Origin of the sequence: Arthrobacter sp. 1088 (genome assembly GCF_031455315.1) — a bacterium.
Lineage (GTDB): Bacteria > Actinomycetota > Actinomycetes > Actinomycetales > Micrococcaceae > Arthrobacter.
In genome coordinates this window covers 223,751-275,250 of sequence record NZ_JAVDSM010000008.1, presented here as the reverse complement: position 1 = coordinate 275,250, position 51,500 = coordinate 223,751, and the positions used below count along the sequence as shown (strand labels likewise).

Sequence of the window (51,500 nt, the reverse complement as noted above, 5' to 3'; positions counted from 1 at the left end):
CGAACTCAACGACAGACCCCGCCAACGCTTCGACTTCTGCACCCCAAATGAGATGATCAGAACCTTCCTGTTGCGATAACCGCTAGAAACCGCCGGCTCAAAACGCGCACAAATGCGACTTACTTGGGTGGGTAACGACGACGGCGACCCTCACCTTTTTGGTGAGGGCCGCCGTCGTCGTTCGGTTTAGTAGCGTAGGCGTTAGCTGGCCTCGATCGCTGCCTTGGCCTTCGGGTCTGAGTCGTTCAGGAACTTCTCGATCCGCTCCGGCTCTTCGGCCTCACCAATTGCAGCTGCGGCACGACCCAGTGCGTAGAGTGCGCGCAGGAAGCCCTGGTTGGGCTCGTGCTCCCAAGGGATCGGTCCGACGCCGCGCCAACCGTTGCGGCGCAGCGAGTCCAGTCCCCGGTGATAGCCCACGCGGGCGTAAGCGTAGGAGTCGATGGTGCGGCCCTCAGCCCAGGCTTCCTCAGCGAGGATTGCCCACAGAAGAGACGACGTGGGGTTTTTCTCCACGAGGTCCAGCGCTTCCTTGCCGAGAGCCAGATGCTGGTAAATCTCGGTTTCGGCGGGCAGGAGCGTGGGCTCCGGCCCCATCAGGTTCTTCCGGAATTCGTCGGACATTAGAAAGTCTTGCCGACCGATCCGAGCTGCTGGGCTGCTTCAACGATGCGCGCGGCCATGCCGGCTTCGGCGGAAGCGCCCCAGACGCGGGGGTCGTAGGTCTTCTTGTTGCCCATTTCGCCGTCGACCTTCAGGACGCCGTCGTAGTTGGAGAACATGTGGCCGGCAACCGGGCGGGTGAACGCGTACTGGGTGTCGGTGTCGATGTTCATCTTGATCACACCGTAGGAAACGGCGTCGGCAATTTCCTGCTCGGTGGAGCCCGAGCCGCCGTGGAACACGAGGTCGAACGGGTTGTCCTTGCCGATCTTGGCGCCAACCTCGGACTGGATCTGCTTGAGCAGCTCGGGGCGGAGCTTGACGTTGCCCGGCTTGTACACGCCGTGCACGTTGCCGAAGGTCAGGGCGGTCAGGTAACGGCCGTTTTCGCCGGCACCCAGGGCCTCGATGGTAGCGAGAGCGTCTTCGGGGGTGGTGTAGAGCTTCTCGTTGATTTCGTTCTCAACGCCGTCTTCTTCGCCACCGACGGTGCCGATTTCGACCTCGAGGATGATCTTCGCGGCAGCTGCGCGCTCAAGCAGTTCGCGGCCGATGCGCAGGTTCTCGGAAAGGGTCTCGTGCGAGCCGTCCCACATGTGCGAGTTGAAGATGGGGTCCTTGCCGGCCTTGACGGCTTCCTCGGAAGCCGAGAGCAGCGGAAGAACGAAGTCTGCGAGCTTGTCCTGCGGGCAGTGGTCCGTGTGCAGGGCGATGTTGACGTTGTAGTTCTTGGCAACTTCGCGGGCGAACGCGGCGAAACCGAGGGAACCGGCAACCATGTCCTTGACCGAAGCGCCGGACCAGTAGGCTGCGCCACCGGTGGAAACCTGGATGATGCCGTCGGATTCGGCCTCGGCGAAACCGCGGATCGCAGCGTTCAGAGTCTGCGACGACGTCACGTTGACCGCGGGGAAAGCGAATCCGCCAGCCTTTGCGCGGTCGATCATCTCGGAGTAAATCTCTGGGGTTGCAATGGGCATGGTGACTCCTATGCTGAATTCGTCTGTGGGTTGGTAACCCTGGAGTAGACCGCTTACGGCTAGCTCCCATCCTAGCGATATCCGCCGGGACGCCGTGTTTCGGGTCACTGGGGCTCTTAACACTTCCGCCGAGTTGGCATTTAATGACAATCCTGCGCGCTGACATTGGCATTAAGTGTCATCTCGCGCGCCAGCCACGGCTCTCCAATGCACGGCGTACCTTGTGCACGACGGCGGGTCTGTCGCCTTGGAGGTCGTGCTTGGAGATCCGGACCTCCAGCCAGCCATGCGCGAGGGACCTTTCCTGGCGCTCGATGTCCCTAAGGTGCTGGTCCGCGCTGCCATGATGTTGGCCGTCGTATTGAAGGGAGACCTTGAACTCGCGGTAGGCGGCATCCGGCCACAGCACTGGCCGGCCAAGGGCATCGCGGACAACGTGGTTGAGTGTGGGTTCCGGCAGGTTCGCATTGACCAAGACCAGGCGCATCAGCGTCTCCGGGGCAGAATCCGCCCCCACCCGGATGAGTTCCAGTGCTGCGCGGGCCGTCCGTACGCCACGCATGCCTGGATGGCGGCGGACGATCTCCGTCAGATCCTCGATGCTGCACAACGCTTCCTTGGGCACCGGGAAATCGGGGCCATGCGAACACACAAGGTGGTCACCGGCCACAACCAGGTCCTCCAAGGGCAGCAGCGCGGCCAAGTCCAACCACGTCCGCGCCGGCGAGGTGAGCCTGACGCCGTCGTACTCGACCACTTCTTCCGGAAGAAGCGTGAGGAGGTGTCCGGCCACGTTGACCCGCCGCGGAAAACTGAACCCCCTCCGCCGGGCCAGATGAATGCGCCAATCCCCGCTGCGGTTGCCTGGCAGGGGGACACCCCAGATCCGGGCGGCGGACAAGGAAACCAGGATGGAGGAATCGTCCAGGTCCGTGTAAGCCCTCAAGGCGGATGACCCGGAAGCCGCGGACACGGCCGGCATACGGACTCCCCGGGAAACCACCAATAAGTCCTTGGCACGTGTCCGGGACCGCGTAACGCCGGCTTTGTCCGATGCACGCACAGAGAAGGAACCCGTGGTCAGATGTTCCGGAAGTGTCGCCCTGCGCATGCCCCATTTTGGCTCCCCTGCGCGGCCTCCGGGAGGTTATCCACAGGCTGGCCACCCACGCACTCCGCGAGATGGCATTTGATGACAATCCGCGGCGCTTGGATTGTCATCAAATGCCATCTCGGCGGGAGGCTACGAGACCGGCTGCTGGAACACGTGCCGGCGGACCCACGCGTGCATCGCGATCGCCGCAGCCGAGGCGGCATTCATGGAACGCGTGGAGCCGAACTGCTCAATGGACAACGTAGCAACAGCGGCCTCATGGACCTCGGGTGTGAGGCCCGGGCCTTCCTGGCCAAACACAAGGACGCACTTCTCCGGGAGGTCGTAGGTCTCCAGCGGCACGGAATCCGGGAAGATATCGATGCCGATCACGGCAAGCCCCTCCCCCTGCGCCCACTGGACAAAGTCCTCGACAGTGGGGTGGTGGCGGACGTGCTGGTAGCGGTCTGTGACCATGGCCCCGCGACGGTTCCACCGGCGTCGACCAATGATGTGGACTTCTTTGGCGAGGAACGCGTTGGCTGTCCGCACAACCGTTCCGATGTTGAGGTCGTGCTGCCAGTTCTCGATCGCGATGTGGAATTCGTGCCGCTTGGAATCCAGGTCCGCGACGATCGCCTCGTGCTTCCAGTACCTGTATTGATCCACCACGTTGCGGCGGTCACCATCCCTCAACAGGTCCGGGTCCCAGTGCTCGCCAACCGGCCACTCGCCTTCCCAGGGCCCGACGCCGACCTCCGGTTTCGCTTCAGCCTCGCCATCCGCTGTAGGAACCTCGGAAGTGGGCAGGGCCGTGTTGGGGGGAAGGTCAGTCACCCCTCAACTTTAGCCCTGCCCGGTCTGTGCCTCTTTGCCCGGTGCCTCTTTGCCCGGCGCCTCTTGGCCCGGGCGCCTAGACCATCTTCCACTTGTTGATGCGGTACGAGTTGGCCAGCTGCTCCATCAGGCCGGGGTGCTCATCCCAGTAGGTCTTGTGCCCGCTAACGCCCAGCATCTGCGGAGTTCCCCACGGTGTCACCGAGAACAGGTTGACTGCCTGGATTTCTTCCCCACGCGCATTGGTGCAGGTGAAGCCTATGACCACGGCGGCGCCACGACGGAATTCGCGGATCTCGGGCATCGAGGTCTTGAAGTCCGAGGTGCACTTGTGGCCCACCAGGTTCTGGGGCAGCTCCGTGGCCGTCATGCCCTTGTAGCGGGCCTCAATATCTTCGATCGCAGCCTTGATCTCTTTCGGATCCTTGCCGAACTTGCCTTCGTCGGACTCGGCGAAGAACGCGTAAGCGAGGGCAATGCCGTCGCCGTCCGCCTCCACCGTGCCTTGGGCCTTCTTCTGGATCTCCTCACCCGTGGTGGGGTCCTTGGTGATCCCGAAGGATTCGTCGTGGGTCCACTCGGCCAGGTACTGGAAGGACGATTCGCCCGTGACCCACTTGCTGAACAGCGGGTCGCCGTCGGCGGGGACATTGGTCGGGCCGGCGAATTCTTCCCACACGCTGGGCAGCGGGATGGCACCCTCCGGAATCTCCGAGGAGGCGGTTGCGTCGGCTGAAGGCTCGTCGGACGGGTCATCGGACGGCTCGGCCGCTGCGTCGGACGCTCCGTCCGAGGCGCTGGTGGAAGGCACGGGCGTCTCCACGGCCACAGGTTTGGTCACCGAAGGAATCAACCATGCGAACACGACCACCAGCGCAATGATCACGACGACGGCGATCCCGCCGAGGATCAGGAACAGCGCCTTCTTGTTGTGGTCGCCCGGGCCCTGGCTGGGTCCGCCGGGCTGACCAGGGTAGCCGGGCTGGCCGGGGTAGCCAGGCTGGCCGCTGGCTTGCTGGTCCGGGTAGCCGGGCTGACCAGGGTAGCCGCTGCCCGGCGGCGGGAAACCGGGCTGACCCTGCTGCGCCTGTGGGTAACGGTGCACCGTCTCGGCGAACTCGCCGTCAGGGTGGCCCTGCTGGGTTGGGAATTGCTGCGCGGGGAGAGCCTGGGTCTGACCGTCCTGCCCAGGCGCCGCGGACTGAGTCAAAGGCGGCTGCTGCTCCTGTGCTTCCGGCCGATACATCGGCTGGGTCTGGCCCGGCTGATACTGCCGATACTGCTCCTGGCCGGTTTCGTAGCGTGGCTGCGGCACGCCGTCGGGATTGTACGGAGGCTGCGGCACTCCATTGTTGTTGCTCATGACAGGCCCTTTCAAACGTGTTGAGTACCGGCGTATCCGGGGATATCCGGTTGTCGATCCAATGCTGGGGACCTGCTGACGTGCGGCGACACAAAAAATCCACCATGTCGATCCCCCGACCCACGGTGGTGGCACGCCTGTACCGGAACAAGCGTAGTTCAGTCCGTCGAGTAGCAGGCGAGTCACGGCGGTTTTCCACATGGGTAGAACTACCCACATAGAGGAATGCCTGGGATGTTTAGCTGCTCGAATAATGAAAGACTGGGAGGCAGTGCATGACAAACCCCAGCCGGAGGCAAATATGGCAGAAGAATCCACGCCCCACACGTCCGCATCGGTGTACCGGAACGGCCACGAAATCGAATGCTGGCTCACGGACATGGACGGCGTGCTGGTTCATGAAAACCAGGCAATTCCCGGTGCAGCCGAGCTCATCCAGCGCTGGGTGGATACGTCCAAGCGCTTCCTTGTCCTGACCAACAATTCCATCTTCACCCCGCGCGACCTCGCAGCCCGCCTCCGCGCCTCCGGGCTGGAAGTTCCGGAGGAGAACATCTGGACGTCGGCGCTGGCCACGGCCCAGTTCCTCAAGGACCAGGTCCAGTCGTCTGATTCCGGCAACCGCGCCTACACCATCGGCGAGGCAGGCCTCACTACCGCCCTGCACGAAGCCGGGTTCATCCTCACGGACACGGAACCTGACTTCGTGGTGCTCGGCGAAACCCGCACCTACTCCTTCGAAGCGATCACCATGGCTGTCCGCCACATCCTGGCCGGCGCCCGTTTCATCGCAACCAACCCCGATGCCACCGGTCCTTCCAAGGACGGCCCCATGCCGGCAACGGGCGCAATCGCGGCAATGATCACCAAGGCAACGGGCCGCGAACCGTACATCGTAGGCAAGCCGAACCCCATGATGTTCCGTTCGGCCATGAACCAGATCGACGCCCACTCGGAGACCACGGCCATGATCGGCGACCGCATGGACACCGATATCGTGGCAGGAATGGAAGCCGGGCTTCACACGGTCCTGGTGCTCAGTGGCATCACCCAACGCGAAGAAATCGTGTCCTTCCCGTTCCGGCCCAACCAGATCCTGAGCTCCGTGGCCGACCTCAAGAGCCAGATCTAACGCCAAAGGAGTCCCGTCATGGCTGTGCTCAACCTCCGTCCTCTGGCCGGTGGCCGGATACTGAGGGGGAGCCAGCCGTTTGGCTTGGATGCTGCCGCGACATCGGGGTTCCTGGCGGAGCACGGCATCCAGGCAATCATGGACCTGCGCAGCGAGCTCGAGCGTTCCTTGGTTCCGTGGTTGGTTCCGAACGGGTCCTCTCCTTCGAACGCGACCAAGCCCGACGGCGGTGGCGGGTGGACTGACGACGGTCGCCGCAAGGAAACTGTCCTGAGAGTCGAGCTCATCCATAATCCGCTGGACCCGAACGCCGTGGCGGGATCTCTGCAGGCAGTGGAGACTCCCGAGGATCTGGGGAATCTGTATCTGGGCTGGATCCGCGTCCGGCCGGAGTGGGTTGCCGATGCCCTGCGTCCTGTCGCGGAAGGCAAGCGCACGCTGGTTCATTGTTCGCTGGGCAAGGACCGGACCGGAGTGGTGTCGGCGATCGCGCTCATGGCCGCGGGCGAATCGGACGAGGCTGTGGTGAAGGATTACACGGCCACCACGCGCAACCTTCCCAACCTTCTGCAGGTCATGGCCGAGACGTGGCGGCTCCACGTCCCCTCCACACCGGCGCAGTATTTCAGCCCTGACCTCATGATCCTCCAGAGCCCGGAGGCGGCAATCCGGCATTTCCTGGTCGGCTTCGCACGGGAGTTCGGGGACGCCCGCGGCTTCCTGCGCGAGGCGGGCCTCACCGCCGTCGAGGTTGAAGCGCTTCGGGGTTGAATGAGAGCCGGGTTGAATGAGAGCCGGGTTGAATGAGAGGCGCAGCCCAACAGGAAAATCCCCGGCAATAACCTAGGCCGGCCGGATAACCCGTCCATTTGGCTCCTGGTACGACGGCTCGTCAGGTGCAGGTGGCAGCGGCTCCAGCTCATTCTGGACCCGCTCCAACAGCGGCCGGTAAACGTCGGCGCTCCATTGAGGGCTGGCGTGCGCTGGCCGGGCACCCTCCGTGCTGAGCACCGGGAGCTTCATGTTCGCCGCGAAGACCTTGCTCCACCCCGCCCGCGCGGACTCATAATTGACCGTGTTGTCCTTGGCGTTGCCGAGGAATGCCATTTTGGCCGGGCCGATTTTACCGGCCAAACGCAAGCCATCGAAGTGGTAGATATACGCGGACTCCGTCTGGATCAGCACGCTGGACGGGGCGATCGGCGAAAGCTGCTCCAGGCTTTGGTCCAGGATCTGCCGCCAGGTGCGTTCGTCCTTGTGCGCCACCCGCTCCCCCAGTTCATAGCCGCCGCGCAGGACTGAAGGGATGCGGAACCCGTTCTCATAAAGGAACACCACGCCGTCGAACCAGCTCTGGTCCAGCACATCAGCGCGGCTGAAGGGACTGGAATCCAGGACGATCAGCTGGGTCTGGACACCATGCAGCTCCAGCAGACGGGCGGCAACTTGCGTGGCGAGCATCCCACCGAAGCTGTGGCCATAGAAATACAGCTTCTCCAGTCCCAGCTCGCGCACGTGGAGAATGAGTTCGCGGACGATCTCATCAACGTCCAGGCCAAGGTTGGAATACCCGACGGCGGCAAGGCGGCCGCGCTGGTGAAGGGCAGGCCGCAGTGAGTTCAGGATCCACTGTGCCTCTTCCCAGCTGGTTTTGTACCCGGGAAAAAGGATCCAACTGGCCTTGGGAAAGTAGAGATCCGAGTAGGAATCCGGGACGCGGAGGATCTTGGTGGCCCGCCGCTCGGCCTGCACGCGACGGGTAAACAGCATGTCTCCCGCCAACGCCAGCGAAACCCCTGCAGTGATGAGGAAGTTACGGCGCGATGTTCGCTTTATCCGGGAAACGTGGGGCAGGATCCGGGCCCAGGCAGCGGGATCGGCAGCGTCCTCTGGCCCGGATCCGGGCATGGCAGGGCCTCGGCCCGGGAGGTTTTCGTTCACCTCCGGCGGAGCCTGGAGCTTTCCTACTTGAACGTCCACGCAGCTAGCATAGGCTTCGCGGGCACTGCCTTACAGCCCCGTAGTTCGTGCACGGTTGTTGCCCCTAAAATACGCTTTTAGGGGCATCCCCCGTACACAAACTCCCTAGTTGAGGCCCAGTTCGTCCTTGCCGAAAGCAAAGAGGTAGGGCACGCCGGTTTCGGCTTCGATCTTCTCTTTGGCGCCGGTGTCACGGTCCACGATGACGGCGACGGCAACCACATTGCCGCCGGCCTTACGGACGCCCTCGACGGCGGTCAGTGCGGAGCCGCCGGTGGTGGACGTGTCCTCGAGGACAACCACGTTGCGGCCCTCAACCGAGGGACCTTCCACCTGGCGACCCATGCCATACGACTTCTGGGCCTTGCGGACAACGAAAGCGTCCACGGCACGGCCGGCGTCTGCAGCGGCGTGCATGACAGCGGTACCTACGGGGTCGGCACCCATGGTGAGTCCGCCAGCGCACTCAACCGGGATCCCGGCGTCGTCGATCATCGCCAACATGACCTGGCCCACCAGCTTGGAGGCCTCGTGGTGCAGGGTGATGCGGCGGAGGTCGATGTAGTAGTCAGCTTCCTTGCCGCTGGAGAGGATCACTTTTCCGCGGACCACCGCCAATTCTTTGATGAGTTCAAGAAGGCGGGCACGGGCAGTTGCAGTGTCTGCAGCGGGGGTACTGGTGGAAGTCATGGCTTCTATTCTACGTAAGGCACCGGGCCCGGCATTTCAGGCGGGAATCCGGCATTTCAGGCGGGAATCCGGTCCGTCTGGCTGGAAGGCGCCGGGACCAGGGCGGGGCTACCGTCGACGTTGCCTGCGTACAGCCAGTCGTTGTACTGGAAGTCGTTGTCCTTGCGGCTCTTGAACAGCAGGTTCCGCAGTACGCGGGCCACTCCGGACACGTGCCAGGATTCTCCCCAGATCCGTGCCGTGCGCTGGACCCGGGCGGTTCGGGCGGCCCGGACCGAGTTGAAGGAGCGAATGGCCTCGTCCCACGCATCCGGGTTGACGCCGTCGGCGGTGAAGACCGTACCGTTGCTGACGTCCTGCAGCACCGCCGCATCTTCGAGGGCTTGGCAGGCGCCCTGGGCGAGGTACTGGAGCATGGGGTGCGCTGCGTCGCCCATCAGGACCATGCGTCCGGCAACCCAGTTTTCTATCGGTTCGCGATCGTACATGGGCCAGCGGATGCCCGTGCCGAGGTTGGCGAGCGCTGCTTGCACGGCGGGGACGCAGTCCTTGTAGGCGGCCTGGAGTTCGTCCACTCCCCCGTACTGTTCTTCACCGCGCTCAAACGACGGCGATTTGAATACGGCCACGGTATTGAGCAGTTCGCCCTTGCGCAGGGGGTACTGCACCAGGTGGCAGTCCGGGCCGAGGTAGACAACCACGTCCTCCAGGTCCGTGGCGGGGGTTTCCGCGGTGATGGGCACCGTGCCGCGGTAGGCAACGTAGGCGGAGGAAACGGGCTGGTCTGCTGCTACGAGCGGCCGCAGCGTTGACTTGAGCCCATCGGCCCCGATCACCACGTCTGCTTCATAGTCCACACCAGCCGCGGTGTGGACAACACCGCGTCCGTTTACGGTTTCAACGCTGTCCACCATGACATCGTTGACCAGCTTCACGCCCGCCGCTTCACATCCTTCGAGGAGCACGCGGTGAAGGTCGCTTCGGTGGATCACCACGTATGGGGCGCCGTAGCGCTCCTCAAACCCGCCTTTCAGGCTCTGGCGCGTTAGTTCCTCGCCCGTGACTGCGTCGCGGAACACCAGGTGCTTGGGCTGGACTCCGATCTCCAGCGCCTTCTCCAGCAAACCCCAGCGTTTCAGGACGCGGGAGGCATTGGGGGCCATCTGCAAGCCCGCGCCTACCTCACCGAACTCCGGCGCCCGTTCCACGAGCGTGACGTTGGCACCGTTTTCACGCAGGGCCAGTGCTCCGGCCAGCCCGGCCATACCCCCTCCCACAACCAGGACATCGGTGGACGTGGTGTATTCAGACATTGCTTGCTCCTTGGGAGATTTTGGTTTTGATGGTGAATCTGACGGCGGCCAACAGGACCGCCGCAATGGCGGCGGCACCGGCGAACGCGAGGAAGTTGGAGTTGACACCGAGACCGGCGGCCAGCAGGAGGCCACCCACCTGCGGCGCAACGACTGCGCCAATGCGACCCGTGCCGAGCGCCCAGCCAAGTGCGGTCCCCCGCAAGTGATCGGGATAGTGGCTCGCAACCGCAGCGATAATGAGGCACTGCGTGCCATGGGTTCCGACGCCGGCAAGCACCAAAGCGAGGTACACCACCGTGACCGGCGGGCCGGCCAACAGTACCGAAAGCCCGACGGCGGCTACTGCGGCTGCCGCTATCGCCGTCGGAATTGGACCGAAGCGTGTGCCCGCCCAAGCGGTGATGACCGAGCCGGCGACTGCGCCGAGGTTCAGCGCGAGGGCGAAGGTCAGTGCCGACCCCAGGTTGTAGCCAGCCAACTGCATGAGGTTGGGCAACCACGTACCCAACCCGTACCAGGCGAACAACGTGGCGATGGTAGCCAAGGCGAAGAGCATGCTGACACCCAGGTAGGGTGCGCGGAGCAGGGAGCCGAAGCCGGCGGGCTCTTTGAAGTCCTTGCCGCCGGATCCTGTGGATACGAGCGTCTCCGGAAGGTACCTCAGCCCGAGCGGCACCACGATCACCAAGGCCACCACAGCCACGAGGAACATGGACTGCCACCCGAAGGCAGGAATCATGGGAATGCCCACCAACGCAGCGATGGATCCACCGATCGGGACGCCGGACATCATCAGTGTGGCAATGGTGGACCGCCACTTTGCCGGGACCAGTTCAGCCACCAACGCGTTGGCGGACGGGACCAGCCCGCCGAGACCGATGCCGGCGAGGAGTCGCAACGATCCGAAGACAGCCGCGTTGGGTGCCAAGGCGCAGAGGACGGTGAACACCGAGAAGGCGATCGCGCAGCCGAGGATGGTCCTGCGCCTGCCCCACGAATCGGCCATGCGGCCCGCGAAGATGGCGCCGATCATCATCCCGAGGAACGCCATGGAACCGATGGTCCCTGCTGTTGCCTTGGTGAGGCCCCAGCCGGTTTCGGAAATCAGGGAGGACTGCACGGTGCCGTAGACGATGAGGTCGTAGCCGTCGAAGACCACCAGCAGCCAGCAGACCAGCACGGCGAGTGCCGGGCCTTTGGAGAAGCGCGGGGCCATGGGGCCAAGGTCGGCAGTAGGCCGTTGCGACGCTGCAGCGGGAAGTGTGTGATTCATCCCACCACTGTCAGGTGAACAGCAACCGAAGCACCATAGAATTCTGTTGTGCAGAACAAGCCCCCCACCCAGTCCAGCCGGAAGCCCGTGCAGAAGCGGCCCACGTATTCCATTGAGGCGGTAGACAACGCCTTGCAACTCCTCCAACTCCTACGCGACGGCGGCGCGCTCCGCCTCAAGGACGCAGCAGCAGAGCTCGGGGTGGCTCCCTCAACTGCCCACCGGCTCCTTGCAATGCTCGTTTACCGGGGCTTCGCGGTGCAGGACGAGAACCGGCGCTATGTCCCGGGACCGGCAATGGGTGTCGGCCCCGCCGGCCTCAGCTGGACCAGGCTGCTGAGGGATTTGGCGCTGCCCCATATGGAACTGCTGTCCGCACGGCTCGATGAGACGGTCAACTTGATGGTCCGTGTGGGCACCAAGGTCCGCTTCCTCGCAACAGTGGAGGGGAGCAACGTCCTGCGTATCGGAGACCGTCAGGGGACGGTCATGCCGGCGGACAAGACCTCTGGCGGGAAAGCGATGCTCGCCGAACTGGAACCCCCGATGATCGAACAGCTCTTCCGCAGCCAGAATGCCGAAATAGGCGGCGACACCATCCCGGACGCAGAGTATGCCGCCTTTATCCGAGAACTGGACAGCATCCGGAACAACGGTTTCGCGGCCAATTTCGAGGGCACGGAGGAAGGAGTCAGCGCCCTCGGCATGGCACTCCACAACCGGCGCGGGCAGGTAGTCGGGGCACTAACCGTCGCCACGCCTGCCACCCGGTTCCGCAAAGTGTTCGACGCCGGTTTGGTCGCCGCCCTGCGGGAAACCTGCCGACAGCTGGAGATCGACATCGCAGCCAACCCGGCAGAACCAGGATAACGAATTCTGCAGAACAGAATATCCTCGGGATCACTGGCGGTAATCCGTAGGGTCGAACTACGCCAAAACTGTTCGACCCTATCGAGGAGGCCTACGTGTCCATCAGCGCCGAGAACACGACTCATGAATCTGTGGCCGCCAGCCACGCCCTGCCGGAGCCGACCCCCGAGGAACAGGCGCAGCTGGAGCAGCTGTACAAGGACTTCGAGTCGGAGAACCTGATCCCGTTGTGGACGGAGATCGGTGACCTGATGCCGATGGTCCCAACCCCGAAGGCCGTCCCGCATGTGTGGCGTTGGAACGATCTGTACCCCCTCGCTGCGCGTGCCGGGGACCTGGTGCCCGTTGGCCGCGGCGGGGAACGCCGCGCCATTGCCCTGGCCAACCCGGGCCTGGCCGGCACGCCGTACGCGACGCCGACACTGTGGGCCGCGATCCAGTACCTCGGCCCGCACGAGGTGGCCCCCGAGCACCGGCACTCCCAGAACGCCTTCCGGTTCGTCGTCGAAGGCGAAGGCGTCTGGACGGTCGTAAATGGCGATCCTGTGGCGATGCGCCGCGGCGACTTCCTGCTGACCCCGGGCTGGAACTTCCACGGCCACCACAACGACACAGACCAGCCGATGGCATGGATCGACGGGCTGGACATTCCCTTCGTCCATTACGCGGACGCCGGGTTCTTCGAGTTCGGCACCGAACGCGTCACGGACGAATCCACGCCGGACATCTCGCGCTCTGAACGCCTCTGGGCCCACCCTGGCCTCCGTCCGCTCTCCGGCCTGGAGGACACCACCAACTCCCCCATCGCCGCATACCGCTGGGAACACACCGACGCAGCCCTCCGTGAGCAGTTGTTGTTGGAGGACGAGGGCCACCCGGCCACCGTCTCCCAGGGCCACGCCGCCATCCGGTACTCAAACCCCACCACCGGCGGGGACGTCATGCCCACCATCCGCGCCGAATTCCACCGCCTCCGCGCCGGCGCCACCACCGAGCCGCTCCGGGAGGTCGGTTCCAGTGTGTGGCAGGTCTTCGAAGGCACCGGCACCGTTGTCCTGAATGGCGAAACCAAACACCTGGCCAAGGGTGACCTGTTCGTGGTCCCGTCCTGGCAGGAATGGTCGCTTCACGCCGACGCTGTTTCACAAACTTCGTTTGACCTGTTCCGTTTCAGCGACGCCCCCATCTTCGAACTACTGAACTTCAACCGCAGCTACACCGAAGGACGCAAGTAATGAGACTCCTCACCCTCCGCACCGCTGAAGGAACCAAGGCTGTCCGCCAGGACGGCGACACCCTCACCGAGATTCCCGGCTTCGCCGACGTCGGCGCGTTGCTGGCCGACCCCGCATGGGAAACCATTGCGAAGGCGGCCAACGGCGCAACGCACGCGCTCGACGGCGCCGACCTCGCCGCCGTCGTGCCTGCTCCGGGGAAGATCATCTGTGTGGGCCACAACTACCGCAACCACATCAAGGAAATGGGCAGGGAAATCCCCGAGTACCCCACCCTGTTCGCGAAGTACCAGGAATCCTTGATCGGCCCGAACGATGACCTGGCGTTGCCGCAGGAATCGGACACCGTGGACTGGGAAGCCGAGCTCGCGGTGATCATCGGCAAGAAGGGCCGGCGCATCACAGAGGCGGACGCAGCCGACCACATTGCCGGGTACGCGGTCCTGAACGACATCAGCATGCGCGATTACCAGTTCCGCACCATCCAGTGGCTCCAGGGCAAGACGTGGGAGAACTCCACCCCGTTCGGCCCTGCCCTTGTCACCAAGGACGAATTCACCGCCGGCCCGCTCATGACTTCCGCCGTGGATGGCGAGATCCAACAGAGCACTCCCACCGGCGACCTCGTGTTCACCCCCGAATTCCTGGTTTCCTACATCTCCACGATCATCACGCTGAACCCGGGCGACGTGATCGCCACCGGGACCCCCGGCGGCGTCGGGCACGCCCAGGACCCCAAGCGGTACCTGCAGGAAGGCCAGCTGCTGGTCACCACCATCGAGGGCCTGGGCCAGCTAAGCAACCGCGTGGTCAAGGAAGCCTGATGGTCGCCCGCCACGATCTCGCCACCGATCCGCGCCTGCAGGAAGAACTCCTGCAGGCGCGGCGGGGAACCGCCTTCTTTGCCCGGAAGCTCAATGAACTTGCCGACTCAGAGCTCGACGGCGCGTCGCTGCTGGGCGGCTGGTCCCGCCGCCACGTTGTAGCACATGTGGGCTACAACGCCCGTGCGATCGCCCGGCTCGTGGAATGGGCCGCCAGCAGTGTGGAAACACCGATGTATGCCTCGCCCGAGGCCCGCAACCAGGAAATAAACTTCGGTGCCACGCTTTCCCCGATCGCGTTGCGGAACCTCTTCGACCACTCCGCAGTGCACTTGTCCGTCGAATGGCGCGACCTCCCGGACGCGAACTGGTCCCACGAAGTCCGCACCGCCCAAGGCCGCACCGTGCCAGCATCCGAAACAGTGTGGATGCGCACCCGCGAAGTGTGGGTCCACGCCGTGGACTTGGATAACGGCGCCACCTTCAACGACATCCCGGCATCGGTCCTCGAACGTCTGCTCAAAGACATCACCAGCGCCTGGAAAATCCGCGGCACCGACACCGGACTTCTCATCAAGGTCAACGCCACTGCCGGGAACGGCACTGGCCTGACGTTCGGCGACACCATCGCTGCAGACCCGACGATCATCACCGGTCCCCTTCCCGCCGTCGTCGAATGGGCCGCAGGCCGCGGCAACGGCGGCATCACAGCCGCCGGACCTGGCGCCCCAACGCAGGAAGTGCCGGCCGCGCCGGCATGGATCTAGCTACGACGCAGCAGGTGGAGTTGGCGGCGCCGTAGTCGAGCGGATCACCAGGCGGGGATTCACGATCTGGTCCTCGTTGCCTGCTTCACTTTCCAACTGCTGGAGCAGCGCGGACATGCAACGGCGGCCGAGTTCTTCAAAGTCCTGCTTGATGGTTGTCAGCGGCGGCAGGAAGAACGCAGCTTCAGGTTGATCGTCATAACCCACCACACTGATGTCTTCAGGGACCCGCAACCCGGCTTCCTGGAGGGCGCGAAGGACTCCCACAGCCATTTGGTCGTTCGCGATAAAGACAGCAGTGACAGTTGGCTGATCCTCGAGCTTGCGCTGTTCAATGAGCGCCAGGCCTGCTTCATATCCCGAGGCGGCATCCCATCCCCCTTGGAGAAGAACGTGGGCCTCCAAGCCCGCGTTGCCGAGTGCCTCCTGCCATCCCTTGATGCGCTCAGCCGCGTCAATCCAGTGCGTCGGACCGGAAATGTGTCCGATGTGTCGGTGTCCGAGCCCGATGAGATGTTCCACCGCCAACCGCGCCCCCAAACGCTGGTTCAGTGAAGCACCCATCAGTTCGTTCCCTGTTCCGGCGCCCACGGCCACCATGGGAAACGGGACGATGACGTCACGGAGGGCGGCCAGGACATCCGGATGGGGCACGAGGATGACCACGCCCTCCACTGACTCGTTGCGGAAATGGGCGATGGCGTCGTTGATGCTGTCGCCTGTTACTTCGCGGAGGTTGGCGATACTGACGAAGTAGCCCGCTTCCCGGCCCGCCTGTTCGACTCCCAGCAAAGTATTGGCAGGTCCGTACTGGCCGGTTTCGCAGGCAAGCACGCCTATGGTCCGGGACCGCCGCGTCACCAAGCTGCGTGCGGCCGTGTTGCGCCTGTATCCAAGGCTCGCGATAGCCGATTCCACGCGTTCCTTGGTTTTGCTGCTGACATTGGGGTGGTTGTTCAGGACGCGGGAAACAGTCTGGTGCGAGACCCCGGCCAACTTGGCTACATCCCCCATGACGGGTGGCCTGCTCGGTGTTGCCCCGGGAGACATCCGCACCTCACTTTATGGATTCGTATGGCGGGCTTGGACAGGATTGGCCCGCATCCGGCTCTTCACTCTGAGCAGGACAGCTCAGCTCGAGCAGGATGCAGGCCAATCCAGGGATTCTTGCTACTTGGCGTCTACCCGCACAGGTTCAGTCTTGGCAGGTTTGGTAGCTTCGGTTGCCGGAGGCGTGGTCTTCCACTTGAAGCGGCGGCTGATTGATGATCCTCCACCAGCACCTGTCCGGTTCTTGTTGAAGATGTCGAAGCCAACTGCAAGGAGGAGAACCAGGCCCTTGATGAGCTGCTGGTAGTCGGTTCCCAGACCCAGGATGGACATACCGTTGTTCAGGACGCCCATGATGAGGCCACCGATCATTGCTCCCGCAACGGTACCGATGCCGCCTTGGACGGCCGCGCCACCGATGAAGGCGGCAGCAATGGAGTCCAGTTCAAAGCCCGTACCGCCAGCAGGCTGGGCAGAGTTCAGTCGGGCTGTGAACACCAAACCAGCCAACGCGGCGAGGACGCCCATGTTGACGAACAACCGGAAGGTTACCTTCTTGGTCTTGATGCCGGAGAGCTCTGCTGCATGCAGGTTGCCACCAATGGCGTAAGTGTGGCGCCCGAAGATGCTGTTGTTCATCAATGCCGAGTACAGGATCACCAGGACTGCCAGCACGATCAGCACGATCGGCGTTCCACGGTAGCTGGCCAGGAGGAAGGTGATGATGAGCATCAGCACGGCGATGAAGCCGTTCTTGACGGCAAACCATGCCATCGGCTCGTTTTCAAGGTTGAACTTGCGCCGGACCCGGCGCTCCTTGATGGCTTGGAAGAGAATGGCTGCGGTGCCGCCAACGCCCAGGATGACGGTCAGCCATTCCAGTACGGAGGTGCCTCCGGAGATATCGGGGAGGAAACCTCCACCGAGCGCGCGCAACTCGTTGGGGAACGGGGTGATCTGCTGGTTCTTCAGGGTGATGAGCGTCAGGCCGCGGAAGATGAGCATGCCGGCCAGGGTGACGATGAAGGCCGGGATGCCCACATAGGCAATCCAGTAGCCCTGCCATGCACCCACCAAGGCACCTACCAGGAGGCAAGCCGGGATGGCCAGCCACCACGCCCAGCCCCAGTGCACGATCATCACGCCGGCAACAGCCCCGATGAACCCGGCGATGGATCCGACAGAGAGGTCGATGTGGCCGGCGATGATGACCATCACCATGCCAATGGCGAGGATCAGGATGTAGCTGTTCTGGACCACCAGGTTGCTGACGTTCTGCGGTTCAAGCAGGATGCCGTTCGTCAGGACCTGGAAGAGGATAACGATCAGGATCAGGGCGACGAAGATGCCAACCTGGCGGAGGCGGCTTGTGAGGAAGCCAAGGGATTCTCGTAGGGCGGACATGTTGGCTATTCCTTCTCTTGAGTCATGAAGTGCATGAGGGTTTCCTGGGTGGCCTCGGCGATGGGGACCTCGCCGGTGATGTGCCCTGCGGACAGCGTGTAGATCCTGTCACAAATGCCCAGGAGCTCAGGCAGCTCCGAGGAGATCACGATCACGGCTTTCCCGGCGGCTGCGAGTTCATTGATGATCGTGTAGATCTCGAACTTGGCGCCGACGTCGATGCCCCGGGTTGGTTCGTCCAGGATCAGCACGTCCGGATCCGAGAACATCCACTTGCTCAGCACGACTTTCTGCTGGTTACCGCCGGAGAGCTTGCCGGTGATGGCTGCCACGGACGGCGCCTTGATGTTCATGCTCTTGCGGTAATGGTTGGCGACGGTGGTCTCTTTGTTGCCATCAACCCAGCCACGTTTGGCCAGCTTGTTCAGCGCCGCCATGGAGATATTCCGTTTGATGTCCTCGATCAGGTTCAGGCCATAATGCTTGCGGTCCTCGGTGGCGTAGGCAATGCCATGATCGATCGCGTCGGAAACGGTGGAAGTGTTGATCTCTTCGCCGTACTTGTAGACCTTGCCCGAAACGGCGCGTCCGTACGTCCGGCCGAAAACGCTCATGGCCAGCTCGGTGCGGCCCGCGCCCATAAGGCCGGCCAAGCCCACCACTTCGCCCTTGCGGACATTCAGGTTGGCGTTGTGCACCACGATGCGGCTGTGGTCCTGGGGATGCTGGACCGTCCAGTCTTCAATGCGGAGGACTTCCTCGCCGATATTTGGAGTCCGGTCCGGATAGAGGCTTTCAAGATCACGTCCCACCATGCCGCGGATGATGCGTTCCTGGGTGATCTGGCCCTGGTCCAGGCGCAGCGTCTCAATGGACTTGCCGTCACGGATAATGGTGACGGCGTCAGCCACCTTGCGGATCTCGTTGAGTTTGTGGCTGATGATGATGCTGGTGACGCCCTGGCCCTTGAGGTGCAGGATGAGGTCCAGCAGGTGGTCCGAGTCTTCATCGTTCAGTGCAGCCGTGGGCTCATCCAGGATGAGCAGCTTCACCTCTTTGGAGAGCGCCTTGGCAATCTCCACGAGCTGCTGCTTGCCAACACTGATGTGCTGGATGGGTGTGACGGGGTTTTCGCTCAGACCTACACGGGCAAGCAGCTTGGCGGCTTCGAGGTTGGTTTTCCGCCAATCCACCCAGCCGTTGTTTGCCAACTCGTTGCCGAGGTAAATGTTCTCAGCGATGGAAAGGTACGGGCTAAGAGCCAGCTCCTGGTGGATGATCACGATCCCGCGCTTCTCACTGTCCGAGATACTGTTGAATTCGCAGGGTTCGTTCTCAAAAAGGATGTCGCCGTCAAAGGAGTTGTGCGGGTAGACCCCGGACAACACCTTCATGAGAGTGGATTTCCCGGCGCCGTTCTCTCCACAGATGGCGTGGACTTCGCCGCGGTTTACATCCAGGGTGACATCCTGAAGGGCCTTGACCCCGGGGAAGGTCTTGGTTATTCCTCGCATTTGAAGAATGGGTACGTTCATCGTCAATTCCCACTGACTGGTTGGAACTTGGCCTGGCCGGGGATTCGGCCGGCTCCTGGTGGGTTGTGGCCCCGCCCCGCTTGGCAGCGCTCTGGTGGCGCTTTAGCAGCGCTTGGCAGCGCTCTGGCAGCGGGACCACAACCCGAAGGAAGTGCTTACTTGACGTCGGATTCCTTGTAGTAGCCCGAGTCGATGAGTTCCTTCTTGTAGTTGTCCTTGGTGATGATGACGGACTTCAGGAGGAAGGCCGGAACAACCTTGACCTTGTTGTTGTAGGTCTTGGTGTCGTTCGTTTCCGGCTCGTTGCCCTTGAGCACGGCGTCAACCATCTTCACGGCCTGAGCTCCGAGCTGGCGGGTGTCCTTGAAGATCGTGGAGTACTGCTCGCCGGCGATGATGGACTTCACGGAGCCCTTTTCGGCGTCCTGGCCGGTAACTACCGGCAGCTTTCCGGTGGAGTAGCCACCCGTGCTGGTCAGGGCCGAGATGATGCCGATGGACAGGCCGTCATACGGGGAGAGCACACCGTCCAGCTTGGTGCCGGAGCTGTAAGCCGAGGTCAGGATGTCTTCCATGCGCTTCTGGGCAACGGGTGCCTGCCAGCGCAGGATGGCTGCCTGCTCGAACTTGGTCTGGCCGCTGGGAACCTTCAAGGTGCCTGCATCCAGGTACGGCTTGAGGGTGTCCATGGCGCCAGTCCAGAAGAAGTTGGCGTTGTTGTCATCCGGGCTTCCGGCGAAGAGCTCCACGTTGAACGGGCCCTTGCCTTCAACCTTCTTGCCACTTGCGTCCACCAGGCCAAGGCCGGTGAGCAGTGACGTAGCCTGCTGGACACCTACGGTGTAGTTGTCGAAGGTGGTGTAGTAGTCAACGTTCGGTGTTCCGTTGATGAGGCGGTCGTAGGCGATGACCTTAACGTTCTGTTCCTTGGCCTTGGCCAGGACGTCGGTCAGCGTGGTGCCGTCAATTGCTGCGATGATCAGTGCCTTGGCGCCCTTGGTCAGCATGTTCTCGATCTGGGAGACCTGCGTAGGGATGTCATCGTTGGCGAACTGAAGGTCAGTCTTGTAACCAAGGTCCTTCAAGGATTTCTCAACGTTGGCGCCATCGGCAATCCAACGCTCGGACGTCTGGGTCGGCATCGAAATGCCTACCAGCGAATCGCTGGGCTTGGCGGTGCTGCTGGATTCTGCAGCTCCTCCACGGCTCCCGCAGCCCGTGGCTCCCACGGTCAAGGTAAGGACAACCGCTACGGCGCCCAGGAGTTTCTTTAATCTCACGATGCTCTCCTTCCGCGGCAGCTTTGCCGCGAACTCTGATGCAGCCGGAGCATCTGCGCGTCCGGCACGGTGAAGCTGGGTTGGCCTGTGTGCTGGGGGCGGCACATGCCACTTCAAGGTGATACGACTGCCATTGTGAACGCTAACAATACCGTCGGTCAAGTGGATTGGATCACAATTTGGTTATAACGCTACTCGGCAGTAATCCCTGCGGGAAATTCTTGACTTGAATCGTTGTTAGCGTTCACAATTGGCGCGCGTTCGCGTTCCCTGGGAAAGGAAGAGCCCGGCACCGCCTTGTGGGCAGTGCCGGGCTTCCAGTGCTCCACCGTGATGGCGTGGTGGAGCACGACCCCGCCGAAAGTGGGGAGCTAGAGCCGGGTGTCGAACGAATCGCAGAAGACGTTCTCGTTGAACGTCCCCTGGAACTCGGACTTACCTTGGATTTTCAGGATGGTGGCACGGATGGCCTCGCGCGTTCCTGCGTGAGCGTGAATGGCGGTCTTGACCATGGGTACATCGATCAGATGGTTCGGCTGGTTCAGGGAAACAAAGACAGTGGGAACTTCCGTGGCGTACCAAGGAATTTCAGCAGCCATGGGCGAGGACCACTTGATCCGTATTGCCGCCTCCTGCGCGAAGCCCTTGACGTTGGCAAACACGAATGCGGCGTCGTACTTCTCCGCGTAGTCGCCCGTTGCTTCCTCGGCGAGCACCCTCATGAAGTTCATGCCGGGCTCCCCCGCAGCTTCACGCTGCTCCGCTGTTTTGAAGACATGCACTTCAAAACCCGCGGATTCCAGTTCCTCCTTGACCGTGTCCAAATAAGCCAGCGGATCTGCGCGGGTAAAGTCCGCCCCGCCCGAAATGCCATAGAGCCGGATGCGTTTGTGCGTCCCAGGCGTGATGGGCAGGTTCCGGGCTGTGTCCTTGACAAGCGTGACGGTCTTGTCCGCAACGTCTGCGGCAATTGCACGGTGCGCGTCGCTGCCGATGACGGCCAATGCTTCTGCGGACGGCACCAGCCTCTCACGCTCAATCCGGTGCAATCCCAGCGTTGCCTTCAACCCCAGGATCCTGCGCAACGCATCGTGGAGGCGGGCCTCCGTGATGACACCGGATTTGTAGCCGTCCACCATGTATTGGAAGTCCTCGTCGGGATTGCGGAAGAAGAGGAACATGTCGCAGCCGGCTGCGATGGTGGCAGGCACCAAATCGCACCGCTTCATTGCCTGCGTCAAACCGACCATGAGCGAAGCGTCCGTGAGCACCAGCCCGTTGAAGCCGAGCTCACCTCGCAGCAGGTCCTGCAACAGTTCAGGAGCGAGTGTCGCCGGCAACACCTCAGAGTCCGACAGCCCGGGACGGAAATGTCTGGAGACCTCGGGAGCACCGATGTGCCCTACCATGATCGACTGCACGCCGTGCCCGATCATTTCGCGGTACACGTGCCCGTACGTCTTGTTCCACTCGTCATAGTCGAGCGTGTTGTAAGACGTGACCACATGCTGGTCACGCTCATCAACGCCGTCGCCCGGGAAATGCTTCACGGCGCAAACAGTTTGCGACTCGCTGATTCCGTCGAAGTACTCCTTGGCACGCTCCACCACAATCTCCGGCGTATTGCCGAACGCCCGGGTGGAGATGACCGTGTTCCGCCAGTTGCAGTGGATGTCCACGATCGGCGCGAACGCCCAGTTACAGCCCAGCGCAGCCGTTTCGACGCCGGCAACCTGGCCCATTTGCCGGGCGATTGCCTTGTCCGGGTGTGAACCAGCCTGCAGGTGCGTGGCCACGAACGTGCCGTCGTCGCAACTGCCCGCTCCGCCCATCTCCGGGTTGGAAGCGATGAGCAGCGGGATGCGGGTTTTGGACTGCGCGTAACGGATGTGTTCCTGGACAGCCGCCGAGGGACCCGGCCGGTAGCGCATGCCGCCCACATGGAATTTCTCCAGCACGCTGTCGAGGTACTCCGGGGAGTAATCGTTGTTGTGGTTGATGAACAGCTGCCCGATCTTCTCCTCGAGGGTCATTGAGCCGATCGTGTTCTCCACCCATGCGACAGCTGCGTCATCAAGATGGAAGGGAGCAGCTTTGAGGTCCACCAGGAATGGCCTGGACGGCGCTTCAGCATGTCCACTCAAAGCCAGGGTCACTTCATCCACGATCTCCTCCACGGATAAGGCGATATCCAGGACTATTCCCGCTTCGTCGTCCTGCAAGGGCTCCAAAGTAGCTAATTGTGAATCAAGGAGCGAGGCTGGCATGAAGTGTCCGGGTCGGGCGTTCATGCGTTCATTCAGCAACTCGCGCGTGCCATACAGGTGCACGAACACCACGGATGGATCGCCGCTGCGGATGATGTCCCGGTAGGAGCGCTTGAGGGCGCTGCAGGCAATAACAAGAGCAGAGTTCGACGCCGTGAATCGCCTGCCGATTCCGGCCAACCAGGGTGCCCGGTCGTCGTCGTTCAGCGGAGTGCCCGAGGCCATCTTGTCGATGTTTGATTGCGGGTGCAGCGAATCGCCGTCTAGGAATTCAGCTCCGAGGCGTTCAGCGAGGGCGGCACCTACGGTGCTTTTGCCGCAGCCGGCCACGCCCATCACCACGATGTGGTGCCGGGCGTCGCCTGCCGAAGGAACCGGCTTACCAGTCATGGACCGTGCCGTCCACGAGGCGGTTGTACGGCAGGTATGCCTGCTGGTACGGGAACGCAGCGGCCGCTTCCTCGTTGAACTCGACGCCGATGCCGGGCTCGTCCCCGGGGTGCAGGTAACCGTCTTTGAATGTCATGGACTGCTGGAAGACCTCGTTGGTTTTGTCCGAGTGCTGCATGTATTCCTGGATGCCGTAGTTGTGGATGGCCAGGCCAACATGCAGCTGGGCGGCGAAGCCCACCGGGGAGATGTCCGTGGGGCCGTGGAAGCCGGACTTGATCTGGTACTGCGCGGCGAAATCCATGACCTTCTTCAGCGGGGAGATACCGCCAAAGTGTGTGGAGGCCGCGCGGACGTAGTCGATCAACTGTTCCTTGATGAGGGTCTGGTAGTCCCACACGGTATTGAAGATTTCACCGATGGCCAGCGGCGTTGTGGTGTGCTGGCGGACAAGGCGCAGCCCCTCCTGGTTCTCGGCCGGGGTGCAGTCCTCCAACCAGAACAGGTCGTACGGTTCCAGTGCCTTGCCCAGCTTGGCCGCCTGGATGGGCGTCATCCGGTGGTGGCCATCGTGGAGCAACGGAATTTCCGGGCCGAACTCATTCCGCACGGCTTCGAAAACCGTCGGCAAGTGACGCAGGTACGCGCGGGTGTCCCAATCCTCCTCCAACGGGAAGTTCCCGCGGCCGGCCGGCTCGTAGTCGTAACGCTCGCCAGACGCCTGGGCCTGGGCGGCCACACCGTACACAGCCTTGATGCCCGGGACCGCGGTCTGAATTCGGATGGACTTGTAACCGAGTTCCAGGTGCTCACGGACCGAGTCGAAAAGCGAGGGAATGTCCGAACCCGAGGCATGCCCGTAGGCGCGCAGCCCGTTCCGGGACGCGCCACCCAGCAACTGGTAGACGGGCATGCCGGCCACCTTGCCCTTGATGTCCCACAACGCCATGTCCACGGCGGCAATCGCGGCCATGGTCACCGGGCCCCGGCGCCAGTACGAGCTGCGGTACAGGAACTGCCACGTGTCCTCGATCCGGTGCGGATCCTTCCCGATCAACAGCTGCGCAACATGCTCCTTGAGATAGGCGGCGACGGCGAGTTCCCGGCCGTTCAGCGTCGCGTCACCAATGCCCGTCACCCCGTCTTCGGTGGTGATGCGCAGGGTGACGAAGTTCCGGGAGGGGCTGGTCACGAAGACTTCAGCGGCAATGATTTTCACAGCTTTTCCTTTCGGGATTGGGCTGGGTTGAAGGGTTCCTTCTCGCCTCAATGCGATATTCACCACAAATACTGAATACGAGTCTAGAATTGTTTGCCATTTTTGGCAATCGGTTGCCAGCGCGACAACCGCGCGAGCCTAGGAAAAGGGAAGCCTAGGCTGCAGTTCCTGTCCCGGCACGGTGAGTGGCCCAAACCGAGGTCAACTCCTGGATCAGCTCCACGACTCCTGGCTCACCGGCAAGGTCTGGATCCAAAAGCCGCAGCAACGCCGCAACCCGGGCACGTCCGGAGAGTTCATTCGCAGCCGCAATGCCTGAAGCCCTGGGATCCTGAAGCTCAGGATTCACCGCGATGTAGGCAGACCACACCGCGATCATTCTCGCCGCAGCAGTGCCGCTTCGCCCGGCAGCGCGCTCCGCACGGAGAACCGGCAGTGCACGCATCCGGAGCTTGGTGCTGCCGTCCACGGCAATCTGGGCCAGATGATGTGCGATCCGGGAGTTTCCAAAACGTTCAAGCAAAGCGGTCCGGTATTCAGGGATACGGAGTTCCCCCCCGGGAAGGTGCCTGGCGGCTTCGTCCCAGAATTCCCCTACCACTTCGCGGCATACCGCATCGCCCAGGGCCTGGGCCACTGTGGTGTGGCCGCGCAACTGCCCTGCGTAAGCCAGGATGGAATGCGCGCCATTGAGGAGCCAAAGTTTGCGGTTTTCGTAGGGTTCGATGTCATCCACGAAGACCGCTCCAGCGTCTTCCCAACGTGGACGCCCGAGGGGGAAATGGCCGCTCAGCACCCAGTTGCGGAACGGTTCAGTGACCACCGGGGCTTCGTCCCGGTACCCGCACTGCTCACCGACCAGGGCAACATCGTCAGCCGTAGTGCGGGGCGTGATGCGGTCCACCGATGTGCTGACAAAGCTGACGTTGTTGTCGATCCAGGCGGCGAGTCCGGGGTCGAAGCCCAGGGCGATTTCCGCTACGCCCGCACGGGCCACGTTTCCATTGTCAGAGAGGTTGTCGCAGGAAACCACAGCGAGGGGTCCGGCGTCGGCCTCCCTGCGGGCGGCGAGGCCAAGGACCAAGCGGCCCAACGGCGTCGTGGGTTGCTCCCCCGCGACCAACCGCGGCAGGTCATCCGCGCTGTGTGCGTAGGCTGCTTCCGTGATGGTCAGTGTTATCACCGCTGTTTGCGGTGCTGAGACCAGTTCGACCAATCGTTCAATGTTGGCGCCGTCGATGGCTTCTACAACGCTGCCTACAACCTCAAAGGAATCCCCTGCATCGGATCGTTCCACCAACGTAAAGAGACCGTCCTGGGCCGCAAGGACCTTGGCGGCATCCGGACGACGCCCCGTGAACGAGGCGATGCCCCAGTCCCCTGCGTCGCCGGCATGCTGTGTGTACCAGGCCTGGTGCGAACGGTGAAAGGCCCCGAGTCCCAGGTGCACAATGCGCACGGGAGCCTTTTCAACCGCTTTGACCTCACGGTTCAATCGCCGGAGCCCATCGACGCTCATAGTTTGAACACCCTGCGTGGCGAGGAATCGACGACGTCGAGAATCAGCTCGTGTGCGCGGGCTTCAGTCACACGGTGCTCGGCTACAAGGCGCGCGAGGAAGGAAGCTTCAATCCTGCGGGAGGCGTCGTGCCGTGCGGGAATGGAGCAGAACGCGCGGGTGTCATCGATGAAGCCGGAGGACCGCGAGAAACCTGCGGTTTCCGTAACTGCGGAGCGGAAGCGCAACATGGCATCCGGAGCATCGAGGAACCACCACGGCGCACCGATGAAAACAGACGGATAGAAACCGGCCAACGGCGCGAGTTCACGGGAAAAAACGGTCTCATCGAGGGTGAAGAGCACCAAGTGGAAATCCTTGGCCGTGCCAAAGTCCTGCAGCAACGGACGGATGGCCTCGGTGTAGTTCACCGCGAACGGAATATCGTGGCCGGTGTCCGCACCAAAGGACTCGAACGTGGGGCCATGGTGATTCCGGTACGAGCCAGGGTGGATGGTCATGACCAATCCGTCGGCCACTGACATGCGTGCCATCTGGTACATCATGTGGGCCTCGAACGCATCACGATCCTGGGCTGTAGCCTTGCCGGCACGGGCACGTTCAAAGAGTGCTTCAGCTTCTGCGGTTTGCAGTTTGAGCGTGGCAGGCGTGCGCACGCCGTGATCCGCCGAAACTGCGCCATGCTCAACAAAGTAGCGACGCCGGTTTTCCAGGGCCGCGATGTAGCCTGCATAGCCCGTTGCGCCGTCGGCGGCAGTTTCGATCAGACGATCAACGTTGGCGTTCCAGCTGGGATGCGCCACATTCAGATAAGCATCCGGTCGGAACGTGGGAAGCACCCGGCCGTTGAAGCTGGGGTCATTGGTGAGGGCCTTGTGGCTGGCAAGGTTGTCCAGAGGATCATCCGTGGTGGCCAGGACCTCAATGTTGAAGTCCTTGAAGAGCTGGCGAGGACGGAAGTCCGGCTCTACCAGCTTGGCCGCGATCGCGTCATAGCTGGCGTCAGCCGGCATCTCACTGAGGTCTGCGCCGAGTTTGAACACTTCGTGGAATTGGGTGCGCAGCCAGTACCCGGAGGCAGTGCCCTCGAACAGCGGCCAGGCCTGGACGAACTGCCTCCAAATCTCCCGTGAATCAGGCGCGGACGCTGTACCTGTGAGCAACTGATCCATCGGAACACCGTTGGCGTGGATCAGGCGTGTGACGTAGTGGTCCGGGCTGACCAGGAGCGCTGCAGGGTCAGGGAAGGGCGTGTTCTGTTCAAGGACAGCGGCGTCAACGTGGCCGTGCGGAGAAATGATGGGCAGGTCCTGGACGCGCTCCAGCAAGGAGCGCGCGATGCTGCGCGTGCCGGGATCTGCGGGCAGAAGCCTGTCAGGGTGTGCTGCGATGGACTGTGACATAGGTCAATCTTGCGGTTCACCTTGCCATCTTGTCAACCGGTTGCCAAAAATTGCCAACTCGTTGCAACAATCATTTGCCTAAACACTGGGGACTAGCTCAGCAGCCTTCCACTGGAGCCACGCACAACGAGCTCGGTCTCCACGCTCACAGCTTCGCTGGGGGCATCGTGGCCTTGCAGCATGTCCAACAGGATGGTCACGGCACGCGTGCCGCATTCCCCCAGGGGTGAACGCACGGTCGTCAGTGCGGGGGTGGTGAAGTCTGCGCCGAAAATGTCATCGAAGCCAACGATGCTGATTTGGTCCGGAACGCGCATGCCGCCAGCCTGCAATTCCTGCATCAAGCCGATGGCCAGGAGGTCGTTGTAAGTGATGACGGCTGTAGCTCCACTTTCCAGGACGTCGCGCGCAACTTGCCTGCCGCCGTCGACGGTTGGTTTGGACGATTCCAAACGCAGGGCACCCAGCTTTGACCACTCGCAGGCAGCTTTGACGCCCTCCCACCGGCGGCCTGTCATCCAGGACTGGGCAGGCCCCGCGACGTAGGCAAGATTGGTGTGCCCATTGGCTGCCAAGCTGCGCACGGCCTCGCTGATGCCCTTGTTCACATCCGGAACGACGCACGGGACGCCGTCGATCTTGCGGTTAATGACCACCACAGGCTTGTCCGCCGAAAGGGCCCGGATGTGGTCGTCGTCCATGCGGGGACTCGCCAGGATCAGTCCGTCGACCGTGCTCAACAGGCGACGCGCCGCGGTGACTTCGGTCTCTGGCGACTCAGCGGATTCCGCCAGGACCAGCGTGTAATCGCGGGCCGATCCGCTGGTTTCGGCACCGCGGATGATGTCGAAAAAGGTGGGATTGGTAATGTCCGCGACAATCAAACCCATTGTCTGCGTGCGGCCAGTGGGGAGCGCGCGGGCGAACGGGTTCACCTGGTAGTTCAGTTGCGCAGCCGCGTCCTCGATAATTTTCTGTGTCTTGGCACTGACCCTGCCCGGCTTGCTGAGGGCACGCGACACCGTCGACGGGTTCACGCCCGCGAGCTTGGCGATGTCGTAGATCGTAGCGGAGGACTTTTCCCCCCGGCCACGCTTAGTGGGTGCAGTTGCTGCGGTGCTCGTCACGTCAGTCACCGCTTCATCCTAGACCGCTTGGCAACAAAAACGGCCGGTTGCCATCGAGGAATGCCAAAAACCCGGTGGAATGTGAGAGAGGAACGTCAAAAACCCAGTGGGATGTGAGAGAGGAACGCTAAAAAGCCGGTGGGATGTGAGAGAGGAACGCCAAAAAGCCGTCGGGATGTGAGAGAGGAACAGTCTGGATACTCCCTCACATCCCGGCGAGCCTCTACCGGCGCTCTACCGCGCTCTAGCGGCGCTCGGGGAACTTGCCCTCTTCCGCGATGCGCTTGTTGAGCTCCTGCAGGAATTCATCCTCGTCAAAGTCCAGCGAAACTTCCTTGCCGGTCCAGCTGGAGAGGTGGATGGCGTTGGCCAGGCGGACGCCGTTGATACCGTCCGAGCCCGGAGCAAGCAGAGGAGTGCCGTCAAGGATGTTGGCCGCAAAGTTCTCCAGGACACCGGCGTGCTGGCCGCCCCACGCAGACTCGAACTCGATCACCTCGCTGCTGTACAACTCGTCGCGGTTCAACTGACCCATAAAGAGCTTGCGCACGCCTTCCGTATCCATCGAATCACTGATTTCCCGCTCCGGCTTGACCAGCCGGGTGACTGTGGCCACCTTGCTGTCCTCCACCACGATCTTGCCCTGGTCACCGAGGATTTCGAATCTGTCGGTTCCCACGATGTCGTGGGTGGCCGTCACGAAAACGCCCGTGGCGCCGTCGCCATAGTCCACAACTGCGGTGACTTCATCCTCGACCGCGATATCGCGGCGGAAGCCATACGCCACCTTGGAGTAGACAGATTGGGGGACGCCACAGATCCACTGCCAGAGATCCAGCTGGTGCGGTGCCTGGTTGACCAGAACGCCACCACCTTCGCCTCCCCAAGTAGCCCGCCATTCGCTGGAGTTGTAGTAACCCTGCGGCCGCCACCAGTTGGTGATGATCCAGTTGGAGCGGCGGATCTTGCCGATCTCGCCGCCGTCGACGATTTCCTTGAGCTTCTTGTAGAGCGGGTTGTTGCGCTGGTTGAACATGATGCCGAAGGAGAGCTCAGGCTTGGAAGCGGCGAACTCGTTGAGTTCCTTGACCTGCTTGGTGTAGACCCCGGCTGGCTTCTCCACCAGCGCATGAATGTCGCGCTTGAGTGATTCGATGCCCATCTCGGGGTGCAGGAAGTGCGGCACGCAGGTGATGACAGCATCAACGGCACCGCTTTCCAGCAGCGCAATGTAGTCGTCATAGAACGGGACGTTCGGGTACTGGGAGGCGGCAAGTTCCTTCTTGGCAGGATCGACATCGCAAATGGCGCCGATCTCCATGTTCGGGACCAAGCCGTCCGTGATGAACTTGGCGTAGGCGCCGCCTTGCTGGCCCAGGCCGATGATGCCGAGGCGTACTTTCTTGCTCATGAATGCAATCTCCTGTGTTGAAATCTAGAAAAGGTCGGCGTGGCCCATGGCCACCAGGTTGTCGTACGAGGTCTGGAGTGCGTCCCAGACGCTCCGGCCGTACAGTTCGTCCTGCTCCACAAGCAGATATTGGGCACCAGCGGCCAGGGCGGCAGGAATGATGGATGGGAAGTCCAGGTTGCCTTCGCCCACTTCAGCGAACTGCACCACATTCCGGAACTCCGCCATGAATCCGGGAAAGTCGCCCTTCTCCAGGAGCCCGAAGGACGATTCCGGCATCTGACCGATCCTGTAGTCCTTGAGGTGCACCATGGCAGTCTTGCCGGCGTACTTTTGGAGGGTGCGCACAGGGTCCAGGCCTCCGCGCTGCACCCAGTGGACGTCAATCTCCATACCCATGGCCGGGGAGTTCCCGGCGATGACGTCCAGCATGTACCTGCCATCAAACTTGGCGAACTCAATGTGGTGGTTGTGATAGTAAAGGCTGATGCCCTGTTCCTGGAGCCGTTCGGCATAACCGTTTGCTTGTTTGGCGAATTCCACCACCGAATCCAGGGATTTCATCGCTCCGAACGGAAGCATGCCGATGCGCAGCAGCGAGGTATCCAGGCGCTTGGCATCGTCCACGATCTTGTCGAAGTTCTCTGCCAGTGACTCCACCGGCATGCCCTTGCGGCCTTCAATATTGACTGAAAGCGCGGCGATATCCATACCCAGCTCCGTGCGGGACCGGTCCAGCTCGCCCACATTCTCCGGAGTCATCGGGATCTGGGAAATCTCGACGGCGTTATAGCCGATCGCACTGACCTTGCGGAGCGTTTCGAATGCTCCGACGTCAGCAAAACTGTCCTTCAGCATCATGGCTTGGACGCCTATTGTGGCCACTTTTTCCTCCGGGGTTTCCGGGCCCTTCCGGACCCTGGATGTGTCATGGGATGCCGGGCTGTTCAGGCCACGGCACCTTGCTGTTCGATTTGGCTAAGTTGGTTTGCGAGCAGCCGGTGGCGGTCTGCCCGGCGCTGTTCCTGGCGGTCAGGATCCGGCACGGGCGAGGCGAGCAACAGTCGCTGGGTGTAGGGGTGTTCAGGATCGCGGGTGACCACCTCGGCGGGGCCTTGCTCCACGATTTCACCGTGGTACATGACGGCCACGCGGTGGCTGATGTGCCGCACGACGTCGAGGTCGTGGGACACGAACAGGTAGGAAACCCCGGTGTCCCTTTGGATCTGCAGGAAGAGGTCCAGCACCCGGGCCTGGGTGGAGAGGTCCAATGCGCTGACCGGTTCGTCGCAGACAATGAGTTTGGGTGACAGTGCCAACGCCCGCGCAATTGCAACACGCTGGCGCTGGCCGCCGCTGAACTCACGCGGTAGCCGGTGGATCGCGTCCGAGGGCAGGCCCACCTGGTCCAGCAGTTCCTTGACGCGCCTCTTGGCCGCTGCAGGTTCCATGCCCTGAACGCCCAGCGGTTCAGCCAGGATGTCTCCAATTTCCAGCGCCGGGTTCAGCGAAGTGTAGGGGTCCTGGAACACCACCTGAAGGTCCCGGCTCAGTGTCCGGCGTTCCTTGCGCGAGGCGTTGCTGATGTCGTTGCCTTCGAAAATCACCTTTCCGGACGTGACGGGTGCGAGGCCCAGAACAGCCCTGCCCAAGGTGGTCTTGCCCGATCCGGACTCCCCCACCAGGCCAAGGGTCTCGCCTTGGCCAATGCTGATGTTGATGTCCGTAAGGGCCCGGAAGGGCTTGGCCCTGAACCGCTTGCTGGGGTACTCCACCACGAGGTTGTCCACGGATAGTAGCGGGGAGCTTTGTACGGGGCTCATGCGACGGGCTCCTTGTCCTGTGATACAAGCATCGTCATGGGGGTCTTTCCTTCGAGCATGGATCCAAGAAGGGTCTGGGTGTATGGCTGTTTCGGGTTTCGGAGGATGTCCCGGACGGTTCCCTCTTCAACAAGCCGCCCGTTCTGCATGACAACAACACGGTCGCAGAGGTCGGCGACGACGCCGAAGTTGTGGGTCACAAGGATCACACCGATGTTCAGACGCTGCTGCAATTCGCGGAGCAGGTCCAGCACATCCGCCTGGACGGTGACGTCCAGCGCCGTGGTGGGTTCGTCAGCGATGACCAGGTCCGGTTCGCAGCTGATGGCACCGGCGATGAGCACGCGCTGGGCCATGCCACCGGAAACCTCGTGCGGGTAAGCGTTAAAGGTCAATTCCGGGTTGGCAATGCCGACGTCGGTGAGCAGTTTGAGCGCACGCTGGCGGGCTTCTGACTTCGAGATTCCCAAGACACGGACCATGGGGGTGACCAGCTGGTAGCCAATGGTGAAGGCCGGGTCCAGGTTGCTCATCGGTTCCTGCGGAATGTAGGAAATCCTCCTGCCGCGCAGCTTGGACAACCGCTCCTGGCTGACGCGGTCCTCGCCCGGGGCCACGGTGTAGCTACCGTCGAACTGGATGGAGCCGCCCACAATCCTGGCGTTGTCCGGGAGCAGGCCCAGGATGGAGAACGCGGTCTGGGACTTGCCCGAACCCGATTCGCCCACAATGCCCAGGATCTCGCCGCGGTCCACGTGGAACGAGACGTCGTCCACCACCTTCTTGATGGAACCATCAGCCTGCGGATATCCGACGCCGAGGTTGGTCACCTTGACCAGGTGATGCTCAGTCCCGGTCTCGACGGCGGCCACGGATTTGCGTGACTGGCGCGCCTTGGCGGGTTCCGCCGTCGTGCGTTCTGCAGCGTTGCGTTCGGCTTTGGCGACCTTCTTCTTGCGGTGCTTGATCTTTTCGCCGTCTTCCAGGGCATCGCGGATAGCGTTGCCAAGCAGGACGAGTCCACCGATGGTAAGTGCCATGGCAAGTGCCGGCCAGAGAAGCAGGGTTGGGGTGAGATAGACGTTCTTGAAGCCCTCCGAGAGCATGACGCCCCATGTTGCTTTGGTGGGATCACCAAGGCCCAGGAATTCAAGGCCGGACTGGATGGCAATGGCCACGCCCGCGATTGCTGCGGTCTGGATGATGATCGGTGCGCGGACCACGGAGAAGATATGGCGCGCGATGATGCTCAGGTCCGAAAGGCCGGAGACACGTGCGGCATCCACGTAGAGCTCGTTGCGGACCGACTGGACCGCGGTGCGTGTCAACCGGAAGTAGGACGGGCTGATGAGGACACCGAAGGCGATCATGGAAATCCACACGGATGGACCGAACGCCGCGCGGATGGTGAGCAGAACGATCAGGCCGGGCAGGCTCATGAGGATGCTGACCACCCAGTTGGAGACCGCTTCGAACTTGCCCGCGTAGTAGCCGGCGATCAGGCCTGCGGGAAGTCCGATGGCGATCGCCACGCCTGCGCACAGCAGGGCGGACAACAGGGTGAGCTGGGCGCCGAAGAGCAGGCGGCTCCAGGTATCGCGGCCTGCACTGTCAGTCCCCAGGATGTTCACGGAGTCCGCCGGTGCCAAGGTCTTGGTGATGTTCGCGAAGTTCTCCTCAAACGGAGCCAAAACCGGGGCGAAAATAGCCAGCAACGCGATGCTTCCCAGGATGACCAGCGAGGCGATACCCAGGGGGTTCCTGAGGAGGCGGCGCATCATTCCGGAACGCACCACGGTACCGCTTTGTCCATCGGGGGCCTTCGCTGCCACACCCATGGAGTCGGGACTTGCGGAAATTGCCGCTGAATCTACGGAATCGCTCATGACACACGTACTTTCGGGTTGAGCCAACCATTGAGAATGTCCACCAGGAGGTTCACCACGATGACCACCACCACGGTGTACATCACCACTCCCATGACTACGGGAAGATCGGACTGGCCTGTTGCGGTAACTGCGAGGGGACCCATTCCTGGAAGGGCGAAGATCTGCTCGATGATCACCACGCCTCCCAGCATGCCGATCAGTTGCAGGCTCAATACTGTGAGGCCTGCCGGAGCGGCGCTGCGGAGCACGTGCTTGAACAGGATTTCACGCTCGCCAATGCCACGGCTGCGCAAAGTCCGGACGTAGTCACGCTCGAGCTGCTTGATCACGGCACTGCGGATTTGCTGTGCCCCGCCGGTCACTCCATTGATGAGCAGGGCGATGACCGGAAGGGTCATGGAGTACACCCAGGCCTCGGGTCCCACCTCGGGAGAGATAGTGCTGGTAGCCGGGAAGAGGCCCAGCTGGATGGCAAGGATAGTCACAAGGAACACGCCGATCACGTATCCGGGGATGGAGTCGCCGATGATGGCGCCAACCTGGACTGCCCTGTCAACCCAGCCGCGCTTTACCGCTGCAGCAACGCCGATCAGGGCTGCGCAGATGGCGATCAGGATCATTGCGGCGAAAACCATGGTCATGGTTACCGGGATCCGGGTGGCCAGGGAGTTGGCCACCGGCTCCGAGGTGAACCAGGAGGCTCCAAGGTTTCCGCTCAAGGCATCGCCCAACCAGGCGAAATAGCGCGTTGCAAGTGGCTGGTCGAGACCGAGCTCCTGTTCCTTCATGGCCACCTGTTCAGGTGTGGCTTGGTCACCCAGGATATTTTGGGCGATGCTTCCGCTGGAGGTGTACAGCAGGATGAAGGTGAGCGCCGAGACTACGAACAACACCACCAGACCGCTGCCCAGCCTTTTCGCAATGAACTTGATCATGGGTTCCTACTTGGCGGGCGAGTAGTTATAGATGGACGGAACGGCCTGCTGTACTTGCGGGGTGACGTTCACTTTGTCGTTGTGGTAGTACATTTGGTTCACGCGGAAGAGCGGGGCGAACCATGCCTGTTCCACAACGTACTTGTTGACTTCCTGGGCCAGCTTGCCAGCCTCTTCGCCACCGGTGCGCACAGCCTGGATCTTCGCCTCGAGTTCAGGTGTGGTGGTCTTGAAGGGGTTGTACAACGCCTTGGTGGAGACGATCTGGTCGATCGCAACGGTAGGTTCACCCTGGAAGAGGTTGAAGAAGAGCGCCTGGTACTTCTGTGCCGCGACGTCAGCGGTGAACGTGTTGGTGATGGCCGCGCCCGGTTTCAGGGTGATTCCAACGTCCGCGAGCTGTTGCTGCATGACAGAGATAAGGGTTTCAGCTCCGGGCAGGGTGGGAACGTCAAGGGTTACCTTGCCCTCGAAGCCGGAGTCCTTCAACAGTTGCTTGGCCTTGGCGGGATCGTAGCTGTAGTAGTTCTCCAGCTCCTCCGTCCAGGCGCCGCTTTCCTTGCCGAACGGCTGCGAAGTAGGCGTGCCTTGGCCCAGCATTACCTGTTCCAGAATGGTCTTGCGGTCGAATGCATAGTTGATGGCCTGGCGGACCTTGACGTTGGCAAGTGCGGGGTTCTTTGTGCCGTCCCGGTCCAGAAGAAGCAAACCTGACCAGTCAACCTGGTTGGTTTCGAGTTTCATCTTGGCACCCTCTGCCTGCTTGCCGTTCTTGGGATCCAGGAGCGTGGCATCGATCTGGCCGGAAACCAGGGCGTTGGTGCGGGCCGTGGGATCGGTGAGGATCTTCAGGGTCAGCTTCTTGTACTTCTGCAGGTCCTTGTTCCAGTATCCCTCGCGGGCGGTGAAGACCGTCTGGGAATCTTTCACCGAGGCCGCTTTGTCCATCACGTACGGTCCGGAACCAACGGGTACGGTCTTGATCGCATCAGTGCCGAGCGCTGCGGGGCTGCCCATCAGGCCGGCGGCTTGGCTCAGGAAATACTCCAAGGCCGGCTCTGGAGCGCTGAGGTTGATGTCGATGGTGTCCTCGTCCACCACGGCGATGTCCGATACCGATCCGAGCTGGGCCATCTGCGGGCCGTTGGCCTTCTTGAAGTGGTCCAGGTTGGCCTTGGCTGCTGTGGCGTCGAACTTGGCGCCATCGCTGAACGTGACGTCCTTCCGGAGGTCCACGGTGAGCTTGGTATTGGTGTCGTTGTACTTCCAGGCGGTGGCCAGCATGGGGCTGAGCTTGCCGTCCGGTTCGCGCAGGATCAGGGAGTCATAGGCTGCCTGGTACGGCTGTAGTGCGTGGCCGACGTGAGCCTGGGCAGGATCCCACGAAGTGATGTCACGGAGCGTGCCCAGCGTCAAGGCCGTGATGGATTTTCCGCCACCGGCGTTTGAACCAGCTCCGGCTCCTCCGCCGCCACATGCGGTGAGCGCCAGGGAGGCGCTGAGTACGAGGGCGGCTGCTGCCGCCTTTGGACCTAACTTCATTGTCGGCTCCTAATGAGTCTTTGGCCTGACGCGAATCAGAACGAAGGTTGTGGCGTGGACCACATTTTTATCGGTGTGGGACTTACATTACGGAAGGAATCCCGGCTTGGCAACCGATTGTCAAAAGTTTCTGAAAATGTTGCCAAGTTGCCAGGATGTTGGACTCGGTTCCCTGAATTGGAGGCGAAAATGGCCGGAAACTTCGGGCCGGAATCGCCGGCAGACCCGGCTGCGGTTCAGCTCACCAGCTCCAACTGGTCCGGATAGCTCTGCGCATAGATGTCCTTGACGATCCTGAGCGACTTGGCTGCCTCTGCCGGACTTATCCAGAAAGGTCCCTCATCCTCGAGCCCGGTGTAAAAGTCTTTGATCAGCAACTCATGCGAGACGCCCCAATAGGACCTGCCGCCCGTTTCCGCCACCCGCTCCGGGATGACATCCACGGTGCCGTCGTCGTAAGTCACCGTGAGGTCGCCGCGCAGGCTGAGCGTCGCCTTTTCGGTCACGATGTCCAACGAGACCGGCGCATTGACCGCATTGGCCAAAGTTGCATAGAAGACACTCCGCGCGCCGTTTACGTGCTCGGCAACAAACTCCGCGGTGTCTTCCACCTCAATCACGCCGGCCAGCGATCGCGTCGAGGCCCGGCCTTCCACCTTGGCAACATCACCAACCAGCCACTGAAGCAAATCGACAGTATGGATGGCCTGGTTCATCATCAAGCCACCGCCGCCCTCCAGCCAGGTGCCGCGCCAAGGCCGGTCGCGGTAGTAGTCGCCGTTCCGGTGCCACATGACAGTGGCCGATGCGCCGATTACCCTACCCAGCCCACCGCCGTCGAGCATTTTCCGCATTGCCTGGGACGTCGCGTTGTAGCGGTTCTGGAAGCAGACGGCGATCTTGGCATGGCTCCGTTCAGCCGCAAGAATGAGCCGCTTCCCCTCTTCAAGCGTGTGCGCGAGAGGCTTCTCGACGATCACATTGACGCCGCGCTCCAGGCAATCGGCTGCCAGTGAGGCATGGAGGTGGTGCGGGGTACAAAGATGCACGACGTCGGGACGCGCCTTCTCCAGCATGTCCAGATAGTCCGTGTACCCCGGCACGTTGTGGGCGCCTGCTGCCCCTTGCAACCGCCCGGGATCGGTATCGCAGACACCGACCAACTGGACATCGTCCATGGTTGAGATCGCCGAAAAGTGGATCGTTGAGATGTCACCGCAACCGATGACTGCCGCTGTAGGCATTTCCTGCTCCTTTGAAGGATGGTGCTGGTGCGTTGCGGCCGAGCCGGCTGTCAGGCCAGTTCGACGCCATTCCTGGCCGCCAGGCTCGCGAAAGCCCTCGCAGCAATGCCGAAGGCTACGGGTCCGGAGTACCCACCGAGCTCGTGGGCGTTGGCGAGGTGCGGCTCCAAGGAGGCAAAGCCTGTGAAGCCGTCGGCCTTGAGTGCGGCAATGGTGGCATCCAGTTCGCCGTCACCCTGCCCGGCAGGAACCACCTCACCCGTATCGGCCAAGGCATCCTTTACCTGCAAGTACTCAAGGTACGGACGCAGCATCGCATAGCCCTCGGTGTAAGGCTTGACGCCTACCTGTACGAAGTTGGCGTTATCCCACGCCACCCGGAGCGCCGGGGAGGCCACAGTCTCCATGATGTCCAGCACCCTCTCGGGCGTATCGCCGTAGATGCCCTTTTCGTTTTCGTGGAGCAGGACGATTCCACTGGCTTCGGCCTCGGCAGCCAATGCCCTCATGCGTTCCATGACGGCATCCCGGATTTCTTCCTGGCTCTGGCCTTCGGCGCGGTAGAAGGAGAAGATCCGGACGTACTTGGCGTCAAGGCCCTTGGCCACTGAGATGATCTGGCGGAGCCGATTGACCTCATGCTCCACGGGAAGGCTGACGTCCACCTTGCCTATGGGGCTGGCAACGGCAGAGACTTTGAGGCCTCTTTCGTCAAAAATCCCTTTGAGCCGCTCCACTGCTTCCTTTTCCAGCTCGGACACGTTTGCGTCCCAGGCGCTGCGGACTTCGATGTGGCTGGCGCCGAGGGCCAGGAGTGCTGCGGCCTGGATCGCGGGATCGGGGTCTATCTCATCGCCGAAACCGGACAGGCTCCACACGGCATTGGGTTGAGTCACGAAATCTCCTAGATAGTGCCTGTGGCGGCTGGTTCCTCGCGGCGCCGCAAGGGTGCGGTGACACAGTTCACAGGCGGTGCTGTTCCCTGAGTTTAGCCAACTTGGCATCCTCATGACAACCGATTGCCACAATCTGCCATGCTGTGGCATTCTTGATAAACGGTGTGGCAGCAATCACAGCCGGATGACCCGTTGTTCAGAGAGGAACACCCATGGCGACACAACCCGTGGCATCAGACCGGCCCGCCACCATCCATGACATTGCCGCCCTGTGCGGAGTCGCGGCATCTACTGTGTCCCGGGCGCTCACCAACCCGGACCGCGTCAATATCCGCACCCGACAGCGGATCCAAGCTGCCGCCGTCGAACTTAATTACACGCCGAACTCCCAAGCAAAGGCACTGAGCTCCGGCCGGACCGGAGCAGTTGGGGTGCTGGTGCCGGATATCACCAACCCGTTCTACTTCGACCTCATCCGCGGAACGCAGCTGCAACTCAAGGCTGCAGGGTACACACAGTTACTGGTGGACACCGAGGAATCCGATGAAGTTGAGGCCAGCACCCTGGAGCAGCTGCGCAAGAGCGCTGACGGCGTGATCGTTGCAGCCTCCCGCTTGAATGACGAGTCCCTCGCCGCTGCTGCCGCCAAGATGCCCATGGTCACCGTGAACCGTGACGTCGTCGGCGTTCCTGCCGTCATCATCGATACTCCATCCGCCATGCCGCAGGCGCTGGACCACCTTATTTCCCTGGGGCACACATCCGTGGCCTACGTAGCCGGGCCGGTAGTCTCGCAGTCGAGCGCCCGGCGCTGGGCCTCGCTGTCCGCAGCGGCCGAGGACCGTGGAGTGGATGTTCGCAGCCTCGGCCCCTTTGCTCCAAAGACGCAGTCCGGCGCTGCCGCTGCCGATGCCGCAGTCCACAGTGGAGTGACTGCCTGCATTGTCTTCAACGACCTCATAGCCATCGGCATGTTGCAGCGGCTTCGCGAACGCGGCCTGCGCGTGCCCGAAGATATGAGCATCGTGGGTTGCGACGACATCTTTGGTGCCGACTTCTGCAACCCACCTCTGACGACCATGAGCTCACCCATCGAGCAAGCCGGCCGGGTGGCGGTGTCCATGTTGCTGGCCCAACTGAACCCCTTGGCTGGAGGTGGCAACCGCAGCCGCTCGGTCATGCCCACCCATCTCACCGTCCGCGGCTCCACAGGTCCGGTCTCTTCCGGCTAGGTCGGGAGGTTTGGGGATCGTTCACTCACATCCTGCCGCCCCACAGGCAACGTTCTCTCACATCCTGCCGCCCCACAGGCAACGTTCTCTCACATCCCGCGGCCCTTGACGGATCGTTCTCTCACATCCCGCCGCCGCACAGGCAACGTTCTCTCACATCCTCCCGCCCCCACAGGCAACGTTCTCTCACATCCCGCCGCCCTACAGGCAACGTTCTCTCACATCCTGCCGCCCTACAGGCAACGTTCTCTCACATCCTGCACGTCGGCACTCAACGCGTTTGTCCCACGTCGGGCGGTGCGGCCGTAAAGTTTTCCTGCGACTGCGTGATGGGAGCTCCGCGTCGAAGCCCGGTGCTATGTGCGAGCGCATCGGCCAAAAGCACGTTTGATGTGAGAGAACGACCGCCAAAAACCTATTGGATATGAGAGAGGAAATGCGGGGCTATTTCCACCACGTGTCGAAGATGGTGACCGGCACTGTGCGCTTGTGGCGTGTGCGGAGGTACTTCTGCTCAATGATTTCCGCAACGCCGTCGGGAACTTCGCGGCCTTCGAGGTAGTCGTCGATTTGGTCGTACGTGACTCCGAGCTCGTCTTCATCGGTACGGCCCGGCTTGTCGTCCAGCAGGTCAGCCGTGGGCACCTTCTGCCAAAGTCGCGCGGAAGCGCCCAACTCGGCCAGGAGTTCGCGGTTCTGGCGTTTGTTCAGACCGAACAGCGGCAGGATGTCCGCACCGCCGTCGCCATATTTAGTGAAGAAGCCCGTGACGGACTCGGCGCCGTGGTCTGTGCCGATCACCAGATAGTTGTGTTCGCCGGCGATTGCGTACTGGGCAACCATGCGTGCGCGGGCCTTGGTGTTGCCTTTGTGAAAGTCGGAAATTTCAGCGCCAGTGGTTTTCTCGAACTCTTCCTCGAATCCGTCCACGGCGCGGGAGATGTTGAAGGTCCGTTCGGTTTTGGCCTTGATGAAGTCCAACGCGGCTTGGGCATCGTCTTCGTCGTGCTGGATACCGTAGGGGAGCCTGACCGCGACAAAGTTCGCGTTAACGCCTTCAGCTTCCAATTCCTCGACTGCCAGCTGTGCCAAGCGACCGGCAAGAGTGGAATCAAGACCCCCGGAGATGCCCAGCACAAAGCCGTTTGTGCCAGTGGCTTTCACGTATTCCTTCAGGAACGTGACCCGTTTGCGGACCTCCTCTTGGGGGTTGATCCGGGGCTGGACGCCCATTTCCTCGATGATCTTGGCCTGGAGTTCGCGCATGTGTCCAACACTAGTCAGCCGCATGACAAAGGCTCAACCATATTGCGACGTGATTCGACGTCCTTTGATTCGACCTGGGCGGCCTCGGATGTGAGAGAACGATCATCGAAAAGCCGCACGACGTGAGAGAACGACCGCCAAAAAGCCGCACGACGTGAGAGAACGACCGCCAAAAAGCCGCACGATGTGAGAGAACGACCGCCAAAAAGCCACACGACGTGAGAGAACGTCCGCCAAAAAGCCGCAGGATGTGAGCGAGGATCAGGCGAGGAAGCCGCGCAGCAGTGAAGCCGTTCCTTCCAGGTGTTCGATGGTGGCGCGCTCGGCGGCGGGGGCATCGCCGCGCAGGATCGCTTCGGCGATCTCGGTGTGTTGTTCGTTGGCATGCTCCAGGTTGGTGCTGAGCAAGGGGATCCGGTCCAGGAGCTCGTTGAGCCGGGACCGTGTTTCGGCCACGGCGCCTACCAGGCTTGCGGAGCCGGACAATTCGGCAATCGCGATGTGGAACCGGGCGTCGCGCGGACGGTAGCCCACGGCGGGGGAAGCGCTGACTTCAGAGAGGCAGACCTGTAGGTGTCGGCGGGCAGCTGCGGAGAGGTCCGCTTTGGCGGCTAAAGCAGCAGCGGCAGGCTCGATGATGGACCTGAAGAGCAGGACGTCCTCCACTTCGGCGGGGTCGAGCGGCCCCTGGTCCGGCTGGCGCTGGACTGCCGTTGTGGAAACGAATGTTCCGCCGTACCGGCCGCGCTGGACTTCCAGATAGCCGGCGCTTTGCAACTCCCCCAAGGCGTCGCGAAGGGTGGCGCGGGAGACTCCCAATTGTTCGGCCAGTTCGCGTTCGGGCGGCAGTTTCTCGGCCGGAGCAAAGATCCCCAGCTTGATGGTCTGCAGGATGTGTTCGATGGTCTCTTCGAACGCGTTGCCGCCCCTGACTGGGCGCAGCATCGAGAACGACGGGCCAAACGGTGAGTCCGGCACGGCATCTCCTTCCACGGAATGCGGGCTGCGCCAACCAATGAGGCCATTCACAGGGCGCTGCTGCCTCCATGCTACCCACGCCGAGCAATAAAGGTCATCAAAGAAACCATTGGACACGCCTCGGATTGTGATCCAAGTCATCAGGTTTTTCAGAAAAGTCTTGACTCATGGGGAATCACGCTCCAGACTTTGAAGCACACTTTGGACTGAAAACAGTCCTTTAGGATCTGATTGATCCCCCGCTCGACTTTTCCCAGAAGCATTCCTCAGACGATAGGAACACGCATGGAAACAGTGCACCAGCCGCCCGGCGGCGAGGATGAGTATTTGAAGCACCGGCGCCTCAAACGGGGTGCCGCCGGATGGGTTCTCCTCGCGGGACTTGGAGTGGCCTACGTGACCTCCGGCGATTTCGCCGGCTGGAACCTGGGCCTGGCACAAGGAGGCTGGGGCGGCCTGCTGATCGCTTTCCTTCTCATGGCCGTGATGTACACCTGCATGGTTTTCGGGCTCGCTGAGCTCTCATCAACGCTCCCGACGGCGGGCGCTGGCTATGCGTTCGCCCGCCGGGCCCTGGGACCACTCGGTGGATTCGCAACCGGCATGGCGGTCCTGATCGAATACGCGGTGGCACCGGCAGCTATTGCCACCTTCATCGGCGGCTATGTGGAGGCGCTCGGCCTGTTTGGCCTCACCAACTCGTGGCCGGTCTACCTGGTCACGTACGTCATCTTCATCGGCATCCACATCCGCGGAGTCGGCGAAGCCCTCAAGATCATGTTCGCAATCACCGCGGTGGCCACCATCGCCCTGGCCGCCGCCGTCGTCGGCCTGCTTCCAAAGTTCGATTCGGCCCGGCTGTTCGATATTGTTCCCGATGGATCCGCAGGCTCCAGCGCGTTCCTGCCCATGGGTATCAGCGGCATCCTGGCTGCGCTGGTCTACGGAATCTGGTTCTTCCTGGCGGTGGAGGGCGTTCCCCTCGCGGCTGAGGAAACGTCGAATCCCAAGAGGGACATGCCACGGGGAATCATTGTGGCCGTCATTATCCTGGTCATTTTCGGCGCGCTAATGCTGGTTTTGGTACCCGGTGCAGCTGGCTCCCAGGCCATGAGCGAATCCGACAACCCGCTGCCTGAAGCCCTACGCATCGCCTACGGTGGCAACACTTTCCTGGCTGAGTTCATTAATTACGCCGGACTGGCTGGTCTGGTGGCGAGCTTCTTCTCCATCATTTATGCCTATTCACGCCAGCTGTTTGCCCTCTCGCGGGCAGGCTACCTCCCCCGCTGGCTCTCCCTCACCGGCAAACGGCGCACCCCGTACTGGGCATTGATTGTTCCGGGCACCATTGGATTCCTCCTCGCGGCCATCACCCAGGATGGTGCCTTGCTCATCAACATCGCAGTCTTCGGCGCGACGGTTTCCTACGTCCTGCTGAACCTCTCGCACATCGTCCTTCGCAAGAAGGAACCCAACCTGGAACGCGGTTACAGGACGCCTGGCGGGATCGTCACGACGTCGATTGCCCTGGTCCTGTCCGCGGTGGCAGTCGTGGCGACGTTCGTCGTCGACGTCTTTGCCGCTTCCATTACGGCAGCGATTTTTGCCGCTGCCCTCCTTTACTACTGGCTCTACAGCCGGCACCGGATAGTGGCGGGCGCACCCGAGGAAGAGTTCGCCCAACTCGCCATGGCCGAGGCCGAGCTGAAGTAGCAGCCAGCAGAACCTGACATCCACTCACAGAACCACACTGCGGAGACATCATGAATTCCCACATCCAAGAGTCCAGCCGGAACCGGCAGCTCACCGTCGACGAACTGCGCGAGGCCGTAGCAAGCGGCGAGATCGATACTGTCATTGTCGCCATCACCGATGCGCTGGGTCGCCTCCAAGGCAAGCGCTGCGGCGCACGTTCCTTCCTTGAAGACGTTCTGGATCACGGCGCGGAGGGCTGTAACTACCTGCTCGCCGTGGATGTTGAAATGCAAACCGTGGACGGCTACGCGATGTCGTCTTGGGAGACCGGCTACGGGGACATGGTGATGCTGCCGGACGTTTCAACACTCCGGAAGGTTCCTTGGCTCGAAGGCACAGCCATCGTGCAGTGCGATGTCCTCTGGACAGACCGGACGCCGGTGGCAGCATCACCACGGCAGATCCTGAAAGCGCAGATCGAACGGCTCGAAAAGCTGGGCTACCGGGCCCACGTTGGCACCGAGCTTGAGTTCCTGATGTTCGATGACTCATACAACCAGGCCTGGCAGAAGAACTACACGGGCCTTGCGCCGTCGACGCAATACAACGTGGACTACTCGCTCCTTGCCACAGCCCGCTTGGAACCAGTGATCCGCTCCATCCGCAACAACATGGAAGCCGCGGGTCTGGTGGTCGAGTCTTCCAAGGGCGAATGCAATCTCGGCCAGCAGGAAATCACGTTCCGCTTCGATGAAGCCCTCGCGGCCTGCGATAAGCACACGTTCTACAAGAACGGCGCCAAGGAAATCGCCGACCAGCACGGCAAGAGCATCACGTTCATGTCCAAGTTCAACGAGCGTGAAGGCAACTCCTGCCACATCCACTTCAGCCTCACCGACATGGACGGCAACCCGGTACTGGCGGGCGACGGCGAACACGGCTTCAGTCCCCTGATGGAACGCTTCGTTGCGGGTCAACTCGCGGCGCTGCGCGAACTCGCCTACTTCCTGGCGCCCAACATCAATTCCTACAAGAGATTCGTGGAAGGCAGCTTCGCCCCGACGGCGATCGCCTGGGGCCTGGACAACCGCAGCTGCGCGCTCCGCGTCGTGGGTCACGGCCGCGGCCTCCGCACCGAGAACCGCGTGGGCGGCGGCGACGTGAACCCCTACCTCGCCGTGGCTGCAATGATCGCCGCAGTCATCCATGGCATCGAGAACGATCTCCAGTTGCCGGCAATCACCAAGGGCAACGCTTACGAATCCGATGCGGAACGGCTGCCCACTACGTTGCGGGACGCGCGGGACCTCCTGGCCGAGAGCAGCATTGCCCGCAAGGCTTTCGGCGACGACGTGGTGGACCACTACGTCCACGCCGCCAACGTTGAGCTCACCGCTTACGACAGCGCCATCACAGATTGGGAGCGGGTCCGTGGCTTCGAACGTCTCTGAAACTTACGGGCAACCGTACAAGCCCAGGATCGCGCTCACCAGTTACCTTCAGGAGGCCTCCTGGGGAGTGTGGAATACGACGGCGGCAATCCTCCCCGGAACGTACGTGCAGGCAGTGGTCGCAGCCGGAGCAACACCAATCCTGCTCCCTCCGCTGGGCACCGACGAATCCGTGCTGGACCTGGTGGACGGCTTGATCGTGGTGGGAGGTCCCGACGTCGATCCTTCCCTCTACGGCGAGCCGCCGCACCCAGCCACCAAGCCGCAGCCGCTGCGGGACGCGCACGATTCCGCCCTGATCCGTGCCGCACTTGAGCGCGAACTCCCGCTGTTCGCGATCTGCCGCGGAGCGCAGCTCCTCAACGTCGTACTGGGCGGGACCTTGATCCAGCACATCCCCGACGTCATTCCAGACAGCAAGAGCCAGCCGGCACCTGGGGTTTACGGAGAAGCATCCTTCACAACTACCCCGGGCAGCCTCATCCACCACCTGCTGGGCGGCTCCGCCACCTCCCCGTGTTACCACCACCAGGCCCTGGACTCGGTGCCGGACACCCTGCGTGTGACTGCCCGCTCCGCCGATGGCCTGGTCCAGGCCGTTGAAACCACCGAGGGCGGCTGGGTTCTGGGTGTTCAGTTCCATCCGGAACAGAACCCCAACGATCTCCGGCTGTTCCGCGGGTTCGTGGAAGCTGCCGCCGGCTACCGCTCAGACCAGACCGCAACCATGAAAGCGATGTCCCCCGCATGACAGCAACAGTGTTTGATGTGATCAATCCGGCCACCGAGGAGGTCATCCAGACTGTTCCCCTGGCTGGCCAGGCAGAAACGGACGCAGCCATTGCCAAGGCAGCCGCCGCCTACGAGACGTGGCGGGCAGTTGCCCCCGCTGACCGGGCGCTGCTGCTGCGACGGTTCGCTGCCGCCGTCGACAATGACCTGGAGAACCTCGCGCAACTTGAGGTGCGAAACGCGGGCCACACCATTGGCAACGCGCGATGGGAAGCGGGCAACGTCCGCGACGTCCTCAATTACTACTCGGCTGCTCCGGAACGTCATTTCGGCCGCCAAATTCCTGTGGCTGGCGGGGTCAACGTGACCTTCCATGAGCCGCTGGGCGTTGTTGGCATCATTGTTCCGTGGAACTTCCCGATGCCCATTGCAGGGTGGGGTTTCGCCCCCGCGTTGGCCGCAGGCAACACTGTTGTGCTCAAGCCGGCGGAGGTCACGCCGCTGACCGCCATCCGCCTTGGCGAGCTGGCGCTCGAAGCGGGCATTCCCGACGGCGTCTTCCAGGTAATTCCTGGCAAGGGTTCCGTGGTGGGCCAGCGGTTCGTCACCCATCCGGCGGTCCGCAAGGTGGTGTTCACTGGCTCCACAGGCGTTGGAAAGCAGATCATGGCCGGCTGCGCGGACCAGGTGAAGCGCGTGACGCTTGAGCTGGGCGGCAAGAGCGCCAACATCATCTTCGACGACGCCGACCTTGAGATGGCTGCGGCCGCCGCTCCCGGTGGCGCTTTCGACAACGCCGGGCAGGACTGCTGCGCACGTTCCAGGATCCTTGTGCAGCGCAGCGTCTATGAGCGCTTCCTCGAGCTGCTGGAACCAGAGGTCCTCGGCATGCGTGTCGGAGACCCCGCAGATCCGGCCACCACAATGGGTCCGCTGATTTCGGCCCAGCAGCTGGGCACGGTTTCCGCTTTCGTGCCCGACGGCGCCCCGGTCGCCTTCCAGGGGAAGGCGCCGGAAGGGCCGGGCTTCTGGTTCCCACCCACGGTGCTCACACCGGATGTGAAGGCGCCGTCGTTCACGGACGAGATCTTTGGGCCGGTTGTTGCCGTGGTGCCGTTCGACGACGAAGCCGACGCCATTCGAATAGCCAACAACACCGAGTACGGCTTGTCCGGCTCGATCTGGACGTCCAAGGTGGACCGCGCATTGCGCGTAGCCCGGGGCGTCGAGTCCGGCAATCTTTCCGTGAATTCGCACTCGTCCGTCCGATACTCCACGCCTTTTGGTGGCTTCAAGCAGTCCGGCCTTGGCCGCGAGCTTGGCCCCGACGCGCTGGATGCCTTCAGCGAAGTCAAGAACGTCTTTATTTCCACCCAGTCCGCCTGAACTTTTTCCACTTTTCCAAGGAGAGCACCAATGCAATCAGTAGTTTCGAACCGTCTCGCAGGCCGCAGCGCAGTCATCACCGGCGGTGCCAGTGGCATCGGTCTGGCCACAGCACGCCGGATGACCGCTGAGGGCGCCAACGTCGTCATCGCCGACATCGAACCGACCTCCGGAATCGCCGCTGCCAACGAAGTGGGCGGCCTGTTCGTCAAGGTGGACGTCACCAGCGAAGAAGAGGTCCGCAACCTCTACGCCCAGACTAAAGACACCTACGGCAGCGTGGATATCGCCTTCAATAACGCCGGTATCTCCCCCGCCGACGACGCTTCCATCCTCGAAACCGGAATCGACGCCTGGCGCAGGGTGCAGGAGGTCAACCTGACCTCCGTCTACTACTGCTGCAAGTACGCCATCCCGTACATGCAGGAGCAGGGCAAAGGCTCCATCATCAACACGGCGTCGTTCGTGGCTGTCATGGGGGCGGCAACATCCCAGATTTCGTACAGCGCCTCCAAGGGTGGCGTGCTGTCCATGAGCCGCGAACTCGGCGTCGAATTCGCCCGTCAGGGCATCCGCATCAATGCCCTCTGCCCCGGCCCGGTGAACACTCCCCTGCTGAAGGAACTCTTCGCCAAGGACCCCGAGAAGGCAGCCCGGCGGTTGGTGCACGTGCCCCTGGGTCGCTTCGCGGAGCCGGAGGAGCTGGCCGCGGCTGTCGCGTTCCTCGCCAGCGACGACGCTTCCTTCATCACAGCCTCCACGTTCCTGGTGGACGGCGGGATCTCGGGAGCTTACGTCACTCCCCTTTCGTAGGCTTTCCCAGGAACCCCGACGGCGGGTGCGGACTTCACGTGAAGTCCGCACCCGCCGTCGGACTTTAACGTTCTCTCACATCCCAACCATCCCCACCCGATGCTCGCTCACATCCCAACCATCCTGACCGGATGCTCGCTCACATCCCAGCCGTCCTGACGCGATGCCCGCTCCCCAAAAAGACTATTGACGCTCCGATAGGTACCGATATATCGTTAACTATCGCCGATATTCCTTCGGCGAACCACTAACCGAAAGGATGATGCTGTTATGAAAGGCATCCACAATCACGACGAAAGCTCGTTCCCGGAACACGGTTCCGGACTTCCCGAACACGGCCATGGACGCGGCCGCTTCAATCGCGGCAAAGGGCGCCGGGGTCCCCAAGGACACGGCGGACCCGGCCGCGGGCCAGGCTTCGGCCCGGGATTCGGTCCTGGCGGATTTGGTCCCGGCGGATTCGGCCCCGGCGGGTTCGGCCCCGGCGGATTCGGTCCCCGCGGGTTCGGGCCGGGCGGTCCCCGTCGTAACCGAGGCGACGTCCGCGCTGCAATTCTTTCCCTGCTCGCCGAGGCTCCTTCCAACGGCTATGGACTGATCAAGACCATCGCCGAGAAGACCTCCGGAGCCTGGCGTCCCAGCCCCGGGTCCGTCTACCCCACGCTGCAGCAGCTGGTTGATGAAGAGCTCATCACAGCCGTGGGCGAGGGGCGCAGGACGGAATTCACTTTGACGGACGATGGCCGGGCCTACGTTGCAGAGCATGAAGAAGAACTCGCCAACGCCTGGAACACCGAGGCTGACGGAAACATGCAGGAGTTCCACCAAAGCATCGGGAAACTGATGGGCGTCGTCCACCAGTTCCGCGCCGCGGCAACCGACGAACAGCGCAGGGCGGCGATCGAAAAGCTCGATGAAACCCGCCGTGCGCTCTACCTGATCCTGGCCGACTGATTCCTCCAATCCACCCCCTTGACCTTGACGTAACGTCAACCATTACTGTCAAAGGACAAGCCAGGAACGCGAAGGTCGGACGGAGGACACATGGACTGGTCGATCCAGGAAATTGCCAAAATGGCAGGGACCACCAGCCGCACGCTGCGTCATTACGACGATATTGGGCTGCTCAAGCCAAGCCGGACCGGTCATAACGGCTACCGCTATTACGACGGTCCGGCCTTGGTGCAGCTCCAGCGGATCCTCCTGCTCCGGGAACTTGGACTGGGCTTGCCTGCGATTGCCGACGTGCTGGCCCGGGAGACCGACACCGTCAAGGCGTTGAGCGGCCATCTGGAATGGCTTGGGCAAGAGCAGGACCGCCTGTCGCGGCAAATCGCGTCGGTGCGGCAAACCATTGACACATTGAAAGGGGATGGAAAGTACATGGCACAGGACATGTTTGACGGCTTCGACCACACTCAATACAAGGACGAGGTAGAGGAACGCTGGGGCAAGGACGCTTACGCCACCAGTGACGCTTGGTGGCGCGGCATGAGCGCCGAAGAAAAGCAGCAATGGAAGGACCGCTCCCGCCAACTGGGTAGTGACTGGATCTCCGCTGCCACATCCGGCATCGCGCCGGATAGCGCTGAAGCACAAGAACTGGCAAGGCGCCACGTGGAATGGCTCCGCGGAATCCCAGGCACACCGTCCGCCACACCCGGTGGAGACGTGAAAGGCTACGTCACAGGCCTCGGTGAAATGTACGTTGCTGATCCTCGATTTGCCGCGAACTATGGCGGCGAGCCGGGAGCCACGTTCGTTCGCGATGCCCTGCGGGTTTACGCGGAGGAAAACCTGTAGGCAGCCAGGATGCGCCGATTCGGGTTTGGCAATAGTCTGGCCGAATGGGTACAAGCACCGTAAAGTCCAGCGAACAGGTTGACAGGCAGACACGTATTCTCGAAGCGGCCCTGGAACTCCTGTCCCGCCACGGCATTTCGGGCATCAATATGCGAGCCGTGGCGCGTGAAGCAGGCGTGGCGCTTGGGCTCGTGAACTACTACTACGAGGACAAGTCGAGCCTGATCCGCGCGGTTCTGCACCGGATCGAAGAGCACGACCTCATGCTCGTGGAGCCGGAGCCGGCATCAACCCCTGAGGAGCAACTCCGGGAGTCACTTCGGCGCGTTGCGGACCCTGATCTCCTGACTACGCCGTACCTGTCCCTCCGCCTCCACCTCTGGGCCCTCGCCCAGGCTGACGAGGACTTTGCACGGATCAACGCGGCGGCTTTTGACCGGTATCTGGTCGGGCTTGCCACACTCATAGGGAACGCCAGACCCGGGCTTTCTGCTGATGAGTGCAGGGAGCGCGCGGCAGACATCGTCGTCGTGCAAAACGGCATGTGGCTCACCACGCTCCTAGGCATAGACAAGGCTGCTATCGAGCGAGGTATTGCCCGCACGGAGCAGATCGCTTTCGCCCCTTCGCGGGGTAACGACGGTTGAACACAGGCTCAGGGGATTCTGCGGCGACGGTCGCGGCCTCCTAGGCAAGCGTCCGCATAATGGGACGTTTTTGCTCGAATAATGGACACGTCCTTTAGCCTGCACTGTATGGACGATAGCCGGACAACCCAAGAGGACCTTCCGCCCTTTGTTGATGCCGCATGGCTCAAGGCACACCGAACCAACGTTGTCACCGCTGATGTTCGGTGGTACCTCGACGGCACGTCGGGTCGTGCAGCGTACGACGGCGGCCACCTTCCAGGCGCGCTGTTCGTGGACCTGGATTCATGGCTGTCGGGCAGTTCGGGACCACGCGGCCTGAACCCTCTTCCCGACCCTGAAGTGTTCGCGCAGGGAATGTCTTCCTTGGGAATCGGCGACTCCACGACCGTCGTCGCCTATGACGATGCGGGAGGAGTCATCGCAGCACGGCTCGTATGGATGCTACGCGCCCTCGGGCATCGGGCGGCGCTGCTCGACGGCGGGATTGCCGCGTGGACAGAAGCGCTGGAGACGACGCCCGCCAAGCCGACGCCCGCGACTTTCACGCCGTCACCGTGGCCGAAGGAGCATCTCGCCCGGCTTGAGGACATTAAGGCAGGGGCTGCCGGGATCATCGTCGACGCTCGAAACGCCGACCGCTTCGACGGAAGCCTCCAACTGCCCACCGATCCCCAAGCCGGACACATCCCCGGCGCCGTGAACGTCCCATGCCGCGAGAACCTCGGTCCTGACGGACGCCTGCGCCCGATCCTTGAGGTCCGACGAGCGTTTGCGAAGGTTGGGATCGAAGATGCGACTGCCGTTATCTCCTACTGTGGATCAGGCGTCACGGCATGCCACAACCTTCTCACCCTCGAGCATGCAGGACTCGGCCGCGGCCGCCTCTACCCAGGTGGATGGTCAGAGTACGGAGCCGAGGCTCGCCGAGCCGAGCTTGGCTGACAGACGCCGTACACGGAAATCGCTCGTGGTTTGCGTAGCATGGGGGCTCAACGACTATTGGGGGTAGTAATGAATTTGGGTCCAGCCTTCGGAATTATGGGCATCCTGTACGCGGTCTTCATGATCGCGGTGGCCGCCCTGGCCGTGTACGCCCTGGTCTTGGCCGTCATCTTCCTACGGCTGAGAATCGCTGAGTTGAAGAAGGCAGCACGGGCCGGGGACAGCTGATTCCGCTGCGCGCTTTCGGCTTAACGTGCGCCGGAGAGCCAAGAATCGAATACTGCGAATAGCTTCCGGACCACGACGGCGCCCCTCCGGCAACGGTAGGGGCGCCGTTGTTGTGTCCGCCCCGGAATGGCAGTAGCTGTACGTGGTCATCGCCCCAAGACGCAGCCCGAAATCTTGAACATTTGTTCATACTGACTCTTGAACAGATGTTCAAGATGAACTAATCTGCATCGTATGACCCAAGCCACATTCTCCGATTCCGCATCCACTCTTTTCATCAACGGCGCGTGGGAGCCGGCCGCGTCCGGCGCGGTGCGCCAGATCCACAACCCGGCCGACGGCGAACTGGTCGCCACGGTCTCCG

Annotated in this window: 46 protein-coding genes (1 of these 46 cut by a window edge); 18 read left to right on the top strand and 28 right to left on the bottom strand. The window is 62.2% G+C overall.

Features of this window, described 5'->3' with window-relative positions; translation table 11 throughout:
* Positions 1-201: 201 nt before the first annotated feature.
* From J2Y41_RS14945 to J2Y41_RS14925, 5 genes are all read right to left on the bottom strand, one after another.
* Positions 202-624, bottom strand: a complete 423-nt coding sequence (locus J2Y41_RS14945) for a DUF3151 domain-containing protein (RefSeq protein ID WP_224094027.1) — start codon at positions 622-624, stop codon at positions 202-204.
* The gene (fbaA, locus tag J2Y41_RS14940; protein ID WP_309929619.1) at positions 624-1,643 is read right to left on the bottom strand and encodes a class II fructose-bisphosphate aldolase; all 1,020 of its coding nucleotides are present in this window, start codon (positions 1,641-1,643) and stop codon (positions 624-626) included. Before fbaA ends, J2Y41_RS14945 begins: the two co-directional genes overlap by 1 nt.
* 178 nt (positions 1,644-1,821) lie before the next feature.
* Positions 1,822-2,754 (bottom strand): hypothetical protein, encoded by a 933-nt coding sequence (locus J2Y41_RS14935; protein WP_309929617.1) that lies wholly within the window; start codon positions 2,752-2,754, stop codon positions 1,822-1,824.
* A 132-nt stretch (positions 2,755-2,886) separates the two neighbouring features.
* Positions 2,887-3,573 (bottom strand): TrmH family RNA methyltransferase, encoded by a 687-nt coding sequence (locus tag J2Y41_RS14930; protein ID WP_224094022.1) that lies wholly within the window; start codon positions 3,571-3,573, stop codon positions 2,887-2,889.
* A gap of 76 nt (positions 3,574-3,649) precedes the next feature.
* Entirely contained in the window at positions 3,650-4,936 is a 1,287-nt protein-coding gene (locus tag J2Y41_RS14925; RefSeq protein WP_309929614.1) for a hypothetical protein, read from the bottom strand.
* Between the two features lie 301 nt (positions 4,937-5,237).
* Between J2Y41_RS14925 and J2Y41_RS14920 the strand changes: the two genes are divergently transcribed.
* Together J2Y41_RS14920 and J2Y41_RS14915 are read left to right on the top strand one after the other, a co-directional pair.
* Positions 5,238-6,068 carry an HAD-IIA family hydrolase gene (locus tag J2Y41_RS14920; RefSeq protein WP_223935648.1) on the top strand — a complete coding sequence of 277 codons (831 nt, stop codon included), beginning with the start codon at positions 5,238-5,240 and terminating at the stop codon, positions 6,066-6,068.
* A gap of 18 nt (positions 6,069-6,086) precedes the next feature.
* Positions 6,087-6,839 (top strand): tyrosine-protein phosphatase, encoded by a 753-nt coding sequence (locus J2Y41_RS14915; RefSeq protein WP_309929607.1) that lies wholly within the window; start codon positions 6,087-6,089, stop codon positions 6,837-6,839.
* 72 nt (positions 6,840-6,911) lie between these two features.
* Here J2Y41_RS14915 and J2Y41_RS14910 read toward each other — a convergent pair whose 3' ends face one another.
* The 4 genes from J2Y41_RS14910 to J2Y41_RS14895 form a co-directional block, all read right to left on the bottom strand.
* A complete protein-coding gene (locus J2Y41_RS14910) occupies positions 6,912-8,048 on the bottom strand; it encodes an alpha/beta hydrolase (RefSeq protein ID WP_309929605.1) in 1,137 nt (378 codons plus the stop codon).
* A gap of 105 nt (positions 8,049-8,153) precedes the next feature.
* Positions 8,154-8,738 carry an orotate phosphoribosyltransferase gene (gene pyrE / locus J2Y41_RS14905; protein WP_216922127.1) on the bottom strand — a complete coding sequence of 195 codons (585 nt, stop codon included), beginning with the start codon at positions 8,736-8,738 and terminating at the stop codon, positions 8,154-8,156.
* 56 nt (positions 8,739-8,794) lie between these two features.
* Positions 8,795-10,051 (bottom strand): FAD-dependent oxidoreductase, encoded by a 1,257-nt coding sequence (locus J2Y41_RS14900; protein WP_309929603.1) that lies wholly within the window; start codon positions 10,049-10,051, stop codon positions 8,795-8,797.
* Positions 10,044-11,327, bottom strand: a complete 1,284-nt coding sequence (locus tag J2Y41_RS14895) for an aromatic acid/H+ symport family MFS transporter (RefSeq protein WP_309929601.1) — start codon at positions 11,325-11,327, stop codon at positions 10,044-10,046. Before J2Y41_RS14895 ends, J2Y41_RS14900 begins: the two co-directional genes overlap by 8 nt.
* Positions 11,328-11,375: 48 nt before the next feature.
* Here J2Y41_RS14895 and J2Y41_RS14890 point away from each other — a divergent pair, with 48 nt between their 5' ends.
* The 4 genes from J2Y41_RS14890 (at position 11,376) to J2Y41_RS14875 (ending at position 15,023) form a co-directional block, all read left to right on the top strand.
* Positions 11,376-12,197, top strand: coding sequence for an IclR family transcriptional regulator (locus J2Y41_RS14890; protein ID WP_224166231.1), 822 nt, complete (start codon positions 11,376-11,378; stop codon positions 12,195-12,197).
* Positions 12,198-12,292: 95 nt separating this feature from the next.
* Positions 12,293-13,432 (top strand): cupin domain-containing protein, encoded by a 1,140-nt coding sequence (locus tag J2Y41_RS14885; RefSeq protein ID WP_309929599.1) that lies wholly within the window; start codon positions 12,293-12,295, stop codon positions 13,430-13,432.
* A complete protein-coding gene (locus tag J2Y41_RS14880; RefSeq protein ID WP_309929597.1) occupies positions 13,432-14,256 on the top strand; it encodes a fumarylacetoacetate hydrolase family protein in 825 nt (274 codons plus the stop codon). The genes J2Y41_RS14885 and J2Y41_RS14880 overlap by 1 nt, the downstream gene beginning before the upstream one ends.
* The gene (locus J2Y41_RS14875; protein ID WP_309929595.1) at positions 14,256-15,023 is read left to right on the top strand and encodes a maleylpyruvate isomerase family mycothiol-dependent enzyme; all 768 of its coding nucleotides are present in this window, start codon (positions 14,256-14,258) and stop codon (positions 15,021-15,023) included. The genes J2Y41_RS14880 and J2Y41_RS14875 overlap by 1 nt, the downstream gene beginning before the upstream one ends.
* On the opposite strand, the gene J2Y41_RS14870 is transcribed toward J2Y41_RS14875, so the two are convergent.
* The 17 genes from J2Y41_RS14870 to J2Y41_RS14790 all read right to left on the bottom strand — a co-directional run bounded on the left by J2Y41_RS14870 (position 15,024) and on the right by J2Y41_RS14790 (position 37,957).
* Positions 15,024-16,037, bottom strand: coding sequence for a LacI family DNA-binding transcriptional regulator (locus J2Y41_RS14870; protein ID WP_224166227.1), 1,014 nt, complete (start codon positions 16,035-16,037; stop codon positions 15,024-15,026).
* Positions 16,038-16,193: 156 nt separating this feature from the next.
* Positions 16,194-17,477, bottom strand: coding sequence for a multiple monosaccharide ABC transporter permease (gene mmsB, locus J2Y41_RS14865; protein WP_224166226.1), 1,284 nt, complete (start codon positions 17,475-17,477; stop codon positions 16,194-16,196).
* Positions 17,478-17,482: 5 nt separating this feature from the next.
* Positions 17,483-19,012 (bottom strand): multiple monosaccharide ABC transporter ATP-binding protein, encoded by a 1,530-nt coding sequence (gene mmsA, locus J2Y41_RS14860; protein ID WP_223935636.1) that lies wholly within the window; start codon positions 19,010-19,012, stop codon positions 17,483-17,485.
* Positions 19,013-19,167: 155 nt separating this feature from the next.
* Positions 19,168-20,292: a multiple monosaccharide ABC transporter substrate-binding protein gene (gene chvE, locus J2Y41_RS14855; protein ID WP_224166225.1), complete on the bottom strand. Its 1,125-nt coding sequence runs from the start codon at positions 20,290-20,292 to the stop codon at positions 19,168-19,170.
* A 371-nt stretch (positions 20,293-20,663) separates the two neighbouring features.
* The gene (locus tag J2Y41_RS14850) at positions 20,664-22,949 is read right to left on the bottom strand and encodes a gluconokinase, GntK/IdnK-type (protein ID WP_309929593.1); all 2,286 of its coding nucleotides are present in this window, start codon (positions 22,947-22,949) and stop codon (positions 20,664-20,666) included.
* On the bottom strand, positions 22,939-24,168 hold the full coding sequence (manD, locus tag J2Y41_RS14845) for a D-mannonate dehydratase ManD (RefSeq protein ID WP_224093992.1): 1,230 nt from the start codon (positions 24,166-24,168) through the stop codon (positions 22,939-22,941). Before manD ends, J2Y41_RS14850 begins: the two co-directional genes overlap by 11 nt.
* Before the next feature lie 154 nt (positions 24,169-24,322).
* Positions 24,323-25,687, bottom strand: coding sequence for a mannitol dehydrogenase family protein (locus J2Y41_RS14840; RefSeq protein WP_309929590.1), 1,365 nt, complete (start codon positions 25,685-25,687; stop codon positions 24,323-24,325).
* Positions 25,684-27,090 carry a glucuronate isomerase gene (uxaC, locus tag J2Y41_RS14835; protein ID WP_309929588.1) on the bottom strand — a complete coding sequence of 469 codons (1,407 nt, stop codon included), beginning with the start codon at positions 27,088-27,090 and terminating at the stop codon, positions 25,684-25,686. The genes J2Y41_RS14840 and uxaC overlap by 4 nt, the downstream gene beginning before the upstream one ends.
* A 92-nt stretch (positions 27,091-27,182) precedes the next feature.
* Positions 27,183-28,226 (bottom strand): LacI family DNA-binding transcriptional regulator, encoded by a 1,044-nt coding sequence (locus tag J2Y41_RS14830; protein ID WP_309929585.1) that lies wholly within the window; start codon positions 28,224-28,226, stop codon positions 27,183-27,185.
* A 235-nt stretch (positions 28,227-28,461) separates the two neighbouring features.
* Positions 28,462-29,628: a Gfo/Idh/MocA family oxidoreductase gene (locus tag J2Y41_RS14825; protein WP_309929584.1), complete on the bottom strand. Its 1,167-nt coding sequence runs from the start codon at positions 29,626-29,628 to the stop codon at positions 28,462-28,464.
* A 24-nt stretch (positions 29,629-29,652) separates the two neighbouring features.
* Positions 29,653-30,513 carry a sugar phosphate isomerase/epimerase gene (locus J2Y41_RS14820; protein WP_309929582.1) on the bottom strand — a complete coding sequence of 287 codons (861 nt, stop codon included), beginning with the start codon at positions 30,511-30,513 and terminating at the stop codon, positions 29,653-29,655.
* Positions 30,514-30,575: 62 nt separating this feature from the next.
* Positions 30,576-31,451: an ATP-binding cassette domain-containing protein gene (locus J2Y41_RS14815; protein ID WP_309929581.1), complete on the bottom strand. Its 876-nt coding sequence runs from the start codon at positions 31,449-31,451 to the stop codon at positions 30,576-30,578.
* Positions 31,448-33,337, bottom strand: coding sequence for a dipeptide/oligopeptide/nickel ABC transporter permease/ATP-binding protein (locus J2Y41_RS14810; RefSeq protein ID WP_224093988.1), 1,890 nt, complete (start codon positions 33,335-33,337; stop codon positions 31,448-31,450). Before J2Y41_RS14810 ends, J2Y41_RS14815 begins: the two co-directional genes overlap by 4 nt.
* Complete coding sequence (locus tag J2Y41_RS14805; protein WP_224093987.1) at positions 33,334-34,275, bottom strand: ABC transporter permease; 942 nt, start codon at positions 34,273-34,275, stop codon at positions 33,334-33,336. The genes J2Y41_RS14810 and J2Y41_RS14805 overlap by 4 nt, the downstream gene beginning before the upstream one ends.
* Positions 34,276-34,281: 6 nt before the next feature.
* Positions 34,282-35,817, bottom strand: a complete 1,536-nt coding sequence (locus J2Y41_RS14800) for an ABC transporter substrate-binding protein (RefSeq protein WP_224093979.1) — start codon at positions 35,815-35,817, stop codon at positions 34,282-34,284.
* Positions 35,818-36,053: 236 nt separating this feature from the next.
* Positions 36,054-37,061 (bottom strand): Gfo/Idh/MocA family protein, encoded by a 1,008-nt coding sequence (locus J2Y41_RS14795; protein WP_224093977.1) that lies wholly within the window; start codon positions 37,059-37,061, stop codon positions 36,054-36,056.
* A gap of 50 nt (positions 37,062-37,111) precedes the next feature.
* Positions 37,112-37,957, bottom strand: a complete 846-nt coding sequence (locus J2Y41_RS14790; protein WP_309929573.1) for a sugar phosphate isomerase/epimerase family protein — start codon at positions 37,955-37,957, stop codon at positions 37,112-37,114.
* Positions 37,958-38,169: 212 nt separating this feature from the next.
* On the opposite strand from J2Y41_RS14790, the gene J2Y41_RS14785 reads away from it, so the two are divergent.
* Entirely contained in the window at positions 38,170-39,189 is a 1,020-nt protein-coding gene (locus J2Y41_RS14785; protein WP_309929571.1) for a LacI family DNA-binding transcriptional regulator, read from the top strand.
* Between the two features lie 444 nt (positions 39,190-39,633).
* Here the strand turns inward: J2Y41_RS14785 and nadE are convergent, their stop codons facing one another.
* Both nadE and J2Y41_RS14775 read right to left on the bottom strand, forming a co-directional pair.
* Positions 39,634-40,455, bottom strand: a complete 822-nt coding sequence (gene nadE / locus J2Y41_RS14780; protein WP_224166213.1) for an ammonia-dependent NAD(+) synthetase — start codon at positions 40,453-40,455, stop codon at positions 39,634-39,636.
* Positions 40,456-40,716: 261 nt separating this feature from the next.
* Positions 40,717-41,433, bottom strand: a complete 717-nt coding sequence (locus J2Y41_RS14775; protein ID WP_309929566.1) for a GntR family transcriptional regulator — start codon at positions 41,431-41,433, stop codon at positions 40,717-40,719.
* Between the two features lie 285 nt (positions 41,434-41,718).
* Between J2Y41_RS14775 and eat the strand changes: the two genes are divergently transcribed.
* The 11 genes from eat to J2Y41_RS14720 form a co-directional block, all read left to right on the top strand.
* Positions 41,719-43,149, top strand: coding sequence for an ethanolamine permease (eat, locus tag J2Y41_RS14770; protein WP_309929564.1), 1,431 nt, complete (start codon positions 41,719-41,721; stop codon positions 43,147-43,149).
* A gap of 50 nt (positions 43,150-43,199) precedes the next feature.
* The gene (locus J2Y41_RS14765) at positions 43,200-44,582 is read left to right on the top strand and encodes a glutamine synthetase family protein (protein WP_309929563.1); all 1,383 of its coding nucleotides are present in this window, start codon (positions 43,200-43,202) and stop codon (positions 44,580-44,582) included.
* Positions 44,563-45,333, top strand: a complete 771-nt coding sequence (locus J2Y41_RS14760; protein ID WP_309929561.1) for a gamma-glutamyl-gamma-aminobutyrate hydrolase family protein — start codon at positions 44,563-44,565, stop codon at positions 45,331-45,333. Before J2Y41_RS14765 ends, J2Y41_RS14760 begins: the two co-directional genes overlap by 20 nt.
* Positions 45,330-46,700 carry an aldehyde dehydrogenase family protein gene (locus tag J2Y41_RS14755; RefSeq protein ID WP_309929559.1) on the top strand — a complete coding sequence of 457 codons (1,371 nt, stop codon included), beginning with the start codon at positions 45,330-45,332 and terminating at the stop codon, positions 46,698-46,700. The genes J2Y41_RS14760 and J2Y41_RS14755 overlap by 4 nt, the downstream gene beginning before the upstream one ends.
* Before the next feature lie 30 nt (positions 46,701-46,730).
* Positions 46,731-47,513: a 3-oxoacyl-ACP reductase gene (locus J2Y41_RS14750; RefSeq protein ID WP_309929557.1), complete on the top strand. Its 783-nt coding sequence runs from the start codon at positions 46,731-46,733 to the stop codon at positions 47,511-47,513.
* Between the two features lie 270 nt (positions 47,514-47,783).
* Complete coding sequence (locus tag J2Y41_RS14745) at positions 47,784-48,467, top strand: PadR family transcriptional regulator (RefSeq protein ID WP_224095085.1); 684 nt, start codon at positions 47,784-47,786, stop codon at positions 48,465-48,467.
* A gap of 90 nt (positions 48,468-48,557) precedes the next feature.
* Positions 48,558-49,316 (top strand): MerR family transcriptional regulator, encoded by a 759-nt coding sequence (locus J2Y41_RS14740; RefSeq protein WP_224095084.1) that lies wholly within the window; start codon positions 48,558-48,560, stop codon positions 49,314-49,316.
* A gap of 44 nt (positions 49,317-49,360) precedes the next feature.
* On the top strand, positions 49,361-49,963 hold the full coding sequence (locus J2Y41_RS14735; RefSeq protein WP_224095083.1) for a TetR/AcrR family transcriptional regulator: 603 nt from the start codon (positions 49,361-49,363) through the stop codon (positions 49,961-49,963).
* Between the two features lie 108 nt (positions 49,964-50,071).
* On the top strand, positions 50,072-50,908 hold the full coding sequence (locus J2Y41_RS14730) for a sulfurtransferase (protein ID WP_309929552.1): 837 nt from the start codon (positions 50,072-50,074) through the stop codon (positions 50,906-50,908).
* 69 nt (positions 50,909-50,977) lie between these two features.
* Positions 50,978-51,136, top strand: coding sequence for a hypothetical protein (locus tag J2Y41_RS14725; RefSeq protein ID WP_309929550.1), 159 nt, complete (start codon positions 50,978-50,980; stop codon positions 51,134-51,136).
* A 234-nt stretch (positions 51,137-51,370) separates the two neighbouring features.
* Positions 51,371-51,500 carry the 5' portion of an aldehyde dehydrogenase family protein gene (locus J2Y41_RS14720; RefSeq protein WP_309929547.1) on the top strand. It continues 1,382 nt past the right edge of the window, so 130 of the gene's 1,512 nt are visible here — the first part of the coding sequence; its start codon is at positions 51,371-51,373; its stop codon lies off the right edge, out of view.

Excerpts from the sequence above, each read along its gene's own strand:
- J2Y41_RS14795 (WP_224093977.1), bottom strand. The coding sequence starts at position 37,061 with ATGCCTACAGCGGCAGTCATCGGTTGCGGTGACATCTCAACGATCCAC.
- J2Y41_RS14880 (WP_309929597.1), top strand. The coding sequence starts at position 13,432 with ATGAGACTCCTCACCCTCCGCACCGCTGAAGGAACCAAGGCTGTCCGC.
- mmsB (WP_224166226.1), bottom strand. The coding sequence starts at position 17,477 with ATGTCCGCCCTACGAGAATCCCTTGGCTTCCTCACAAGCCGCCTCCGC.
- fbaA (WP_309929619.1), bottom strand. The coding sequence starts at position 1,643 with ATGCCCATTGCAACCCCAGAGATTTACTCCGAGATGATCGACCGCGCA.
- J2Y41_RS14815 (WP_309929581.1), bottom strand. The coding sequence starts at position 31,451 with ATGAGCCCCGTACAAAGCTCCCCGCTACTATCCGTGGACAACCTCGTG.
- J2Y41_RS14870 (WP_224166227.1), bottom strand. The coding sequence starts at position 16,037 with ATGGGGGATGTAGCCAAGTTGGCCGGGGTCTCGCACCAGACTGTTTCC.
- J2Y41_RS14750 (WP_309929557.1), top strand. The coding sequence starts at position 46,731 with ATGCAATCAGTAGTTTCGAACCGTCTCGCAGGCCGCAGCGCAGTCATC.
- J2Y41_RS14735 (WP_224095083.1), top strand. The coding sequence starts at position 49,361 with ATGGGTACAAGCACCGTAAAGTCCAGCGAACAGGTTGACAGGCAGACA.
- J2Y41_RS14875 (WP_309929595.1), top strand. The coding sequence starts at position 14,256 with ATGGTCGCCCGCCACGATCTCGCCACCGATCCGCGCCTGCAGGAAGAA.
- J2Y41_RS14900 (WP_309929603.1), bottom strand. The coding sequence starts at position 10,051 with ATGTCTGAATACACCACGTCCACCGATGTCCTGGTTGTGGGAGGGGGT.
- J2Y41_RS14740 (WP_224095084.1), top strand. The coding sequence starts at position 48,558 with ATGGACTGGTCGATCCAGGAAATTGCCAAAATGGCAGGGACCACCAGC.
- J2Y41_RS14725 (WP_309929550.1), top strand. The coding sequence starts at position 50,978 with ATGAATTTGGGTCCAGCCTTCGGAATTATGGGCATCCTGTACGCGGTC.
- J2Y41_RS14935 (WP_309929617.1), bottom strand. The coding sequence starts at position 2,754 with ATGCGCAGGGCGACACTTCCGGAACATCTGACCACGGGTTCCTTCTCT.
- J2Y41_RS14920 (WP_223935648.1), top strand. The coding sequence starts at position 5,238 with ATGGCAGAAGAATCCACGCCCCACACGTCCGCATCGGTGTACCGGAAC.
- eat (WP_309929564.1), top strand. The coding sequence starts at position 41,719 with ATGGAAACAGTGCACCAGCCGCCCGGCGGCGAGGATGAGTATTTGAAG.
- pyrE (WP_216922127.1), bottom strand. The coding sequence starts at position 8,738 with ATGACTTCCACCAGTACCCCCGCTGCAGACACTGCAACTGCCCGTGCC.
- J2Y41_RS14765 (WP_309929563.1), top strand. The coding sequence starts at position 43,200 with ATGAATTCCCACATCCAAGAGTCCAGCCGGAACCGGCAGCTCACCGTC.
- J2Y41_RS14915 (WP_309929607.1), top strand. The coding sequence starts at position 6,087 with ATGGCTGTGCTCAACCTCCGTCCTCTGGCCGGTGGCCGGATACTGAGG.
- mmsA (WP_223935636.1), bottom strand. The coding sequence starts at position 19,012 with ATGAACGTACCCATTCTTCAAATGCGAGGAATAACCAAGACCTTCCCC.
- J2Y41_RS14805 (WP_224093987.1), bottom strand. The coding sequence starts at position 34,275 with ATGATCAAGTTCATTGCGAAAAGGCTGGGCAGCGGTCTGGTGGTGTTG.
- J2Y41_RS14755 (WP_309929559.1), top strand. The coding sequence starts at position 45,330 with ATGACAGCAACAGTGTTTGATGTGATCAATCCGGCCACCGAGGAGGTC.
- J2Y41_RS14840 (WP_309929590.1), bottom strand. The coding sequence starts at position 25,687 with ATGAGCGTCGATGGGCTCCGGCGATTGAACCGTGAGGTCAAAGCGGTT.
- J2Y41_RS14745 (WP_224095085.1), top strand. The coding sequence starts at position 47,784 with ATGAAAGGCATCCACAATCACGACGAAAGCTCGTTCCCGGAACACGGT.
- J2Y41_RS14895 (WP_309929601.1), bottom strand. The coding sequence starts at position 11,327 with ATGAATCACACACTTCCCGCTGCAGCGTCGCAACGGCCTACTGCCGAC.
- J2Y41_RS14810 (WP_224093988.1), bottom strand. The coding sequence starts at position 33,337 with ATGAGCGATTCCGTAGATTCAGCGGCAATTTCCGCAAGTCCCGACTCC.
- J2Y41_RS14850 (WP_309929593.1), bottom strand. The coding sequence starts at position 22,949 with ATGACTGGTAAGCCGGTTCCTTCGGCAGGCGACGCCCGGCACCACATC.
- J2Y41_RS14730 (WP_309929552.1), top strand. The coding sequence starts at position 50,072 with ATGGACGATAGCCGGACAACCCAAGAGGACCTTCCGCCCTTTGTTGAT.
- J2Y41_RS14785 (WP_309929571.1), top strand. The coding sequence starts at position 38,170 with ATGGCGACACAACCCGTGGCATCAGACCGGCCCGCCACCATCCATGAC.
- nadE (WP_224166213.1), bottom strand. The coding sequence starts at position 40,455 with ATGCGCGAACTCCAGGCCAAGATCATCGAGGAAATGGGCGTCCAGCCC.
- J2Y41_RS14945 (WP_224094027.1), bottom strand. The coding sequence starts at position 624 with ATGTCCGACGAATTCCGGAAGAACCTGATGGGGCCGGAGCCCACGCTC.
- uxaC (WP_309929588.1), bottom strand. The coding sequence starts at position 27,090 with ATGTCACAGTCCATCGCAGCACACCCTGACAGGCTTCTGCCCGCAGAT.
- J2Y41_RS14925 (WP_309929614.1), bottom strand. The coding sequence starts at position 4,936 with ATGAGCAACAACAATGGAGTGCCGCAGCCTCCGTACAATCCCGACGGC.
- J2Y41_RS14800 (WP_224093979.1), bottom strand. The coding sequence starts at position 35,817 with ATGAAGTTAGGTCCAAAGGCGGCAGCAGCCGCCCTCGTACTCAGCGCC.
- J2Y41_RS14825 (WP_309929584.1), bottom strand. The coding sequence starts at position 29,628 with ATGAGCAAGAAAGTACGCCTCGGCATCATCGGCCTGGGCCAGCAAGGC.